The organism is Mycobacterium sp. E3339, from assembly GCF_001666915.1.
Taxonomy (GTDB): Bacteria; Actinomycetota; Actinomycetes; order Mycobacteriales; family Mycobacteriaceae; genus Mycobacterium.
The window spans coordinates 1-55,244 of sequence record NZ_LZIZ01000148.1; the positions used below are offsets into that span (position 1 = coordinate 1).

Annotated in this window: 59 protein-coding genes, 1 tRNA gene and 1 other RNA gene (1 of these 61 running past the window's edge); 36 read left to right on the forward strand and 25 right to left on the reverse strand. The window is 67.1% G+C overall.

Annotated elements, in window-relative coordinates; all coding sequences use genetic code 11:
• The 7 genes from A5702_RS12885 to A5702_RS25705 all read left to right on the forward strand — a co-directional run.
• The coding region (locus A5702_RS12885; RefSeq protein WP_156669606.1) for an FtsX-like permease family protein at positions 1 to 280 on the forward strand (280 nt) is incomplete at its 5' end.
• 2 nt (positions 281 to 282) lie between these two features.
• Positions 283 to 792 carry an SsrA-binding protein SmpB gene (smpB, locus tag A5702_RS12890; RefSeq protein ID WP_068221191.1) on the forward strand — a complete coding sequence of 170 codons (510 nt, stop codon included), beginning with the start codon at positions 283 to 285 and terminating at the stop codon, positions 790 to 792.
• A complete protein-coding gene (locus A5702_RS12895) occupies positions 789 to 1,634 on the forward strand; it encodes an EamA family transporter (RefSeq protein WP_156669607.1) in 846 nt (281 codons plus the stop codon). Before smpB ends, A5702_RS12895 begins: the two co-directional genes overlap by 4 nt.
• Before the next feature lie 45 nt (positions 1,635 to 1,679).
• Positions 1,680 to 2,525, forward strand: coding sequence for a maleylpyruvate isomerase family mycothiol-dependent enzyme (locus A5702_RS12900; protein ID WP_068221197.1), 846 nt, complete (start codon positions 1,680 to 1,682; stop codon positions 2,523 to 2,525).
• 90 nt (positions 2,526 to 2,615) lie between these two features.
• Positions 2,616 to 2,983: a transfer-messenger RNA gene (ssrA, locus tag A5702_RS12905) on the forward strand.
• A 68-nt stretch (positions 2,984 to 3,051) separates the two neighbouring features.
• On the forward strand, positions 3,052 to 4,215 hold the full coding sequence (locus A5702_RS12910) for an aldose epimerase family protein (protein ID WP_068221199.1): 1,164 nt from the start codon (positions 3,052 to 3,054) through the stop codon (positions 4,213 to 4,215).
• A 119-nt stretch (positions 4,216 to 4,334) separates the two neighbouring features.
• Complete coding sequence (locus tag A5702_RS25705) at positions 4,335 to 4,775, forward strand: hypothetical protein (RefSeq protein WP_156669608.1); 441 nt, start codon at positions 4,335 to 4,337, stop codon at positions 4,773 to 4,775.
• A gap of 7 nt (positions 4,776 to 4,782) precedes the next feature.
• Here the strand turns inward: A5702_RS25705 and A5702_RS12920 are convergent, their stop codons facing one another.
• Positions 4,783 to 5,544 (reverse strand): C39 family peptidase, encoded by a 762-nt coding sequence (locus tag A5702_RS12920; RefSeq protein ID WP_055405583.1) that lies wholly within the window; start codon positions 5,542 to 5,544, stop codon positions 4,783 to 4,785.
• Between the two features lie 93 nt (positions 5,545 to 5,637).
• On the reverse strand, positions 5,638 to 6,384 hold the full coding sequence (locus tag A5702_RS12925) for an N-acetylmuramoyl-L-alanine amidase (RefSeq protein WP_231965051.1): 747 nt from the start codon (positions 6,382 to 6,384) through the stop codon (positions 5,638 to 5,640).
• A gap of 124 nt (positions 6,385 to 6,508) precedes the next feature.
• Here A5702_RS12925 and A5702_RS12930 point away from each other — a divergent pair, with 124 nt between their 5' ends.
• Positions 6,509 to 8,083: a serine hydrolase gene (locus A5702_RS12930; protein ID WP_068221205.1), complete on the forward strand. Its 1,575-nt coding sequence runs from the start codon at positions 6,509 to 6,511 to the stop codon at positions 8,081 to 8,083.
• Here A5702_RS12930 and A5702_RS12935 read toward each other — a convergent pair.
• Positions 8,080 to 8,763 (reverse strand): M15 family metallopeptidase, encoded by a 684-nt coding sequence (locus tag A5702_RS12935; protein ID WP_067823698.1) that lies wholly within the window; start codon positions 8,761 to 8,763, stop codon positions 8,080 to 8,082. The two genes, A5702_RS12930 and A5702_RS12935, sit on opposite strands and share 4 nt — an antisense overlap.
• 173 nt (positions 8,764 to 8,936) lie before the next feature.
• On the opposite strand from A5702_RS12935, the gene A5702_RS12940 reads away from it, so the two are divergent.
• Positions 8,937 to 11,996, forward strand: coding sequence for a hypothetical protein (locus A5702_RS12940; RefSeq protein WP_156669609.1), 3,060 nt, complete (start codon positions 8,937 to 8,939; stop codon positions 11,994 to 11,996).
• Positions 11,997 to 12,293: 297 nt separating this feature from the next.
• Here A5702_RS12940 and A5702_RS12945 read toward each other — a convergent pair whose 3' ends face one another.
• Positions 12,294 to 13,187: a universal stress protein gene (locus A5702_RS12945; protein WP_068221207.1), complete on the reverse strand. Its 894-nt coding sequence runs from the start codon at positions 13,185 to 13,187 to the stop codon at positions 12,294 to 12,296.
• Positions 13,188 to 13,461: 274 nt separating this feature from the next.
• Here A5702_RS12945 and A5702_RS12950 point away from each other — a divergent pair, with 274 nt between their 5' ends.
• A complete protein-coding gene (locus tag A5702_RS12950; protein WP_067823695.1) occupies positions 13,462 to 13,743 on the forward strand; it encodes a hypothetical protein in 282 nt (93 codons plus the stop codon).
• On the opposite strand, the gene A5702_RS12955 is transcribed toward A5702_RS12950, so the two are convergent.
• The 3 genes from A5702_RS12955 to A5702_RS12965 form a co-directional block, all read right to left on the reverse strand.
• Entirely contained in the window at positions 13,740 to 14,075 is a 336-nt protein-coding gene (locus A5702_RS12955) for a DUF732 domain-containing protein (protein ID WP_055405364.1), read from the reverse strand. The two genes, A5702_RS12950 and A5702_RS12955, sit on opposite strands and share 4 nt — an antisense overlap.
• A gap of 92 nt (positions 14,076 to 14,167) precedes the next feature.
• A complete protein-coding gene (locus tag A5702_RS12960) occupies positions 14,168 to 14,383 on the reverse strand; it encodes a hypothetical protein (RefSeq protein WP_068221208.1) in 216 nt (71 codons plus the stop codon).
• 100 nt (positions 14,384 to 14,483) lie between these two features.
• Entirely contained in the window at positions 14,484 to 16,262 is a 1,779-nt protein-coding gene (locus tag A5702_RS12965) for an NAD-binding protein (protein ID WP_082956054.1), read from the reverse strand.
• 292 nt (positions 16,263 to 16,554) lie between these two features.
• Between A5702_RS12965 and glnA the strand changes: the two genes are divergently transcribed.
• Positions 16,555 to 17,991 (forward strand): type I glutamate--ammonia ligase, encoded by a 1,437-nt coding sequence (glnA, locus tag A5702_RS12970; RefSeq protein ID WP_068221209.1) that lies wholly within the window; start codon positions 16,555 to 16,557, stop codon positions 17,989 to 17,991.
• Between the two features lie 57 nt (positions 17,992 to 18,048).
• Complete coding sequence (locus A5702_RS12975) at positions 18,049 to 18,984, forward strand: DMT family transporter (protein ID WP_067823619.1); 936 nt, start codon at positions 18,049 to 18,051, stop codon at positions 18,982 to 18,984.
• 3 nt (positions 18,985 to 18,987) lie between these two features.
• Here the strand turns inward: A5702_RS12975 and A5702_RS12980 are convergent, their stop codons facing one another.
• Positions 18,988 to 19,851, reverse strand: a complete 864-nt coding sequence (locus A5702_RS12980) for a phytanoyl-CoA dioxygenase family protein (protein WP_068221210.1) — start codon at positions 19,849 to 19,851, stop codon at positions 18,988 to 18,990.
• A 50-nt stretch (positions 19,852 to 19,901) separates the two neighbouring features.
• A complete protein-coding gene (locus tag A5702_RS12985; protein ID WP_068221212.1) occupies positions 19,902 to 21,359 on the reverse strand; it encodes a phospholipase D-like domain-containing protein in 1,458 nt (485 codons plus the stop codon).
• A 127-nt stretch (positions 21,360 to 21,486) separates the two neighbouring features.
• On the opposite strand from A5702_RS12985, the gene A5702_RS12990 reads away from it, so the two are divergent.
• From A5702_RS12990 to A5702_RS13015, 6 genes are read left to right on the forward strand one after another with little or no spacing between them, the layout of a single operon-like run.
• Positions 21,487 to 21,876, forward strand: a complete 390-nt coding sequence (locus A5702_RS12990) for a DUF732 domain-containing protein (RefSeq protein ID WP_055403787.1) — start codon at positions 21,487 to 21,489, stop codon at positions 21,874 to 21,876.
• Positions 21,877 to 21,931: 55 nt separating this feature from the next.
• A complete protein-coding gene (locus A5702_RS12995; protein ID WP_055403758.1) occupies positions 21,932 to 22,360 on the forward strand; it encodes a YkvA family protein in 429 nt (142 codons plus the stop codon).
• Between the two features lies 1 nt (position 22,361).
• On the forward strand, positions 22,362 to 22,613 hold the full coding sequence (locus tag A5702_RS13000) for a hypothetical protein (protein ID WP_068221214.1): 252 nt from the start codon (positions 22,362 to 22,364) through the stop codon (positions 22,611 to 22,613).
• Between the two features lie 33 nt (positions 22,614 to 22,646).
• Entirely contained in the window at positions 22,647 to 23,042 is a 396-nt protein-coding gene (locus A5702_RS13005) for a DUF4267 domain-containing protein (protein WP_068221216.1), read from the forward strand.
• A 49-nt stretch (positions 23,043 to 23,091) separates the two neighbouring features.
• Entirely contained in the window at positions 23,092 to 24,633 is a 1,542-nt protein-coding gene (locus A5702_RS13010) for an adenylate/guanylate cyclase domain-containing protein (protein ID WP_068221217.1), read from the forward strand.
• A 39-nt stretch (positions 24,634 to 24,672) separates the two neighbouring features.
• The gene (locus tag A5702_RS13015) at positions 24,673 to 25,500 is read left to right on the forward strand and encodes an LLM class F420-dependent oxidoreductase (protein ID WP_068221219.1); all 828 of its coding nucleotides are present in this window, start codon (positions 24,673 to 24,675) and stop codon (positions 25,498 to 25,500) included.
• 2 nt (positions 25,501 to 25,502) lie between these two features.
• Here the strand turns inward: A5702_RS13015 and A5702_RS13020 are convergent, their stop codons facing one another.
• The 3 genes from A5702_RS13020 to A5702_RS13030 form a co-directional block, all read right to left on the reverse strand.
• Positions 25,503 to 26,945, reverse strand: coding sequence for a YdiU family protein (locus A5702_RS13020; RefSeq protein ID WP_197506562.1), 1,443 nt, complete (start codon positions 26,943 to 26,945; stop codon positions 25,503 to 25,505).
• A 40-nt stretch (positions 26,946 to 26,985) separates the two neighbouring features.
• Complete coding sequence (locus A5702_RS13025) at positions 26,986 to 27,555, reverse strand: hemerythrin domain-containing protein (RefSeq protein WP_055403764.1); 570 nt, start codon at positions 27,553 to 27,555, stop codon at positions 26,986 to 26,988.
• A gap of 181 nt (positions 27,556 to 27,736) precedes the next feature.
• Positions 27,737 to 28,012: a WGxxGxxG family protein gene (locus A5702_RS13030; RefSeq protein WP_068221226.1), complete on the reverse strand. Its 276-nt coding sequence runs from the start codon at positions 28,010 to 28,012 to the stop codon at positions 27,737 to 27,739.
• 309 nt (positions 28,013 to 28,321) lie between these two features.
• On the opposite strand from A5702_RS13030, the gene A5702_RS13035 reads away from it, so the two are divergent.
• The 6 genes from A5702_RS13035 to A5702_RS13060 all read left to right on the forward strand — a co-directional run bounded on the left by A5702_RS13035 (position 28,322) and on the right by A5702_RS13060 (position 32,968).
• Positions 28,322 to 29,284, forward strand: coding sequence for a hypothetical protein (locus A5702_RS13035; RefSeq protein ID WP_055403766.1), 963 nt, complete (start codon positions 28,322 to 28,324; stop codon positions 29,282 to 29,284).
• Positions 29,285 to 29,435: 151 nt separating this feature from the next.
• Positions 29,436 to 30,359 carry a CoA ester lyase gene (locus tag A5702_RS13040; RefSeq protein ID WP_055403767.1) on the forward strand — a complete coding sequence of 308 codons (924 nt, stop codon included), beginning with the start codon at positions 29,436 to 29,438 and terminating at the stop codon, positions 30,357 to 30,359.
• 21 nt (positions 30,360 to 30,380) lie between these two features.
• On the forward strand, positions 30,381 to 31,076 hold the full coding sequence (locus tag A5702_RS13045) for a DsbA family protein (RefSeq protein WP_068221228.1): 696 nt from the start codon (positions 30,381 to 30,383) through the stop codon (positions 31,074 to 31,076).
• A gap of 25 nt (positions 31,077 to 31,101) precedes the next feature.
• The gene (locus tag A5702_RS13050; RefSeq protein ID WP_068221230.1) at positions 31,102 to 31,458 is read left to right on the forward strand and encodes a DUF488 domain-containing protein; all 357 of its coding nucleotides are present in this window, start codon (positions 31,102 to 31,104) and stop codon (positions 31,456 to 31,458) included.
• A gap of 20 nt (positions 31,459 to 31,478) precedes the next feature.
• Positions 31,479 to 32,354, forward strand: coding sequence for an LLM class F420-dependent oxidoreductase (locus A5702_RS13055; protein ID WP_068221232.1), 876 nt, complete (start codon positions 31,479 to 31,481; stop codon positions 32,352 to 32,354).
• On the forward strand, positions 32,351 to 32,968 hold the full coding sequence (locus tag A5702_RS13060; RefSeq protein WP_068221233.1) for a GNAT family N-acetyltransferase: 618 nt from the start codon (positions 32,351 to 32,353) through the stop codon (positions 32,966 to 32,968). Before A5702_RS13055 ends, A5702_RS13060 begins: the two co-directional genes overlap by 4 nt.
• Before the next feature lies 1 nt (position 32,969).
• On the opposite strand, the gene crcB (A5702_RS13065) is transcribed toward A5702_RS13060, so the two are convergent.
• Together crcB (A5702_RS13065) and crcB (A5702_RS13070) are read right to left on the reverse strand one after the other, a co-directional pair.
• Complete coding sequence (gene crcB, locus A5702_RS13065; RefSeq protein WP_068221235.1) at positions 32,970 to 33,350, reverse strand: fluoride efflux transporter CrcB; 381 nt, start codon at positions 33,348 to 33,350, stop codon at positions 32,970 to 32,972.
• Complete coding sequence (gene crcB / locus A5702_RS13070; protein WP_055403773.1) at positions 33,347 to 33,742, reverse strand: fluoride efflux transporter CrcB; 396 nt, start codon at positions 33,740 to 33,742, stop codon at positions 33,347 to 33,349. The genes crcB (A5702_RS13065) and crcB (A5702_RS13070) overlap by 4 nt, the downstream gene beginning before the upstream one ends.
• Positions 33,743 to 33,848: 106 nt before the next feature.
• Between crcB (A5702_RS13070) and pgm the strand changes: the two genes are divergently transcribed.
• From pgm to A5702_RS13085, 3 genes are all read left to right on the forward strand, one after another.
• Positions 33,849 to 35,489 (forward strand): phosphoglucomutase (alpha-D-glucose-1,6-bisphosphate-dependent), encoded by a 1,641-nt coding sequence (pgm, locus tag A5702_RS13075; RefSeq protein ID WP_068221237.1) that lies wholly within the window; start codon positions 33,849 to 33,851, stop codon positions 35,487 to 35,489.
• A gap of 92 nt (positions 35,490 to 35,581) precedes the next feature.
• Entirely contained in the window at positions 35,582 to 36,748 is a 1,167-nt protein-coding gene (locus A5702_RS13080) for an MFS transporter (protein ID WP_082956059.1), read from the forward strand.
• A 53-nt stretch (positions 36,749 to 36,801) separates the two neighbouring features.
• Positions 36,802 to 36,877 (forward strand) — tRNA-Ala (locus A5702_RS13085).
• Between the two features lie 95 nt (positions 36,878 to 36,972).
• Here the strand turns inward: A5702_RS13085 and A5702_RS13090 are convergent.
• The gene (locus A5702_RS13090; RefSeq protein ID WP_068221239.1) at positions 36,973 to 38,181 is read right to left on the reverse strand and encodes a cytochrome P450; all 1,209 of its coding nucleotides are present in this window, start codon (positions 38,179 to 38,181) and stop codon (positions 36,973 to 36,975) included.
• A 299-nt stretch (positions 38,182 to 38,480) separates the two neighbouring features.
• Here A5702_RS13090 and A5702_RS13095 point away from each other — a divergent pair, with 299 nt between their 5' ends.
• Positions 38,481 to 39,164: a TetR/AcrR family transcriptional regulator gene (locus A5702_RS13095; RefSeq protein WP_068221241.1), complete on the forward strand. Its 684-nt coding sequence runs from the start codon at positions 38,481 to 38,483 to the stop codon at positions 39,162 to 39,164.
• A gap of 16 nt (positions 39,165 to 39,180) precedes the next feature.
• Here the strand turns inward: A5702_RS13095 and A5702_RS13100 are convergent, their stop codons facing one another.
• Positions 39,181 to 39,990 (reverse strand): DUF1906 domain-containing protein, encoded by an 810-nt coding sequence (locus A5702_RS13100; RefSeq protein ID WP_055403777.1) that lies wholly within the window; start codon positions 39,988 to 39,990, stop codon positions 39,181 to 39,183.
• Positions 39,991 to 40,267: 277 nt separating this feature from the next.
• On the opposite strand from A5702_RS13100, the gene A5702_RS13105 reads away from it, so the two are divergent.
• The 4 genes from A5702_RS13105 (at position 40,268) to A5702_RS13120 (ending at position 43,842) form a co-directional block, all read left to right on the forward strand.
• The gene (locus A5702_RS13105) at positions 40,268 to 41,227 is read left to right on the forward strand and encodes a metal-dependent hydrolase (protein ID WP_055403778.1); all 960 of its coding nucleotides are present in this window, start codon (positions 40,268 to 40,270) and stop codon (positions 41,225 to 41,227) included.
• Entirely contained in the window at positions 41,224 to 41,412 is a 189-nt protein-coding gene (locus A5702_RS13110; protein WP_055403779.1) for a ferredoxin, read from the forward strand. Before A5702_RS13105 ends, A5702_RS13110 begins: the two co-directional genes overlap by 4 nt.
• Before the next feature lie 3 nt (positions 41,413 to 41,415).
• Positions 41,416 to 42,639 carry an NAD(P)/FAD-dependent oxidoreductase gene (locus A5702_RS13115; protein ID WP_068221242.1) on the forward strand — a complete coding sequence of 408 codons (1,224 nt, stop codon included), beginning with the start codon at positions 41,416 to 41,418 and terminating at the stop codon, positions 42,637 to 42,639.
• Positions 42,640 to 42,792: 153 nt separating this feature from the next.
• Positions 42,793 to 43,842: a sensor domain-containing diguanylate cyclase gene (locus A5702_RS13120; protein WP_197506560.1), complete on the forward strand. Its 1,050-nt coding sequence runs from the start codon at positions 42,793 to 42,795 to the stop codon at positions 43,840 to 43,842.
• A 66-nt stretch (positions 43,843 to 43,908) separates the two neighbouring features.
• Here the strand turns inward: A5702_RS13120 and A5702_RS13125 are convergent, their stop codons facing one another.
• Positions 43,909 to 44,844, reverse strand: a complete 936-nt coding sequence (locus A5702_RS13125; protein WP_068221244.1) for an NADP-dependent oxidoreductase — start codon at positions 44,842 to 44,844, stop codon at positions 43,909 to 43,911.
• 136 nt (positions 44,845 to 44,980) lie between these two features.
• Between A5702_RS13125 and A5702_RS13130 the strand changes: the two genes are divergently transcribed.
• Positions 44,981 to 45,472 (forward strand): MarR family winged helix-turn-helix transcriptional regulator, encoded by a 492-nt coding sequence (locus tag A5702_RS13130; protein WP_055403783.1) that lies wholly within the window; start codon positions 44,981 to 44,983, stop codon positions 45,470 to 45,472.
• Between the two features lie 4 nt (positions 45,473 to 45,476).
• On the opposite strand, the gene A5702_RS13135 is transcribed toward A5702_RS13130, so the two are convergent.
• The gene (locus A5702_RS13135; RefSeq protein ID WP_055403784.1) at positions 45,477 to 45,797 is read right to left on the reverse strand and encodes a hypothetical protein; all 321 of its coding nucleotides are present in this window, start codon (positions 45,795 to 45,797) and stop codon (positions 45,477 to 45,479) included.
• A gap of 246 nt (positions 45,798 to 46,043) precedes the next feature.
• Between A5702_RS13135 and A5702_RS13140 the strand changes: the two genes are divergently transcribed.
• From A5702_RS13140 to A5702_RS13150, 3 genes are all read left to right on the forward strand, one after another.
• Positions 46,044 to 46,238, forward strand: a complete 195-nt coding sequence (locus A5702_RS13140; protein ID WP_055403788.1) for a hypothetical protein — start codon at positions 46,044 to 46,046, stop codon at positions 46,236 to 46,238.
• 83 nt (positions 46,239 to 46,321) lie between these two features.
• The gene (locus A5702_RS13145) at positions 46,322 to 46,567 is read left to right on the forward strand and encodes a hypothetical protein (RefSeq protein WP_067823553.1); all 246 of its coding nucleotides are present in this window, start codon (positions 46,322 to 46,324) and stop codon (positions 46,565 to 46,567) included.
• A gap of 14 nt (positions 46,568 to 46,581) precedes the next feature.
• Positions 46,582 to 47,322 (forward strand): SDR family NAD(P)-dependent oxidoreductase, encoded by a 741-nt coding sequence (locus A5702_RS13150; protein WP_055403786.1) that lies wholly within the window; start codon positions 46,582 to 46,584, stop codon positions 47,320 to 47,322.
• On the opposite strand, the gene A5702_RS13155 is transcribed toward A5702_RS13150, so the two are convergent.
• From A5702_RS13155 to A5702_RS13180, 7 genes are all read right to left on the reverse strand, one after another.
• Positions 47,319 to 50,147 (reverse strand): RND family transporter, encoded by a 2,829-nt coding sequence (locus tag A5702_RS13155; protein WP_068221246.1) that lies wholly within the window; start codon positions 50,145 to 50,147, stop codon positions 47,319 to 47,321. The genes A5702_RS13150 and A5702_RS13155 overlap by 4 nt on opposite strands.
• The gene (locus A5702_RS13160; protein WP_068221248.1) at positions 50,144 to 50,542 is read right to left on the reverse strand and encodes an MmpS family transport accessory protein; all 399 of its coding nucleotides are present in this window, start codon (positions 50,540 to 50,542) and stop codon (positions 50,144 to 50,146) included. The genes A5702_RS13155 and A5702_RS13160 overlap by 4 nt, the downstream gene beginning before the upstream one ends.
• Before the next feature lie 271 nt (positions 50,543 to 50,813).
• The gene (locus tag A5702_RS13165) at positions 50,814 to 51,239 is read right to left on the reverse strand and encodes a hypothetical protein (RefSeq protein WP_068221250.1); all 426 of its coding nucleotides are present in this window, start codon (positions 51,237 to 51,239) and stop codon (positions 50,814 to 50,816) included.
• 15 nt (positions 51,240 to 51,254) lie between these two features.
• On the reverse strand, positions 51,255 to 51,431 hold the full coding sequence (locus A5702_RS26725) for a hypothetical protein (RefSeq protein WP_197281305.1): 177 nt from the start codon (positions 51,429 to 51,431) through the stop codon (positions 51,255 to 51,257).
• A 48-nt stretch (positions 51,432 to 51,479) separates the two neighbouring features.
• Positions 51,480 to 52,928, reverse strand: a complete 1,449-nt coding sequence (locus A5702_RS13170; RefSeq protein ID WP_068221252.1) for a hypothetical protein — start codon at positions 52,926 to 52,928, stop codon at positions 51,480 to 51,482.
• A gap of 150 nt (positions 52,929 to 53,078) precedes the next feature.
• Positions 53,079 to 53,696, reverse strand: a complete 618-nt coding sequence (locus A5702_RS13175; RefSeq protein ID WP_068221254.1) for a hypothetical protein — start codon at positions 53,694 to 53,696, stop codon at positions 53,079 to 53,081.
• A 43-nt stretch (positions 53,697 to 53,739) separates the two neighbouring features.
• Positions 53,740 to 55,244: the 3' portion of a glycogen/starch/alpha-glucan phosphorylase gene (locus A5702_RS13180; RefSeq protein ID WP_068221283.1), read on the reverse strand. It continues 931 nt past the right edge of the window; 1,505 of the gene's 2,436 nt are visible here — the last part of the coding sequence; its start codon lies beyond the right edge, outside the window — the gene reads right to left on this strand; its stop codon occupies positions 53,740 to 53,742.

Here is a 55,244-nt window from a genome sequence, read left to right on the forward strand (position 1 = left end):
CATGCGGCTGGTCGGCGCCAGCCGCTGGTACACCCAGCTGCCGTTCCTGTTAGAGGCCATGCTGGCCGCGGCCATCGGTGTGGCCATCGCGGTGGTCGGCTTGGTCCTGGTGCGGGCGTGGTTCCTGGACAACGCGCTAAGCCAGTTCTACCAAGCGCATTTGATCGCGAAGGTCGACTACGCCGACATCCTCTACATCTCGCCGTGGCTGTTCCTGCTCGGCGTGTCGATGGCCGGCCTGACCTCCTACGCCACGCTGCGCCTCTACATCCGGCGGTAGCTATGGCGAAAGATCCCGGCCGGGGCAAGGCGGCGGGCGACAAGCGCGGCAGCAAACGAGTCATTGCCACCAATCGCAAAGCGCGGCACAACTATTCAATTCTCGAAGAGTTCGAGGCTGGGGTGGCGTTACAGGGCACCGAGGTGAAGAGTCTGCGCGAGGGCCATGCGTCGCTGGCCGACGCGTTCGCAACCGTCGACGACGGCGAAGTGTGGTTGCGCAACTTGTACATTCCGGAGTATCAGCACGGTAGCTGGACCAACCATGAGCCACGTCGCAATCGAAAGTTGTTGTTACATAGGCAACAAATCGACCGTCTGGTGGGCAAGATACGAGATGGTAACCTCGCCCTCGTGCCAATGTCTCTGTATTTCTCCGAGGGGAAGGTCAAGGTCGAGCTCGCGTTAGCGCGCGGCAAGCGAGCGCACGACAAACGACAGGACATGGCCCGCCGCGATGCCCAGCGCGAAGTGGTCCGTGAATTGGGTCGCCGAGCCAAGGGCATGAACTGATCGGGGCGGCTTACGCCCAGCTGTCGGCCGTTACGTACGGTGTCAGCGACTTCGTGGGCGGTGTGGCAGCTCGACGGGTAGCGGCGCTGCGCGTGATGCTGGTGGTCTATCCGATCGAGACGTTCTTGTTGGCGGCGATGGCCCTCGCCGTGGGCGGGCCGATTTCGCGCGGCGCCATCTTCTGGGGCGCCCTCTACGGCGTCGGGATGGCGGTTGGCATGTGGGCTTTCTTCGCGGCGCTGGGCGCCGGGCCCATCTCGGTGGTGTCACCGTTGGCGGCCGTCCTCAACGCCGCCGTGCCGGTGGCGGTCGGGGTGGCGCTGGGGGAGCGGCCGGGTCCAGGGGCGTCGGTGGGCGTCGTGTTGGCGCTCGTTGCCGTCATGCTGGTGAGCCGCGAGGCGACCGCCCAAGGGGTCACGCCGTATCGATTCACCCCCAAGGTGGCGTGGCTCACGCTGCTCGCCGGCTCGGCGATGGGGCTGAACCTGGTGTTTCTGCACCAGGCGCCGCACGCGTGCAAGCTGTGGCCGCTGGTCTTCGCGCGGCTCTCGGCGACCGTGGTGATCTTCGTGATGGCGGCGGCCAGCGACAACCTGCGCGCCCCGCGCGGCAAGCCGATGAAGCTGGCCTGGGCCGTCGCACTGCTGGACATCTGCGCCAACGTGACCATGCTGCTGGCGCTGCACACGTGGTTGCTCTCGCTGGCCAGCATCCTGATCTCGCTGTACCCGGCGGCCACGGTGGTGCTGGCCATGATCGTGCTGCGCGAGCGGCTGACCCGCTGGCAAGGGTTCGGCATGGTGATGGCCATGGGCTCGGTGGCCATGATCGCCGCCAGCTGAGGCTGCGCCTGTCGATTCGGCGTCCGATCGGCCTACTATCCGACCATGGCCGATCGCCCCGTCACCAAGCTCGACAAGTCCGAGGTACTCGCCGGTCTGTTCGCGGTGTGGGACGACATCGCCGCGCTTCTGGGCGGGTTGCCGGAAGCCGAATGGCAGGCGGCCAGCCCGCTGCCGGGCTGGGACGTCAAGGCGCTGGTAGCGCACATGATCGGCACCGAATCCTTCCTCGCCGGCGTCCCCGCGCCCCAGCCGGACATCGACGTCTCGACCCTCGACCATGTCCGCAACGACATCGGCGTGATGAACGAGTGCTGGGTCCGCTACCTCAGCGCCGAAGCCGGCGCGGACGTCATCAAGCGGTTCAAGGACATCACCGACGAGCGGCGCAAGGCGCTGAGGGAGATGTCCGCGCAGGACTGGGACGCGGCGACGTTGACGCCGGTCGGCCCGGAGAGTTATGGGCGGTTCATGCGCGTCCGGGTGTTCGACTGCTGGATGCACGAGCAGGACATCCGCGAGGCGTTGCGCTGGCCGCCGTCCGACGATCAGCTGGTCGGGCCCGCGGCGGAGCTCTCCCTCGACGAGATCGAAGCCACGATGGGCTATGTGGTCGGCAAGCGCGCCAAAGCGCCCGAGGGTTCCCGCGTCTTGTTCGATCTGACCGGGCCGCTGTCGCGCAGCATCCGCGTCGCCGTCGACGGGCGGGCCCAAGTGGTCGACGACTTCGGTGGTCAGGAGCCGACGGTGACGATCCGGCTGGACGGGCTGCAGTTCACCAGGCTCGCCGGCGGGCGGCCGATGTGCCCCACCCGCGCGCAGGGCGTTGAGCTGGGCGGAAACGAGGACGTGGCCGCCCAGGTCGTCGAGCACCTCAATTTCGTGATCTGATCGCAGCGCCGGGGCGGAAGACAACGTCGTTGCCGCGCGTTGATAGCGGCGTACCATGGATTGTCCTGCCGAAAGTCGGCGGGGATGCGAGGGGCTGAACGGTTTCGACTTCGCGCATCGAATCAAGGGAAGCGTGCCGGTGCAGGCAAGAGACCACCGTAAGCGTCGTTGCAACCAATTAAGCGCCGATTCACATCAGCGCGACTACGCTCTCGCTGCCTAAGCGACAGCTAGTCCGTCAGACCGGGAAAGCCCTCGACCCGGAGCCTGGCGTCAGCTAGAGGGATCCACCGATGAGTTCGGTCGCGGGACTCATCGGGACACCAACAGCGACTGGGATCGTCATCCTGGCTGGTTCGCGTGACCAGGAGATCCGAGTAGAGGCATAGCGAACTGCGCACGGAGAAGTCTTGAGGGAATGCCGTAGGACCCGGGTTCGATTCCCGGCAGCTCCACCAAAGGGCCGCAGAGATGCGGCCCTTTTTGCTGGTGCACAGGCTGGTTGGGTACGAGGGCAAGGAGCGCCGTGGACGGCAAACGACTGCTTCTGCTGATCGCCGTGGCCGGCATCGCGGGCTTGGCGGCATGTGGCAACACGACCACGGCGCCCGCGGATCCGCCGTCGATCGCCGGCGAGCCGTTCGGCGAGGTGGATGGAACCCCGGTGACCCGCTACACGCTCACCAACGGGCACGGCATGCGCGTGCGAATCCTGACCTACGGCGGCATCATTCAGTCGACCGAGGTCCCCGACCGCACCGGACATGTCGGGAATGTGGTGCTGGGCTTTGGAACCTTAGACGGCTACCTGAACAACACGGGATCCGCCAAGACCTATTTCGGCGCGATCATCGGCCGCTACGGCAACCGGATCGCCAAGGGGGCATTTTCGTTGAACGGCAACGAGTATCACCTGCCGGTCAACAACGACGGCAACAGCCTGCATGGCGGCACCGCGGGCTTCGACACCAAGGTGTGGCAGGCCGGCCAGCAGCAGGATGGCGACAGCGTGCGCCTGAAGCTCCAATATGTAAGTCCCGCAGGCGAAATGGGCTATCCCGGGACGCTGACGACAACCGTCACCTACACCCTGAACCAGAAAAACGAACTGCGCATCGACTACCGCGCGACCACCGATGCGCCGACCGTGATCAACCTGACCAATCACAGCTACTTCAACCTGGCGGGTGAGGACGCCCTCGACGTCTACGACCACAAGGTCACCATCGATGCCGACTACTACACGCCGACCGACCCCACCCAGATTCCGACCGGGCAGCTCGCCCCGGTGCAGGGCACACCGTTCGATTTCACCGCACCGACCGCGATCGGCGCGCGTATCACCGCCAATGACCCGCAGCTGTTGCTGGCCCACGGTTACGACCACAACTGGGTGATCAACCGCGGCGACAACGCCGGGCTGGTGCAAGCGGCCAAGGCCGAGGACCCGCGAACGGGGCGCACCCTGACTGTCTCCACCACCGAGCCCGCTGTGCAGTTCTACACGTCCAACTTCATCGAGGGGGCGTTCACGGGCACCAGCGGGCACATCTACCGGCAGGGCGCCGGATTCACGATGGAGACTCAGCACTACCCGGACTCGCCGAATCACCCGAACTTCCCGACCACCGCGCTCAACCCGGGCCAGACCTACGATTCGACGACGGTTTTCGCCTTCGGCACGCAATGAGAGGCGGTGCCGGCGCCCTCGGTCGGAGAATGTCCCGGTCACAGCGGTAATTTGCGTTGCGCCGGGGGTGGGCGGCTTTAATCGTGATGAACTCTCGCAGCAACTACGAGGAGCTTTTGATGACCTATCGCCGTCTTGCCTGGGCGCTCGGCGCGGTGGTGGCGGCGGCCGTCGTCATTCCCGTCGCCGCACACGGCGAGCCGCCGACGAAGTGCCTGACCAACACTCAGACGGGCAAGCAGGTCTACGTGCCCTGCGACCTGCTCAACGCCGGCGCCAATTTCCCGCCGGGGCAGCGTTGCCCACCACCGCTCGAGCAGTACCCGAAGGACGTGGCGGACTGGTGTGGCGAGGGGCCGGGCCTGGCGAGCACCACGCCCACGACTCCGACCAGCCCGACGACTCCCACGAGCCCGACGACTCCCACGAGCCCGACGAGCACGACGAAGCCGACGAGCACGACAAGCCCCACGAGCTCCGCGACCCCGACGACGACCCCCACGGCCCCCACCACCTCGACGAGCGCATTGAAAACGGCGGGTCCGGGCAACGCCCAGTGACGAAGCCCTAACCGGGCGGCGCGGTGACGACGATCGATTCCTGCCCGATCTTCCAGGCCGTCATGAACGTGGCGATGCTGACCTTCGTGTTGGCGTGATCGGCGTAGGGGTCGTTGAGGTGAACCACGTCGGAGTTGGTGTCGATGCCGGTGACCACCAGCAGATGGTCGGCCGAGGTGCGCTGGTCGTTGGAATTCAAGATGGTTCCGGAGTTGACCCACGCGATGACCTTGCGGTTGGCGCCCAGGTACTGCTCCAGCGACGACAGCCCCACCTCTTCGGGGTGCTTGTCATAGGTCATGTGCGACTTGATGCCGTAGTGGTCGAGTAACACCACCGTGTCGGCCATGTCGATGCCGCCATTCGGGCCATCGTGAGCCGGGTCGCCGGTGGGGGCGTAAATCGGGCCGTTGCGGATCGACGAGGGCGTCTGCTGCGCCAGCTTGATGATCTGCTGCTCGGTCGGGGAGTGGCCGGTGACCTCGCCAACCACGTCGGCCACGGACGCCAGCCCGCAATTGTCCTCGTACGACTGCTGCTGCCAGAACTGGGCGGCCGCGTCGGGGTCGCCGTACACGCCGCTGGCAATCGTCGTGGCCCTCGGCGGGCCGGCATCGGCCCGGCCGGTGCCGGCGGTAGCCGACGTCGCCGCCGCGCGCATCGACGACGGCGCGGCGCTGCACGAAGACAGCGTCGATACGCTCGCGATACCGATGCAGGCGGCCGCCAGGGCGGTGGGTACCGCGGCCGCGATCCGAGAGTCGAACATGTTGCCTCGCAAAGGCCGGTCGAACTACCGATTGGTCAGCAACGTAGCACCGCCAGCAAACCCGCGCAGCGCAAATAGCCGCGGCGGCGACCCTCAGTTGCCCGCCTCGATCGCCGCGACGCGCGCAGCCGCGTCGGGTCCGCAGAACCGCTGCAGGTCCACTCCGCCCGCGGCCAGCAGGTCGTCGATGCGGCGTTTGAGGTCGCCCGACGACAGGTGCGCGTACAGGTTGGCCCCGGGGCACGAGGTCGACGCCAGGTCCCGATGGCCCGCCAAGGTGGTGGTCGCGACGCGAAAGGTCTGCGCCGCCCAGGCGAAGGCGCGGGCCGCCCCGACAAGCTGCGCCTCGGGCACGGACTCTTGATCGAAGTCGCCCTCGCAGAGAACCAGGAAGTGCCCCGTCGTGTCGTAATCCGTCGCCGTGTCGCCCGCGAGCTCGGTGCTGCGCAGCTCGTAGATGTTGCCGTTGCGGTCGACCCCGACGTGATAGGCGATGTCGATCCACCCGTGTTCGTCCTGGTGGTAGCGCTGGTCCTGTCGGAGGTGGCTTGGTGCGTTGCGGTTGTCGCCGAGGACCACGGCCTCGTGGTGCAGGGTCATGCGGGTGATGGTGTGACGCCGGCCGCCGGAGCGGGCCGGCCGGGCGCCCCAGGCGTCCCGACACAACAACAGGGCCGAACTGGCGGCCGTCAGGTGAGCTTCGGCCGTGAGGGTCGGGACGTCCGTTGGCGTCATCCAAGAGCGGGTGCCGACCACCGCCGCCGCACCGACGCCGCCGGCCAGTCCTAGCATCTGGCGGCGGCTGACGACGGCCGGCCGACCCCGCGCGGGCTCACACACGCTTCATCACGATACGGTGATCGGCAACGCAGAACGCCGTGATTGCGTTACCGGGCGAAGCTGTTGGCTCGCAGGTGCATTCGCGACGGGATCGGCACTACGCTTTGGGCGTAGGGAGGCGGCGATGGGATGGGCCAGCGGGTTTGGCGACAGCTCGCTTGGCGGCTTGCCCTTCGGTAGGCGGAAAGCCATCGCCGTCGGATCCGTCGTGGTCGCGCTCATGGCGGGTTGCTCGCGCGGCGATGCGGCGCACACCGCGCCGAGCGACCGCCCGACGACAACACCCCCGGCCGCGGCTTTTACGCCTGTACCCTCGGCGCCCGCCAAGCCGCCCGATGCCGCAACCGCCGCCGCTTTCGCCAAGGTCTCCAAGCTGATCAACGACGCGATTGCGGCGAACCGGCTGCCGGGCGCGGTGCTTGCCGTCGGGCACGGGGGACAGGTCGCCTTCCAGCAGGCCTACGGCTCGCGCAAGCTCGCGGGCGAACCCGGACTGGACGGGTCGCCGGCACCCGCGGAGCCGATGACCGAGGACACCGTCTTCGACATGGCGTCGTTGACGAAGATCCTCGCCACGACGACCGCGGTCATGCAGCTTTACGAACAGGGCAGGGTCGGGCTCGACGATCCCGTCGGGCAATACCTGCCCGACTTCGACGCCGGCAACGATCCGCGCCGCGCGACCGTGACCGTTCGCATGCTGCTCACGCACACCTCGGGCGAAACGGGGGACGTCAACCTTGGCGATCCGTGGGGATTGGACGGGGCCGACAAACCCGAAGGCGTTCACCGCGCACTCACCACGCCGCTGGAGTCCGATCCCGGTCGGGGTTTCCGGTACTCCGATATCAACTTCATCCTGCTCGGTGCGTTGGTCGAGAAGGTCACCGGCGACACCTTGGACGACTACGCCCAACGACATGTGTTCGAACCGTTGGGAATGACCGACACCCGCTACCTTCCCGCGGCCAAAGCATGCGGTCCGCACACGACGATCGGATCCGCGGTCGCCTGGACCGCCGCGCCGCCCGACCGGACGCAGGACGTCTGTTCGGCCGGCACGTGGAACGTCGATCTCTTGCCGCGCGTGGCGCCGACCGCGCGTGACGAGGAGGGGCGATCCGATCCGAGCAGGAATCCCGATCTTGACCGCCTGCTGCGGGGCACGGTGCAGGACACGACGGCGCGGCGGATGGGCGGCGTGGCGGGGCATGCCGGCGTGTTCTCGACCGCCCACGATGTGAGCATCTTCGCGCAGTCGTTGCTCGACCGGCTGGCGGGTCGTCCAAGCGAATTCCCGCTAGCGCAAGCAACTTTGGAGTTGATGACCACTCCGCAGCAGCCCGGCCACAACGCTCAACAGCTCCAAGCGGCGAACGACGCCGCCCGAGCGGCCATCGCGAAGAGACCAAAGACCGCGGACCCGCTGCTCGCTGCGCGCTATCCGGCGATCGCGGGGCAGGAGCTGCGCGGCCTGGGGTGGGATATCGATTCGCGCCTGTCCATGCCGCGCGGCGTGGTCTTTCCCATCGGCAGTTTCGGCCACACCGGTTTCACCGGAACCTCGGTGTGGCTGGACCCGGACTCGGATACCTACGTCGTTCTGCTGACGAACTCGATTCATGTGCGGGGCAGTTCGCCGATTTCGGACCTGCGGGGTCAGGTCGCGACCGCCGCGGCACGGGCGTTGGGGCTCTAGGGCCGCTCGAAGTGTTGGTAGTCGAGGGGACCCGCCCACTCGCCGCCCCACCGCCAGCCGCGATCTGTGAAGGCGCGCACCGCCGGGTCGCCGACGTGTAAGAGCCCCGGGTCGGTGCGGGTGCGGTCCAGGTAGGCGGCGGCGTTCTGCGGTTCGAAATACCCGCTGGCGTAGAGGCAGGGGTTGACAAGCGTGTTGATATCGATGGCCCGCCCGTAAGCGTGGGGAGACCATTCGTCGGTTCCGGGGATGAGCCGGCAGTTGAACGCCGACGTGTTGTTGTCCTCCATCGACAACTCGTCATTGGCGTCCGGGTAATTCTCGACCGTGCGCATCTTCTCGATGGGATAGCCCAGTCGGTAAAGCTGCTCGAAGATGGCGATGACGTCCGGCACGAGGTCTTGGTGGACGATCAACGGGCCCCGGTGGGTCTGGGCGTCGAAACCGATGTAGTCGACGTCGACCCGCCGCAGCTGCGCCGGCTCGACCGGACAACCCGGCCGCCAGGTCGTGCCGAGGTCGGCGGCGGTGACCGGTGCGACGGTCGCACCGGGCGGCGGTGGCGGCCTAGACGACGACGCGACGGCCCGCGATGACGGTGCGGCGGACGTTGACGGTGTGCCCGCGCGCGGTGGCGCCGGGGTCGTGCATTGCGCCAGCGCGAGGCAGGCCGCGAGCATGCCGGCCGCCGCGGCGCCCCGCCGCCGCGGCCGGTCTCGCGCGATCCGCCCGTCCAAGAAGCCGCCCGTTGCGATCAGAAACTTTCGAGTAGCCCACTACGCTACTTGCCCCGGTTCCCACGGCGAACCCTCGAGGGCACGACAAACAACTCGAGCCTTCCGGTGAGGTCATCATGACCACAATGCACAGTCCCGGCAGCGTCGTGCCGACCCGCTTCCGTTGGTGGTCTGCGATCGCGAGCGCCTGCGGGAAGGTGGCATCGATCGGCATCCCGGTCGGCGTGGGCGCTTATCTGTTCACCGATCATTGGGGACGGGCCGATCCGGAGTACCTCTTCACGACGACCTTCAGCAAGAATCCGCAGTTCCTGCGCGAGGGCATACCCCCGTTCCTGAAGAAGGCTTTGACCGAGGCGCTGGACTTCGACCAATGGGTGATTTTGGGCTACTTCCTGATGCTGGTCACCTGCGCCCTTGTCTTCACGGCCCTGGCGTTCTCCAAGTCCGGCAAGAAGCTCAGCCACTACATCCTCGCCGCGGCGTTGGTCGCCGCGTTCGCACCCCTACTCGAGGACGGGTTGATCTTCTGCGCGCTGACCAAGCCCGCCGACGGGCTGCTCGGCCGGGTGCCGGCCGCCTTCTGGATCTACGCACCGGCGGCCATGGCAACCGTCAAATGGTGCGCGCTCGTCTTGGCCGTGACGGCGATACCGGCGGCCGTCTTCGCGATAGTCCGGGTGATCCTGTCGCATCTGCGCATGCGCAGGTACCGCCGGCGACACCACGGCAAGAACTGGTGGGATGACACGTTGTCGCCGCCGGCGCTGGACCCGGAGCCGGGTGACGTCGAGGCGGCCTGGCGCCAGGCCTATTACGTCCCCGACGCCGAAGACCTGGCCCGCAAACACGACGGCAGCCCGGTGCCGACGCCGACGGCACTGTGCCTGTCCGGCGGCGGAATGCGCTCCGCGTGCGTGGCCATGGGCGCGATGCAGAAGCTGGCCGGCCCCCGCGATGACGTCGTGGACGCGTGGCGCTGCGCGCCGGCGCTGGACGACTTCGACTATGTGATCTCGGTGTCCGGTGGTGGCTTCAGCGCCGGCGCGCGGGTGCTCGGCGTTCAAAGCGACGCTTCCGAGGGCAGGGCGGGTGGCGCGATCGCGCCGCTGTCCAAGCGATTCAGCCCTGGCTCAGTCGAATTCGACTCCCTGCGCCGCCGTTGCGACTACATCGCCGACTCGCCGCTGGCGCTCCTGCGGGCACTCGCCGAGGTACTCAAGAACCTGTTGGCATCGCTGCTCATCGTGGCTTCGTCCGCGGTCGTGCTCGGATGGCTGCTGGGCATCTTCGTCAAGTACTTCCCGTTCCGGGCCGTCGTGCCCCGCAGGGGTGGGGTCGCGCCGCATGGCGCCGGTTTGCACCAGCAGCTCGATCTCGAAGCGCTTCAGGCCCGCCCGGTGGCGGCGTTGGCGGCGATCGCGATTCCCGTTGCGGCGGTGATCATCTGCATCATCGGCGATCTGGTCTGCGAATGGGCGTCGGCGTCGAAATGGAGCACCGTGGGGCAAGCCGCGTTCGGCTGGCTGGGCCGACGGGCCGCGTTGTTGGCATTGCTGGTATTCGGCCTCAGCGTCGCCGGCCCGGCACTGATGTGGCTGTGCCTGCAGCGTCCGGACAAGGGGCCGGTGGGGGCGGTCGGCGGCATCGCGGCCGTGGTGGTCTTGCAATATTGGACGACGCTGGTCTCGATGACCTCGAAGAAGGACAGCCTGGTAAGTCCCTCCCGGTGGCTCAGATTCGTGCCGTCGGGAGTGCTGCGCATCGCCCTGGTGGTGTTCACGTTGGGCGTGCTGCTGGTCGCGTGGCTGCTGCTGCTCGGCGTTGTCGCCGGCTACGTCTTCAACATGGAGATCGATCAGGAGATCCTGCACCCGGAGCGCAACCGCCAGCCGTTGACTTCCGACGTCCAATGGTTGTACCTGGGTGGCATCGGGCTGTTGGCGTTGCTGCTGAGCAGCTTTGACGTGACCTCGCTGAGCCTGCATCCGTTCTACCGGCAACGGCTGGCGCACACGTTCGCCGTCCGCCGCCTCGGCGGCAGGGCCGTGGAATACAAGCGCAGCGAGGCCACGTGGCTCGACGAATACGGCAAGACGCAAACCGGCGGACCGAAATTCGTCTTCGCCGCGGCCGCCGCCATCTCCGACGGTGACATCCGCCCGGCGCCCGGGCTGAACGCCGTGTCGTACGTCATGACCGCGGATTACGTTGGGGGACCGGCACTTGGCTGGCTGAAGACCGCCGAACTGCGCCAGGCGTCGCCGCCGCGCATCGAACGCGACCTCACCGTGGAGGCGGCGATGGCGGTGAGCGGAGCGGCGTTCGCCTCGGCGATGGGCAGGCAGAGCAAGGGCGTCCAGTCGCTGCTGGCGCTTTCCGGTGCCCGCCTGGGAACGTGGCTTCCCAACCCGCTGTTCGTGCGGAACGCTCAGCGCAAGGCCGCCGATCCGTCGTTTCCCAAGGCGCTGCCCTCCATGCGGGGGGCCGGGTACTTCTATCGAGAACTCCTGGGAATCAACAAGTTCGACGCCAGGCTTGTTCAGGTCACCGACGGTGGACACTACGAAAACCTCGGTCTGGTCGAAGCCTTGCGCCGGCGGTGCCGACTGATCTACTGCATCGACAGCAGTGGTGACGCCCCTCCGCTGCTGTCCGGCCTTGCCGATGCGATCAGGCTCGCCAGGTTCGAACTCGGCGTCGAGATCACCATGGACAGTGGCGGACCGTTCGGCGTCGAGAATCTCGCGCCGGGATCCGGTGAACAGTTCGGCGACAGTCACGCGTTCTGCAGCCTCAACGGCCGCATCAGCAAATGCGCCGTGGCCAGGGGCAGGATCAAGTATCCCGATGCGGCCGGAATCAAGACGGCGGAGGCCAGAACCGGATGGCTGATCATCGCCAAAGCCGTGTTGTGGCAAGGACTCCCCGATTGGGTGTTGACCTACGCCGCGGAGAAGGGCGGCGCGGAGTTCCCCCACGACAACACGTCGGACCAATGGTTTTCTGAAGGGCAGTTCGCCGCCTACACGGAAGTCGGTCGCAGCATTGCGATGTGCGCCATGACGGTCCCTTGCGACGACTGCGCCACGACGGCCGACGGCGACGCGCTCGTGCTCCCGGTGCAAGACCTTGCCCCCATCGAGGTGCGCGTGCCGGCGGGGGCCTCGTCTTGACGGCCGAGGCGCGAGCGTTTGAAAGACATGACTAGATGGAAGGAATCACTCCGATGAGCACTCGCCCGAAAAAGCTGGTGTGTGCCGCCCTTTTCGGCGCGGCACTGACGCTGATGGCCGGCCCGTTGCAACATCCGGCCGTCGCCCGCGCCGACGTCAACCAAGAGTTCTATAGCTTCTGCATCAAGGACCTCGGCCAGGGCAACGACTACTGTTGCGCGCACGCCGGCGGCGCCGTAAAGGCCGGGGGGTGTGTCGACCCGGCAACGGGGAAGGCCGTATTGGCCGCAGCCTGGGTCAGGGTTGACGCGCCACGATCACGGGGACCTTGGCCTTGTTGACCACCGTCGCCCCGACGGAGCCCAGCAGCATTCCCGGGAACCCGCCGCGGCCATGGCTGCCCACCACCATCAGTTGCGCCCGTTCCGCCGCCTCGAGGAGCCAGCGTGCCGGCTCACCTATTTCGATCCTGCGGTGGACCGCCACGTGGGGATAGCGTTCGTGCCAACCCGCCAGGCGTTCGGCGAGCGTTTCCTCCTCCTCGGACAGTCGGGCGTCCCACTTGGCGTCTTGGTACACCCCTTTGAGGGCATAGACCCGAGGGTCGGCCCAGGCGTGGAACGCCATCAGGCCGACACCTCGCCGGGAGGCCTCCGCGAACGCGATCGCGGTGGCCGCCTCCGATGCCGTTGAGCCGTCGATGCCCACCAGCACCGGTGCCCGCGTGATGCTGCCGACGAGCCCGTCCTCGTCGTGGATCACGGCGACGGGGCAATGCGCGTGGTACACCAATCCCGAACTCACCGCGCCGAGGACGCTGCGGACCAGGAAGCCGCCGTGCCCCCGATAGCCCACCACGACCATCGCCACCGCCTTGGAGAGGGCGACGAGCGTGGGGATGGTGGCCGAATACAGGACCTGGCTATCGATTTGCGGAGGTCCAGCCTCCGATTCTCGGGCGGCCCTGACCGCCGCCGCGATGCATTCGCGTGCCCGCGTCTCCTGCCAATCGCTGAAGCCGGCGAGAGCGGTGACCTGAAACCACTCGGGTGAGGGGGCGTCGACGACGTGGACCAGGGCCAGCGGCGCATCCCGCAGCACGGCCGCGCGGGCCGCCCACCGGACGGCGCGCAGCGCTGCTGCCGAGCCGTCGACGCCAACCAAGATCGCGTCAGGTGGTGGCTGCCACATCTCGGCTCGTTTCTGATCGGCTATGTACCCAACGGCAGGATCATCCAGGGCCGCCGCGATTGTCAGGGCCGAAGTGATGCAAGCGGAAGGACCAAAGGCACCGAAGCGACGCCGGCGAATGCCGTTGCGACGCAAGCGGCCCGAAGTGTGTGCAGGTGAGAGGCACTGAGCCCGTCGAAACATCGGTCCCACTTCGACGTTCGGGGTATAAATGCATTAACCCGTGACTGCGCGACTGAATCGAGGAGAAGTGTTCAAAAAGCTGCTTCTTGCCATGACATTTGTCATCGCGTTGTTCGCTCCCGCCGCGGTGCCGGCCGCCCACGCCGACCCGATCGGCTTCCCGCCGGATTGGCCGTACTACGAAATGCAAACCGAGCAGACCATGTGCAACGCGATGGCGCAGGGATGGTCGCGCGCCCAGATCGTCGGCGCGATGCAACAAGCCAACAACCAGGCGGTCACGGGGTTGACTCCCGTTCAGGCCGCCAAGCGCGCCAACATGTGGGTCGACCTGGGCCGGATCAAGTACTGCCCCGGTGCGGTCGCCAGTTAGCTGTTGGCCCAGCGGTTGAATGCGGGCTCCATGTCGGGGCAGAACGCCCCGGCGGCGGCGCCCATGATGTGGCCCGCCTGTACGGACTCATAGCCGTTGCTTGCCACATATCCGTAGATGCTGTCGAAGTCGGTGCCGCCGCGCGCCTGTTGGCAGACGTTGTTGCCGATGTCGATCATTCGCCCCGGATTGTCGTAGGGCACCTGCAGCACGTTGAGCGTGTGCAGGTAGGCGCCGATCGAGATGGGGTTGGGGTCGGCGTGGACCGTGGGCGCCAGCGATACCGGCGCGGTCAGCACCAGCGCCGAACTCAACAAAGCCCTCAAGCTCATGGGTGGCTCCCCTCCGTAGGATTTGGTGTTGCTGCGCGAAAACCTTGCCGCCGTGAACGATTCACGACGAAAGCCAGATCACCCGGGAGCCGTCAGCAGAGCGCGGCGGAAAACCACCCGCCGGCCACCAGTGCGATGACGAGCGCCGCGGTGGTGTCCCCCGTCGTCGCGGCGACGACGATGCCGGTGACCGCGGCGATGAACGCCATGACCACGGCCAGGGCGAGCAGAATCCGATGTGACCGCACCGCGCCCGTCGCGCGCGGTGCAACCACTACATACTTGCCCGACCCGTGGGGTGCGGCCATGGAAACTCCCATCGCGTTGTGACCTCGGATACAAAGAAAGCACAAATGTGCTGTGCATCACAACCAGACGGTACGAAGTGGTTCGCCTTCTAGCCGTTAGTCAACCGTCCGTGTCGGGCGCCCACCGCGGTCGGCGCACCTCCGGCCGGCGGGTCGACCGCGCTGCGGCCAACGCCTCGGTGCGCTCGCCGTTGATGGTGGTCGGCGGGGGAGGCTGGCCCTTGCGCAGCGTCGCGATCAGTTCCCGGTAAGGGCCGATGAGGTAGACGGTGTCGCCGGCTTTCAGGCGCGCATCCCGGCGCGGGCGCAATCGGACCGGCCCTTCCGGCCGCGTGATAGCGATGACGCGGGTCTGGGTGGACAGATCGACCATCCGCAGCCCGTCGAGTTCGCTGCCCGCCGCCACCAGCATTCCGCCGACCATGAAGGAGCGCTGGCCGACCCAGAATGTGCCGAGCACCTGCAAGCCCATCGCCGCACCGATAAACCACGGCGCCGCCAAGTCGACGATCGACCGCACGTTCTCGAAACCGAACCGCCGATGCACCGCGGTGCCCAGCGCACGGCCCTGAATGCGCATGACGATCGGCACCCTTGTGTCGGATCCCAGCATTTCGAGCAGCACGATCCCCGTCTCGATGTTTTCCATGTCGTCCTGGGTCACCAGCGCGACGCCGCGGGCGCGATCGACGCGCGCCGACTCCAGCGTCTGGCGCATGGTCGGATCCCCGAAAATCACCGGCACATCGAGATCGGCCACGGTCGGCAGGAAGCGGTTGCTTTCATCCGGCTCGATGACCACGACGTCGTATCCGGCCGCCGCCAGATCACTGACGACCCGGACGCCGATGGAACCCAGGCCGACGACGACGACGTGGCCGTGCATGTGGCGTGCGCGGCGCAGTCCGGCGGTTTGGACGAAGCGGCGCGACAGCAGCAGGTCGGCAAGGAATGCGACGAGGATCGCGGTGACACTCGCGCCGCCGAACATCAACAAGACGCCGAACAGCCGCAGGGATGTGGATTGCTGGGCGAAGCTGAAGTCGCCATAGCCGACGGTCGTGATCGTTTCGGAGGCGAAGTACAAGGCGTCGACCCACGACATCCGGGGGTTGTGATAGGCGAAACGCACCACGGCCGTCGACCCGAGAGTGAGAAACAGCGCGAACGCCAACGAGGGGAACAGCATCGGGTTCACCTCGTCGCGGATGGCGCGCGCCGCGTCGATGACCCGCCGCACGCGGGAATTTCGAGCGCGCGTCGCGGTCGGGGGAGGCAAGGTGATGCCACGGGCTTCCAATTCGTCCTTCACGCCGATCATCGACGTCCAGTCGCCGGCGTATACCCGCAGATCACGCCCGGGGCATGGCACCACCTCGCCGGGAGCGGGCGAATTCTTGCCGTGGACAACCGCCACCGGTGCCAGGTCGGAGTGGATCTCCCGGAGCGTCGCGTTGTGTGGCGCCTCGGATCCCCAGACGACGAATTCAATACCGGCCGTGTTGAATTGGTGGGCGTTGCGCGACAGGACGGCCTCGACGATCGAGGGTGCCGCGAGGTCGGCGACGTCCAAGATCGCGCCGGGGCCGTTGACGGTAACGACGGCTTCGCGCAGTACATCGTTGGCCAACCTGGCCACAACGCGGACGCTGGGGCTGAATTCCCGTGCCAGCAAGGCAATTTCGAGATTGACCGCATCATTTGGGCCCGCGCACACGACGGCACGTGCGCGCTGCACCCCGGCGCCCAGGAGATCGGCGGCGGTGTTGATCCTGATGATTCGCGCGCCCGCGCCCCTCAGCTCTTCGGCGATCGTCTTCGACAACGCGTCGTCACCGCTGACGATGATCTCGCGGTGAAACTGAAAGAGCTCGCCCATCGCGCGGGCTGCGTTCGACTCTTACGGGCGTCGATCGCCACGGCTGGTCGCCGGATGACCGCCGGTTTCGTTGCCTGCCATGACTACTCCTACTTCTGCTGCAGCTGCGTGGTCCATATGACTATCGGCCAACAGGCAGGGAAGTGCCACCGGAACCCGGCCGCGGTGCAACCGAAGCCCCTGTCATTCTGTGACGCAACAGGTTCGACTCGCGGTGGTGACGCGGGCGAAATAGTGCGGGAGTAGAAAGCGCTCGCACGCCACTGCCGACAATCAAGCTGAGGAGCGTTGCGTGTCCGAGAAGACGCCCGACGATATTTTCAAGCTAGCCAGGGACGAGAACATTGAGTACGTCGACGTCCGCTTCTGCGACTTGCCGGGCACCATGCAGCACTTCACGATTCCGATCTACGCCTTCGACGAAGGCGTGTTCGAGGAAGGCCTGGCGTTCGACGGCTCCTCGATCCGAGGTTTTCAATCGATCCACGAGTCCGACATGGTGCTGCTGCCCGATCCGGAGACCGCGACGGTCGACCCGTTCCGGGCCCGCAAGACGCTGAACGTGAACTTCTTCGTGCACGACCCGTTCACCCTCGAGGTGTACTCGCGCGACCCGCGCAACATCGCCCGCAAGGCCGAGAACTATCTGATCAGTTCCGGCATCGCGGACACCGCATACTTCGGTCCGGAGGCCGAGTTCTACATCTTCGACTCGGTCAGCTTCGACTCGAGCACCAACGAATCGTTCTACAAGGTGGACGCGGCGTCCGGGTGGTGGAACACGGGAGAGGACGCCGAGGCCGATGGAAGCCCCAATCTCGGCTACAAGGTCCGCCCCAAAGGGGGGTATTTCCCGGTGGCCCCCACCGACCACTACGTCGATTTGCGCGACGAAATCCTCACCAACCTGACCAACGCCGGTTACTCGCTGGAGAAGGGCCACCATGAAGTCGGCAGCGGCGGCCAGGCCGAGATCAACTACAAGTTCAACACGTTGCTGCACGCGGCCGACGACCACCAGATGTACAAGTACATCGTCAAGCAGACCGCGTGGCAGGCCGGCAAGACCGTCACCTTCATGCCCAAGCCGTTGTTCGGCGACAACGGTTCCGGAATGCACTGCCACCAGTCGCTGTGGAAGGACGGCGTGCCGTTGATGTACGACGCGACGGGATACGCCGGTCTGTCCGACACCGCGCGCCACTACATCGGCGGCTTGCTCTACCACGCGCCGTCGTTGCTGGCCTTCACGAACCCGACCGTGAACTCCTACAAGCGTCTGGTTCCCGGTTTCGAGGCGCCGATCAATCTTGTCTACAGCCAACGCAATCGGTCGGCGTGCGTGCGCATCCCGATCACCGGTAACAACCCGAAGACCAAGCGGCTGGAATTCCGCTGCCCCGACTCGTCGGGCAACCCATATCTGTCCTTCGCCGCCCAGTTGATGGCGGGGTTGGACGGGATCAAGCACAAGATCGAGCCGCCCCCGCCGGTCGACAAGGACCTCTACGAACTGCCGCCGGAGGAGGCCGCGGAGATCCCCCAGGCGCCCACGCAGCTGTCCGCGGTGATCGACCGTCTGGAGGAAGACAGCGAATACCTGACTGAGGGCGGGGTCTTCACGCCCGACGTCATCGCGACGTGGATCAACTACAAGCGCACCTACGAGATCGCGCCGTTCAACCTCCGGCCGACCCCGTACGAATTCGCCCTCTACTACGACGTATGACGTAATTCGCTTTTCGGCGCAGTTAGCCGAGCCGACGTCCCGGGTACCCGTCCCGCCATGGGGTGGGTGGAATCACACGCGGTCGCGATCTTCTCGGCGCTGCTGTCTGCCTTCTGGGCGGCCGTGGGGATCGTCGTCCGGCAGCGCGCCACGCAGGAGGTTCCGGCCGACGAGGGCATGTCCGGGGCGATGGTGACCACCCTGGCTCGACGGCCGTTGTGGTGGGCGGGCACGGTCGCCGCCGTCGCCGGCTACGCGTTTCAGGCCGTGGCCCTCGCCCATGGATCCCTCCTGCTGATCCAGCCGCTCCTGGTTTCCTCGCTGCTGTTCGCCTTGCCATTGAGCGCCGGACTTTGTCACCAGCGCGTCAGCGCGGCCCAGTGGGGCTGGGCGACGCTGTTGACGGGCGCGCTGGCGGTTTTCGTGCTCGTCGGTGAGCCCCGTGAGGGCCATAACCGTCCCCCGGTCCCGGCGTGGACCGTGGCGCTGTTGGTGACGGTGCCGTTGCTGATCGTCTGCGTCACGGCGGCCCGCCGCGCCGCGGGCCGCGTCCGCGCCATGCTGCTGGGGGTCGGGGTGGCGATCCTGCTCGGCATGATCGCCGTCTTGACGAAGATCTGTACGCACCGCTTCGGCGTCGGCGGTTGGCACGCGCTGCTGACGGTCCCGGCCCCATACCTGCTCGTCGGTCTCGCCGTCGCCGTGACGCTGGTGCAGAACTCGGCGTTTCACGCCGGAGCCCTGCAGGCCTCGGTGCCGATCATGCTGGTGGGGGAACCCGTGGTGGCGGTCCTGCTGGGCGTCGCGGTGCTTGGTGAGCACCTGGCGGTGGGCGGCGCTGCGGCACTCGCCCTCGTGGTCGCGGTCTCGGCGATGGTCGCCGCCGCCATCGCGCTGAGCCGCAGCCAGGCGATCGAACTCGTTGGCGCGCAACGGTCCTCGCCGACGCCCGATGCGGCCGCGCTGGTCGGCGTCAGCGGCGAGCGGACCTAGGGCCTACGAATCCTCGGCGGTATCCAGCAGCCGCAGCGGGTGCAGGCCGTCGACCGCGCCGACGAACGGCGGGTGGATGCTGTAGCCGAGCATGCGGCGAATGTCATCGGAAACCGATCGCGCGATGTCACGCGAGATGGACAACGTGAAGGCCTCCATCGGGCGCAGCCACGGTTGGCAGTACTGCGCGGTGACGGCAAGGCGCTCGCGGTCGGTTTTGTTCGCGCCCCCGCCGTGCCAAAGCGTGCCCACGAAGAACACGCACGAACCGGCCGGCATCACCACGGGCAGCGCCGCATCGTCAGGGCCGGGCCGGCGCTTGCCCCATCGGTGGCTGCCGGGGTACAGAACGGTGGCGCCGTTGTCGGCGGTGAAGTCGTCGATGGCCCAGATCGTCGCTGCCGCCAAGGGATCTCGTGGGCGCGGCACAGGGTAGAACCCGTCGTCGTGGTGCGCCAGCTGCGCGGCCTCGCCCGGTTGAATGTTGATGGCCTGCAACGCCGAAAGCAGGTAGTTCGGCATCAGCAGGCGATCGAGGACGGCCAGCACCCGCGGGTTGTCGACGAGCCCGTCGCACACCCGTGTGCGGCTCAGCAGGCTGTAGATGCGCTGGGTGTGCCGGCCCTCGAACGAGTTGCGTCCGGTATGCCCGAGCCACGGGCGCACGACCTCACGGATTTCCTGGCACTGCTCGGCGGTCAGCAGGCCTTCCCAGATGACGTAACCGTCGCGGTCCAGGGCCGCCATGTCGGCGTCGACGGTCGCGCCGTCGACCGAGCTCCCACCGGTCGGCGTCCGCTTGTACCGCTGCGCCAGATCACCCCTGAGGTCCTCCAGCGTCGTCACGGACTCGTCGTCGGCATTCATTGGCACTCGTCCTTCATCCCGGTCCCACATTAAGCCGAGTTCGCCGCAACTCAACCCCTCAAACCGGTGATGAACCGTTGCACGCTTCGGGTCAGCGACCGGGGAACGTGGTCGGGGTCCATCAGGTCGTTTTCCGCCAGCGGTCCCGCCTCGTCGGCCACGGTGCGCTCGGTGAAGGGTCGCAACGTCTTGCCGTCCCCGCGGAGCGCTTCGATCGCCTTGCGGACCGACCGGCGTTCACGCATCGCCTGTTCGAACTCTTTGTCGGATACGCCGAGGTGCTCGGCCACCAATTGATCTCGCACCGAGGTGATTTCGCGCCGCACGCCGTCGTCTTCGGAACTCGCCGGTTGCGCCTCGATGGCCAGATCGCATTCGCTGTCGAACCCCATCGATCGGTTGTTGAGGTTCGACGATCCGATGCGCAGGAACCGGTCGTCCACCGCCATCACCTTCGAGTGGACGTAGATGGGTGCCCCGCCGTCGGCAACCGGCCAGTAGATGCCCAGCCGCCGATGGACGTCGGCGGCCCACAGCACCTGAATGAGCCGATGGCGAGCGGAGTCCATCGTTCCCCGCTCGAGCGGGTTGTTGCCCCGGCGGGCGACGACGATGACGATCTCGGGGCCATCATCTTCCCGTAGCCGGGCGGCCAGCGCCTCGACCATGCGTCGGGCCGCCAGATACTGGTTCTCCAGATAGATGGTGTCGCGCGCCGCCGCGATCGCCGCGAGGTTGAGCGCCTCGACGTCCCGGGTCTCGGGGCGACCGTCGAGTTCCGGCAGGGTTAGCGCGATTCCGACGTCGACGCCACGCAGGGTGGGGCCGAGCTTGCCGGGCCATGCGGTGTGCCTGGCGGTGATCGGCGTCAACGATTGCCCGGTCGCCGTCCGCCACCGCGCCACGGCTTGCTCGCTGAGCGCACGCGCGGCCTCGCCGTCGACCGCTGCGGCGACGTCGTGGCGCGGCCCGTAGCTGCGGCCCAACGTCCGGCGGGCGTAATTGCGATGTTCGTGCGCGCGGGTGTCCCAACGGTCGACGGTGAGGTCGATGCCGCCGCAGAACGCCACCGAATCGTCGATCACCACGATCTTTTGGTGATGGACCGAGCCGGTGGGATGGGCACCGTCGATAGCGAAGTGGATTCGCCTGCTGCTGATCTGGTTGACCAGCGCCACCGGAGTCAGCCCAAACCAGATGCCGTCGAAGGCCGGCAGTAGACGCAGGTTGGACTTCAGTAGGTAGATGTCGAGCGTTGGCCGCTTCCACAGCATCCAATACAGAAAGGCGCCAAGCTGATTGGGGCCGGGCAGCGTCTTGGCGCGGCGCTCGAACGTCATCCTGGCGTCGAAATCCCAACCGACCAGCGTGATCCGGTGCCTGGCCCGCAACATCGCTGCCTTGACCTGCTTGAAGTAATCGGCCGCATCGACGATGTGAGCCCACTGATCGGCGCGCGCCACCCGCCAGCACGTCTGTCCGGGGATCAGCAGTCGGTCGTCGCCCACGCCGGCGCCCTCAACGAGGTTGACGGTTCAGCGTCGGCATAGCCCTGTGTACCACAGCCGGCGGCGTCCGACGCCCGCGTGGACAGGTCGGCAGGACAACGCCGCCCATCTGTACGAGGATGGAACGGTGCGGACGCTTCTCGTGCTGGCGAGCCTCGCCGCCATGATCGCCGCGGCCTCGCCCGCACACGCCGATCCGACCGGTAACCCCGACGCGAACTTTTTGGCGGCGCTCGATCGGGCAGGCGTCCCGTACAAGAACGGCGCCGTCGCCGTACAGGTCGCCAAGAAGGCCTGCGAACTTATGGACCAGGGTCACTCCAAAGCCGCCGTCATCCAGAGTGTGACGTCAGAGAACGGGGGATTCACGGTCTCGGACGCGACCAGCTTCACCACCAGCGCGGTGAACGCCTACTGTCCCCAGCACATCGGGGAGCCGGACACGGTCGCACCGCCGCCTCCGACCAACACCGGGATGTTCCCCTGGATTCCGTTGCCGCCGCTAGGCGCTGGTTAGACAGAAACGCGGGCGTTCGCAGAGGGGTTGGCACGCGGCAGCCAGGCCCGCCAAGATGGACATGGTGTGGCCCGACTGGTGGATGATTCTGATCGGCATCGCGAGTGCGTTCGCGGTGATCTGGGTGCTCCTGGCCCTCACCTTCTGGCTGCTGAGACCCAAGGCCAAGTTGCAGGACCTGGTGCGGCTGCTGCCCGACGTGCTCCGCCTGTTGAAACGCCTTGCCGCCGATTCCGAGTTGCCACGCCGGATCCGGATCGCATTGGTGGCGTTGATCGCCTTCGTCGTGTCGCCCATCGACCTGATCCCGGACGCGATCCCGGTCATCGGATTCGCCGACGACGTGGTGATCGTCGGCTTGGTGCTGCGCTGGGTCAGCCGGGTGGCCGGACCCGACGCGCTGGCCAGGCACTGGCCCGGCAGCCCCGACGGCCTGGCGACGCTGTGCTGGCTGTGCGGGCTGCCCGATCCCGCGCTGGAGTGACATGGACCTGCTTCGACGCACCCTGGGTTACCGGGTCAGGATCGGCGCACTGATCGAAATCGCGCTGTGGCTGGCCATCCCCTACCTGTGTATCGGCTTCGTGTGGACGCTTTTTCACGCCGAAGAGGCTCGACAGATTCAGGCCCGGGTGGAGGCGGTGTCGCCCACGGGAGCCGACGTCGTAGCCTTCGGCCTGACCACGGCGCTATGGCCAGCCTCGATACAAATCGCCCGGGCGTGCCCCGCCCCATAGGCAAGAGCGCGGTTTGCTCCTAGGCTGCCGGGCATGGCCATCGACCGAGCCGCGCTTCTGGCGGGCAGCATCCGATTCACCTCCGGCGTCTGGTTCCTCGTCGAGCCGTTGAGCGCCAACCGGTTCTGGGGAGATTCGCAGGAGCCGACGCCGACGGCGCGACTGTTGTTGCGGTCCATGGGTTATCGCGACGCGCTGATTGGCGGGCTGCTCGCGACCGCGGCGTTGCGCGGCAAGAACACTCGCGGCTGGTTCCTGGCCTCCGGCGGTGCCGACGCCGCCGACCTGCTGGGCGGTCTCAGCGTCCACGACGAATTGAAGCCCGCACAGCAACTCATCGGCCTGGGCGGCGTGGTCGTCGGCATCGGCGTCGGACTCTGGGGCGCCGCGCGCCGGAGCACCCGTAAGGGCGAAGCGCCGACGACCTGAACCAAGCAAAGCCGTACGCATTTGCTGGGCCGGGTCGTACGCTCATGGCGTGCCCGAAACAGCGTATGCAAACTGCGGTGATCTCAGCCTCGCGTACCAGGTGTTCGGCGCCGGACCGGTCAACCTGGTGTTCGCCGGGTCATTCGTCAGCCACGTCGAAATGTTCTGGACCGTGCCGGAGTTCGAGGCGTTCATGGGCCGGCTTTCGACGTTTTGCCGCGTGCTGCTGTTCGACAAGGCCGGAGTTGGACTCTCCGACCCGGTTCCGAAGGTGCGGACGCTCGAGGATCGGGCGGGCGAGCTGGAGGCGGTCATGGACGCCGCCGGGTTCAAAGATGCGGCGCTGTTCGGGGTTAGCGAGGGCGGCCCCGCGGCCATGCTGTTTGCCGCGACACGGCCCAAACGCACGCGGGCGCTGATCATCACCGGCTCCTCCTCCTTCACCGGCTGGGGGTCGTGGGAGGACATGGAGGGAGACCCGGCGGCGCTGCGGGAGAGGATGGCGCCCGCGCTCGGCGACGCCTACACGCCGTCGGTGGATCAGGTCGCCAGGTTCCAGGGGTTCGGCCGGGCGATCCGCCGTTCGTGGGGGAGCGGTGAGGCGCTTCGGAGTCTGCTGCCGTCGATCCGATCGACGCGCCAGCTCGCGATGCTGGAACGCATGAGCGCCAGCCCCGGAATGGCCCGGGCGACAATGGAATCCGCGTTCACAATTGACATCCGTCCCATCTTGTCGACGATCAGCGCACCCGCCCTGGTGATCCACGCCACGGCCGATTTGGTGCCCGTGCAATTCGGCCGCTACATCGCCGAGCACATCCCGAACGCGCGAATGCTGGAAGTGGCCGGCGACGACCACGCGCCCTGGTTCACCGACCCCGACCGCATTACCACCGAGATCGAAGAGTTCCTGACCGGCAGCCACAGTGCGCCGCTGCCGTCCGAGCGGGCCCTGCGCACGGTGCTCTTCACCGACATCGTCGCGTCCACCGAACGCGCGGCGGCGGACGGCGACGAACGGTGGCGCGCGGTCCTGCAACGCTTCGGTGAGATCACCGCCGGCGCGACGGAGCGGTTCGGCGGAAAGGTGGTCAAGAGCACCGGTGACGGCCACCTCGCCACCTTCGACGGGCCGACGCAGGCGATCCGTTGCGCCGAGGCCCTGCACGACCAGGCCGAAACGCTGGGCATCGAGCTGCGGGTGGGCATCCATACGGGAGAGTGCGAACTGATCGGCGCCGACATCGGGGGGATCGCGGTGCACATCGCCGCCCGCATCCTCGCCCTGGCCGGGCCCCGCGAGATCCTGGTCTCCAGCACCGTGCGGGACCTGGTCGTCGGCTCGGGAACCCACTTCGAGGACCGGGGTGGGGCCGAGCTGCGCGGCGTGCCCGGCACCTGGCAGATCCTCGCCGTCGACCGGCGCCGCGCCGGCGCGCCCTCACGCGACGCCCAGTTGGCCGCCGCGCCCACGCCCGGCCCCCGAACGGCGATGCGGCGGTCCGACCGCGCCGTTGCGCTGATGGCCAAGCGCGCTCCCTGGATGCTGCGCGGCGTGGCGCGTCTGGTCCCCGTGGCCGAACGCGGGTAAGGGGTCGCCCCGACGAGTTGAATGCGGTTGACTGGCGCCATGGCTGTGGGCGTGCTGACATTCATCACCGACGAGGGCATCGGACCGGCAGAGCTGGGTCGGGCGCTCGAAGAGCGTGGGTTCGAGTCGCTGTTCCTGGCCGAGCACACCCACATCCCGGCGGGCGAGGTAACGCCCTACCCGGCGGGTGGGCCGATTCCGCGGAAGTATTACCGCACGCTGGATCCGTTCGTCGCATTGACGGCGGCCGCCGTCGTCACCGAGCGGCTGGTCCTGGGCACCGGCATCGCGCTGGTGCCCCAGCGCGATCCCATTCACACGGCCAAGGAAGTGGCGTCACTGGATCTGGTGTCGCAGGGTCGATTTCGGTTCGGCGTGGGCGTGGGCTGGCTGCGCGAGGAAATCGCCAACCACGGGGCCGACCCGTCGGTCCGGGGACGGGTGGTCGACGAGCGATTGGACGCGATCATCGAGATCTGGACGCACGAAAAGGCCGAATACCACGGCGAATTCGTGGACTTTGGCCCCATCTACAGCTGGCCCAAGCCGGTGCAAGAGCCCTATCCGCCGCTGTACTTCGGCGGCGGACCCGCGGGCTTCAAACGCATCGCCCGGCTGCACGCCGGCTGGCTGTCGATGACACCGTCGGCGGAGGTGTTAGCGCCTCAACTGGAGCGGCTGCGCGATGCGGCCGGCAGCGACGTGCCGGTGATCAGCCTCCATGCCGGCGCGTCGACGGCCAAAGAGCTCGAGGGCTACCTCGCTCTGGGAGTGGAGCACCTGCTGGTGGAACTGCCCACCGAACCTCGCGACGAAACGCTTCGCCGGCTCGACGAGCTGCGGGCCGAGTTTGCGAAGCTAACGTAAGGCTAAGTGCCGCAAAATGTTTGGTACTTCCCGAAGTCCTCGGGGGCCGGGGTGGCGTAGCGTTCCAGCCCCGGTCTTTCGTCGTAGGGTGCCCTCACCGCGGCCAGCAGCCGCTCGACGGGGGTGAGGTCGCCGGCCGTCGCGGCGGTCAGCGCCTCCTCGACCAGGTGGTTGCGCGGAATGTAGACCGGGTTGGCCCGGTCCATGACGTCCGCGTCCGGGCGCAGGGCCTGCCAGCGCGGCAGCCACGCGTCGAACCCGGCGAGGTCGATGAACTCCCCGCGCGCCGGTTCGGTGTCGCCGCGCGCGGCTCGGCCGAGCCGACGGAAAAAGGAGGTGTAGTCGACGTGGCTGCCCTTCAGCAAGGCCAGCAAGTCGTCGACCAGCTCCGCGAAGTCTCGGGCGTCGACGTCGGACACGCCGAGTTTGGCGCGCATCCCAGATGACCACACGGCGTCGTACTCGCGCTGGAACACCCCGAACGATTGCTCCGCCAGCGCGACTCCCTCGTCGACATCGTCGGAGAACAGCGGAAGCAGCGTCTCGGCGAAGCGGGCGAGGTTCCAGCCGGCGACCAGGGGCTGGTTGCCATACGCGTAGCGGCCCCAGAAGTCGATGGAACTGAAGACCGTCTCGGGGTCGTAGGCCTCCATGAACGCGCACGGCCCGTAGTCGATCGTTTCGCCCGAGATCGTCATGTTGTCGGTGTTCATCACCCCGTGGACGAATCCGATCAGCATCCAGCGCGCAATCAGCGACGCCTGGACGGCGACCACCCCCTCGAAGAGCGCCAGGTAGGGGCGTTCGGCGTCCGCGGCGCCGGGGTGGTGCCGGGCGATCGCGTGGTCGGCGAGGCGCCGCAGCAGGTCCACGTCGCCGGTCGACGCGGCGAACTGGAAGCTGCCCACCCGCAGGTGGCTGCTGGCCACGCGCGCCAGCACGGCCCCCGGAAGTTCCGCCTCGCGCAGCACCGGGCGGCCGGTGCCCACGACGGCCAACGATCGCGTGGTGGGCACCCCGAGCGAATGCATGGCCTCGCTGACGATGTACTCGCGCAGCATCGGCCCCACCGCGGCCAGGCCGTCGCCGCCGCGGGCGAACGGTGTCGGTCCGGAGCCCTTCAGGTGGATGTCACGCAAGCGTCCGTCGCGGTCGACGAGTTCGCCGAGCAGCAGCGCGCGGCCGTCGCCCAGCCGTGGCACGAAGCCGCCGAACTGATGCCCGGCGTAGGCCTGGGCCACCGGCGCGGCCGAGCTGGGGACCAACGCGCCGACCAGGAAGCGCAGCCCGTCGGGGCCGCGCAACCAGTCGGCGTCCAGGCCAAGCTCGGTGGCGAGCCGCTCGTTGAACGCGAGCAGCCGGAGGTCGGCCGGGGCCTCGGCTTGCCAGCGGACCGCCATCTCCGGCAATTCACGGAAGAACCGGTCCTGCAGGGCAACGGTCATATCCGGGGCGACGCTCACCTCTACGAGCCTACGGAAACGGCTAGGAGCCGAGGGCCTGGCCGATCAGGTCCCGGGCCCGGTCCAGCATCGAGGCGAACGGCCCAAGGGCGAAGTTGAGCTTCGCCGACTCCACGCCGGGGTGCGGGTGGGTTGGCGCGATGGCCTGCGCCGCTCGCACCGCGGTGCCCATCCGCTTGAGGTCAGCCTCGTCGACTTCCCGCTGCAGCACGGGGAACTCGTCGCTTTCCTCCTGATTGGCGTGGTCGAGCACGGCGTCGCGCAGCTTGGTCACCTCGTTGACGAACTCCTGCGAGGTGATGTCGAGTTTCTCGATCTGCGACAGCAACTCCTTGGCCTCGTGCTCCTCTTTGAGGCGGGCGTCGACGATCGCGTCGCCGGCGTCGGCCTCGCGGCGCACGCGCGGATGCACCACCATTTCCTCGGCCGTCTCGTGCACGGCCAGCAGCTGACGCAGCGTGGTGAACGGTTTTTCTCGCGCCTGGGGGTCAGTCGCGTGCAGCACCTCGTCGAACAGGTCCTCGATCAGGTTGTGCTGCGCCTTCAGGAATGCGACGACTTCCTCGGGCGATTGGACAATCATGTCGGCCATCGCCGATACCTCCAGTGTTCTCGGGGATTAGGGACGCGCACGATGGGCTGTGTGCGGCTTGGCGAGGCATACCCGCTGCACAAACGCCTAAACGACGCCGCGCTGCTGCGCGCCGCCGCCTTCGCGGCCAGATCCCCGCCAGGCGTGGGTGCCTGACGGGGATCTGAACTGTGCGAACGCGTCAGACGGTTCGGTCGTGGGTGGCCGGCCCGACGCCGGTCCCGACGGCGGTGTCCTTCCGGCGCCTCAGCCCGGCGAGCCCGCCCAAGCCGAGGAGGCCGGCGAGGCCCCACAGCCCGGTGTTGTCGCTGTGCTGATCAGTGTTGTTGCTGTTGTCCGCCAACGTCGTTGTGGTCGCCGTCGGTGCGGGAGCGCTCGGGGTGGTGGCGTTAGCTACACCTGCCCCACCCAACAGCAGTGCCCCGGTGGCGGAAGCAATCGCAATGGCCTTACGCATGTCTACTCCTAAAGGGTTTTTCCTAGCCCAGGCGGGTGACCAGGTTGCTCTAGCCCCCCACGGGAAGCGACGCGCGGCAATGGGCCGCAGCGTGGCGACTGCTGGCTACCCCGGGCAGCCCGCGGGAAACCCGTTCCCAGAACGCGTTTCGTTTGCTGTCCTAGCCGGCTGGCGGAGGACGCCACACCGCCGAAAGCGATCTGCGTCACAGGGCGGACGGTGATGTTATCGGCCGGCGGCCGAATGGGTAGCCGCTAAAAAGGCGCTTTCATGCCGAGCCAATCAATCAATGCAGGAGGCCACATTTCGATGACTTCATCGGACAAGACCACGGTGCTCGCGCAGTTGCGCGCGCTCCACCAGCTGACCAACACCGAGATCCAGGTCGCCGAGACCCGCATCGCGCAGGCCCGCACCGAGGCCGTCCAGCGTGAGCTGACGCAGAACGCGTCGAACGCCCGCGGCCGGTCGGAGGCCATCGAGAAGGCGATCCGCGACCTGGGCGGCGTCCCCGACATCGTGGGCCCGTTCCTGGGCCGTGCGGCCGCGGCGGTCAAGGCCCTGACCGAGCAGGCCCAGCCGTTCGACGAGGCGCTACTGGGTGACCTCGCGCTCGAGGACCAGCTCCTGGACCGCTCCCGCTACCTCAAAGCCCTGGCCGTCGCCGCCGAGCTTCCCGACGTGGAGAGCCTGGCGACGCGGCTGATCACCGCCCACTCGGCGACCGTCGACTGGCTGACGACCGTGCTGGCCGAGGACGCGTTGGGCGGCCCGGCCGCGCTGCGTCGCACGCCGTTGCAGGCGGCGGCCGGCACCGCGGTGAAATTGGTGAACCTGCCGGTCGAGTGGTCGTTCCGAGGCGTGGACCGGGCCGCTGACGCGCTGCGTTCGGCCCGCCCGACCTTCAACGAATTCGTCAGCCGCGGCGCCCACGCCGGTGACGTGGCGACGAAGGCGCTCGCCGCGTCCCGGAACGCCGCCCTCGAGGCGGCCGAGAAGGTCACCCGCGGCGAGGGCGCGCGGCAGGCCGCCGACGCCCTGCACGCGGCCCGCACGGCGGTGGGGGTCCTGGACCCCGACGAGCTGCCCATCGCCAACTACGACGAGCTCAACGTCAGCGAGGCCGTCGCCGAGGTGAAGGAGCTCGCCAATCCGCGCGACGTGCGCGCGATCATCGCCTACGAGGAGGCGAACAAGAATCGCCAGCGGGTGGTTTCGGCCGCCCAGACGCGCGTCGCCGCGATCGCGCAGGAGGTTGTCGGCATCAACTAGCTCACAGCGGGCTTACGCGAGGCCGCCCGGGCGACCGTTCTGGTCCGTCCGGGCGGCCGAGCCGTTTCTCGGGGACATGCCCAACCGGTCGTTGGGGCTTATCGCTACGGTTAGAGCACCAGCCCGACATCGCCAACAACGAAAAGACGAGATGTACGACCAGGTCAACAGCAGCGCGACGGAGCCCGACGACGTCATCGGCTACCGCATCGATCCCGTTCTGGCCCGCAGCTGGCTGCTGGTCAACGGCGCGCACGCCGACCGCTTCCAGTCCGCGGCGCACTCGCGCGCCGACATCGTCGTGCTCGACATCGAGGACGCCGTCGCGCCCAAGGACAAGCACGCCGCGCGTGACAACGTGGTGAGTTGGCTGAGCGCCGGCAACACCGACTGGGTCCGGGTCAATGGCTTCGGCACGCCGTGGTGGGCGGACGACCTGGCCGCGCTGGCCGCGACGCCGGTCGGCGGGGTGATGCTGGCGATGGTCGAATCGGTGGACCACGTCACCGAGACCGCGCAGCGGCTGCCCAACGTCCCGATCGTGGCGCTGGTGGAAACGGCCCGCGGGCTGGAGCGCATCACCGAAATCGCCGCCGCCAAGGGCACGTTCCGGCTGGCGTTCGGCATCGGCGATTTCCGCCGCGATACCGGTTTCGGTGAGGACCCGAGCACGCTGGCCTACGCCCGGTCGCGGTTCACGATCGCCGCGAAGGCGGCCAGCCTGCCCAGCGCCATCGACGGGCCCACGATCGGCTCCAACGCGCTGAAGCTGATCGAGGCCACGGCGGTGTCCGTGGAGTTCGGGATGACGGGCAAGATCTGCCTGACCCCGGATCAATGCGCCGTGGTGAACGAGGGGCTGTCGCCGTCGCAAGACGAAATATCTTGGGCGAAAGAGTTTTTCGCGGAGTTCGAACGCGACGGCGGGGAGATTCGCAACGGCTCCGACCTGCCGCGCATCGCCAGGGCCACCAAGATCCTCGAACTGGCGCGCGCCTACGGCATAGAATCGTCGGACTTCGACGACGAAGAACGGGATCATTCGCCCGCGCCGTCGGACACCTATCACTACTGAGTTCGCGAGACGGGTCGACAGATGAGCGTTGCCGTGGATTTCCATTTCGACCCGATGTGCCCGTTCGCTTACCAGACCTCGCTGTGGATCCGCGACGTTCGCGAGCAGCTGGGAATCACCGTCGACTGGCGCTTTTTCAGCCTCGAGGAGGTCAACCGGTCGGAGGGCCAGAAACACCCGTGGGAGCGGGAGTGGTCCTACGGCTGGTCGCTGATGCGGATCGGGGCGCTGCTGCGCCGCACCGACATGTCGCTGCTGGACCGCTGGTACGCCGCCGTCGGGCACGAACTGCACACGCTGGGCGGCAAACCGCACGATCCGGCCGTCGCGCGGCGCTTGCTGAGCGACATCGGGGTCGAGGCGTCGGTTCTCGATGCGGCGCTTGACGACCCGACGACTCACGACGAGATACTGCGCGAGCATCAGCGGGTCATCGACGCCGGCGGCTACGGAGTGCCCACGCTTTTCCTGTTGGGGCAGTGCCTGTTTGGGCCGGTGCTGGTGGACCCGCCGACCGGGCCGCAGGCCCTGACGCTGTGGAACGTCGTCGCCGGCATGGCCGAGTTGCCGCACGTGTACGAGCTGCAGCGGCCCAAATCGCCGGCAGACGCGGAACTGATCGGCCGCGCGCTGCGCCCGTACCTCGATGGGCGTGACTGGGTCAGCATCAATCGCGGCGAGGTCGTCGACGTCGAGCGCCTCACCGGCCAGGCTTGACCGCGCCCTCGCTACGCTGGCGAGCGTGACCGGCAAGGGCCCCATCCGGGTGGCGCGGGTCTACGACGACCTCACACCCGAGGACGGCCAGCGCGTGCTGGTCGACCGGATCTGGCCGCGGGGAGTGCGCAAGGACGACCCCCGCGTGGGCATCTGGTGCAAGGAGGTCGCGCCGTCCAAGGACCTCCGCGAGTGGTATCACCACCGGCCCGAACTCTTCGACGAATTCGCGTCGCGTTACCACGCGGAACTGCGCGGCAACCCGGCGCTCGGGGAATTGCGGGAACTGGCCAAGCGCGGCGGCGTCACCCTGGTCACCGCCACCCGCACCCCCGACATCAGCCACGCGGCCGTTCTGGTGGAGCTGCTGAAAAGCCGCTGACCGCGTGAGACGATCGGCCGATGCGGCTGGGATTGCATGCCCTGGGGATCGGTGCCGGCGCCGACCGCGCGGTGATCGACGCCGTGGCGTCAACCGCGGACGACTGCGGCTTCGCCACGTTGTGGGTGGGCGAACACGTGGTCATGGTCGACCGGCCCGCCTCTCGCTATCCCTACTCCGATGACGGCGTGATCGCCGTTCCCGCACAAGCGGATTGGCTCGATCCGATGATCGCGCTGAGCTTCGCCGCGGCCGCTTCGTCGCGGATCCGGCTGGCGACGGGCGTGCTGCTGCTCCCCGAACACAACCCCGTGGTGGTGGCCAAGCAGGCGGCCAGCCTGGATCGGCTCAGCGGTGGGCGCCTGGCGCTGGGGGTCGGCATCGGGTGGTCCCGGGAGGAATTCGCCGCACTGTCGGTGCCCTTCGCCCGGCGGGGGGCGCGCACCGCCGAATACGTCGCCGCGATGCGCGCGCTGTGGCGAGACGACATCGCTTCGTTCCACGGTGACTTCGTTGGGTTCGACTCGATCCGGGTCAACCCGAAGCCGGTGCGCGATCGGCGTATCCCGATAGTGGTTGGCGGCAACAGCGATTCGGCGATGAGGCGGGTGGCTAACTGGGCGGACGGCTGGTACGGGTTCAACCTCGACGGCGTTGGCGCCGCGCGCGATCGGGTCGACACACTGGACCGGTTGTGCGCCGAGGCGGGGCGTGACCGTGGGCAACTATGGCTCTCGGTGGCGCTGCGCGACGCGGGGTTGGGCGATGTCGGCGCGCTCACCGAATTGGGCGTGGACGAATTGGTTCTCGTCGAGTCGCCGCCCGAGGCCCCCGAGGCGGCGGCCGATTGGGTCTCGGCGCTGGCCGAGCGGTGGATGGCGGTGATACCGGCGTGAGCCAGACCGATCCGGTGCTGCCGCGGGAGTTGACCGATATCACCGACGAGGTTCGTGCGGTCCCGCCGCCGCCCATACCGACGTTGCCCGAGCCCTACGGGCTGCGACTCGTCGACCCGGACAACGACGCCGAGATGATCGCCGAGTGGATGAACCGGCCGCACCTGGCGCAAGCGTGGGAGTCCGCGTGGCCGGTGGCGCGCTGGCACCGCTACCTACGTGCGCAACTCGATGGCGGCTTTTCCCGGCCGTTCATCGCCACACTCGACGCGATTCCGCGCGCTTACATCGAATTATACAGGGCGGCAAAGGATTCCATCGCCAAGCGGTATGAGTATGATCCCCACGACCTGGGTCTGCACGTCGCGGTCGCCGATCTGGAGTACATCAAGCGCGGACACGTCAGCTTCCTGCTGCCGCATTTGGTGGGCAGCATTTTGGGCCTGGATCCGGCATGCCGGCGCATCATGTTCGATCCCGACCACCGCAACGTCCTGGCCCGCACGTTCTGCGAGCGGGGCGGCTGCCTGTTCCTCGGCGAGCACCAGATGGCGAACCGGCGGATGGCGCTGTACATGCTGCCGCGCACGCCCGAGGACGGGCCGCGCGCCTGAGTCAGACGAGCTCGGCGAGCCGCTGCGCGAGGAAGGCGGCCGCTTCACCGAGCGCGACACTGACGACGATGTTGGCCGTCGCCGCGCGCACCTGGCGTTCCTCGCCGAGCCGCTGCGTCTCCAGCATCCAGGTGGAGAACGTGGTGTAGGCGCCCACGAACGCGGTGCCGGCCAGCAGGGCCGCCTCCTTGCTGAGCACGAGGCCCCCGAGGAAGCCCAGCAGCGCGGCGCCGCTGATGTTCACGACCAGCGTGCCGAACGGAAAGGACCGCGCCGCCCGGCGGGCCACCGCGCGGTCGACCACGAAGCGCAGCACCGACCCGATGCCGCCGATCACCACGACGCCGGCCCACACCGCGACGGTCGTGACCGTGGCCGTCATCCGCGGATCCGTACCCGGCGCACCAGCTTGGTGGCCACGTGCACCGCCAGCAGTCCCAGCACGATGCTGGCGAGGGTGTAACCCGCTGCCAGGGCCCAATGGCCGTGTTCGAGCATGCGCACCGTCTCGACCTGCATCGTGGAGAACGTCGTGAGCCCGCCGCACAATCCGGTCCCGAGCAGCGGGCGCCGGTAGCTCGACAGCGGCAACCGCTCCAGCAGCCGGGTGGTGAAGTAACCCAACAGGAAGGCGCCGACGATGTTCACCGTGAACGTCGGCCAGGGCCAGCTCGCCGGGTCGCCCGCGGCGAGTGTGCCCAAGCCGGCGCGGGCCAGGGAGCCCAGCGCCCCGCCGGCGAACACCGCGGCCAGCTCGCGATAGTCGTGTGCCACGCGCGATCCCTTCCGGCTTTGCCAGGACTTACGGGTGGGTGAACCGGGGACGTCAGAAAAGTACCTGACAAGTCGGTCACGTGCGGCGCGGGCAGAATTGACAACCATGGCCCACCCCCGTGCCGGTCAGCCGGCCCAGCCCGAAGACCTTGTCGATCTGCCTCACCTGGTGACGGCCTACTACACGGTGGCGCCCGATCCCGACGACGTCGCTCAGCAGGTGGTGTTCGGCACGTCGGGCCATCGCGGGTCGGCGCTGAGCGGGGCCTTCAACGAGGCCCACATCCTGGCCATCACCCAGGCGATCGTCGAATACCGCGCGGCGCACGGCACAACCGGGCCGTTGTTCATCGGCCGTGACACGCACGGGCTCTCCGAGCCGGCGTGGGTGTCGGCGCTGGAGGTGCTGGCCGCCAACGATGTGGTGGCGATGATCGACTCGCGCGACCGCTACACGCCCACACCGGCGGTCAGCCACGCCATCCTGCGCTACAACCGCGGACGCACCGAAGGTCTGGCCGACGGGATCGTCGTCACGCCCTCGCACAACCCGCCGCCCGACGGCGGCTTCAAGTACAACCCGCCCAACGGCGGTCCCGCGGACACCGACGCGACCAACGCAATCGCCAAGCGCGCCAACGAGATTCTGCGCGCCAGGGGAGCGGAGGTGAAGCGGGTGCCGCTGGCCCGCGCGCTCGGCAGCGTCGAGCGCTACGACTACCTGGGCACCTACGTCGACGACCTGCCGGACGTGGTCGACATCGACGCGATCCGCGCGGCCGGGGTGCGCATAGGCGCCGACCCGCTGGGCGGCGCGAGCGTCGACTACTGGGGTGAGATCGCCCAGCGGCACGGCCTCGACCTGACGGTGGTGAACCCACTGGTCGACGCGACCTGGCGGTTCATGACGCTCGACCATGACGGCAAGATCCGGATGGACTGCAGCTCGCCCGACGCGATGGCTGGGCTCATCCGCGTGATCGCCACCTCGGACCTCTATCAGATCGCCACCGGCAACGACGCCGACTCCGACCGGCACGGCATCGTCACTCCCGACGAGGGGCTGCTCAACCCCAACCACTACCTGGCGGTGGCCATCGACTACCTCTACACGCACCGGCCGTCGTGGCCGGAGGGCATCGCCGTCGGCAAGACGGCCGTCAGTTCGTCGATCATCGACCGGGTGGTCGCCGGGATCGGCCGCAAGCTCGTCGAGGTGCCGGTCGGGTTCAAGTGGTTCGTCGACGGCCTGATCGGCGGGACCATCGGCTTCGGCGGCGAGGAGTCCGCGGGGGCGTCGTTCCTGCGGCGCGACGGCTCGGTGTGGACCACCGACAAGGACGGCATCATCCTGGCGCTGCTGGCGTCCGAGATTTTGGCCGTCACCGGATCGACCCCGTCGGAGCGCTATCGGGAGCTGACCGACGAGTACGGCACGCCGTCGTATGCGCGGGTCGACGCGCCCGCCGACCGCGAGCAAAAGGCCCGCCTGGCCAAGCTCTCCCCGGATCAGGTGACCGCCACCGAGGTGGCCGGCGAGCCGATCACCGCGAAACTCACCGCGGCGCCCGGCAATGGCGCCGCGCTGGGTGGGCTGAAGGTGACAACCGCCAACGCATGGTTTGCCGCGCGGCCGTCGGGCACCGAGGACGTGTACAAGATTTACGCCGAATCGTTCAACGGCCCGGAGCATTTGGCCCAGGTGCAGGAAGCCGCGCGCGAGGTGGTTAATAAAGTCATTGGGTGACCATTTCCCTTCGCCTCGCCCGCACGGGGGAATGCGGGTCCCGTCCGGCGCGCTTGCCGCGCGAAGCGTGGATCCTCAGCTGGGCGAACATCATGGTCGCGCTGGGCTACGGGGTGGTCTCGCCGGCGCTACCCGCATTCGCGCATACCTTCGGGGTCAGCATCAAGGCGGTGACTTTCTTGGTCACCGTCTTTTCGTTGAGCCGCCTGTGTTTCGCCCCGGTCAGCGGGGCGCTTGTGCAACGGCTGGGCGAACGGCGGATCTACATCGGCGGTTTGCTGATCGTGGCGTTGTCCACGATCGCGTGCGCATATTCGCACACCTATTGGCAGTTATTGACTTTCCGCGCGATCAGCGGCATCGGCTCGACGATGTTTTTTGTCTCGGCCCTGGGCCTGATGATCCATATCAGCCCGCCCGACGCGCGCGGGCGGATCGCGGGCCTGTTCACCACCTCGTTCATGGTGGGCGCGGTCGGCGGCCCGGTGATCGGCGGCCTGACGGCCGGCTGGGGGTTGACCGCTCCGTTCATCGTGTACGGCGTCGTCATGCTCGGAGTGGTCGTGGCGCTGTTCTTCGGCCTGCGGCATTCGGCGCTGGCCGCGCCGCCGCCCCCGACACGCTCCACGGTGACGATGCGTCAGGCGCTGCGTTACCGCGCGTATTGGTCGGCGCTGCTGGCAAATTTCGCGACGGGCTGGTCCGCGTTCGGTCTGCGCGTCGCGCTGGTCCCGCTGTTCTTGTCCGACGTGATGGGCGAAAGCGTCGGCGTCATCGGGGCGGCGCTGTCGGCGTTCGCGGCGGGTAACGCCGTGGCCGTCGTCCCCAGCGGCTATCTGTCCGACCGGATGGGACGGCGCACGTTGTTGATCGTCGGGCTGGCGGCATCCGGTGTGGCGACCGCCGCGCTCGGTGTCGTGTCGTCGTTGCCGGCGTTCATGGTCGCGGCGGCCGTGTCCGGCGCGACGACCGGCATCTTCATGTCGCCGATGCAGGCCGCGGTGGCCGACCTGCTGGGCAGCGAGGCGCGCGCGGGCATGCCGGTGGCGGCGGTGCAGATGGTGTCCGATCTGGGTGCCATCGTCGGCTCCGTGACGGTCGGCTGGGCCGCCGAGAAGCTCGGATTCGGGTGGGGCTTCGGCATCAGCGGGATCGTCTTGCTGATCGCCGCGCTCGGTTGGGTACTGGCGCCGGAAACCCGGACGCTCATCCAGCCCGAAGCCGTGCCGGCCGAGGCGGACGACGACGAGGCGGCCTGATCAGCAGCTTTGAACCACGGTTGCGGTTGGTGTAGCTTCGATTGGCACGACTTGGGGCTATGGCGCAGCTGGTAGCGCACCACACTGGCAGTGTGGGGGTCAGGGGTTCGAGTCCCCTTAGCTCCACCAGGCAAAAGTCTCTCTTGCGAACGTATCTGCACACCGTTTGACGGCAATTGTGACGACCACCGGATTCTGCTCCTGATCCAGCCACGGCGTCTGAGCTAGACGAACGCGGGCATCGATTCCCAGCCTCGGACAGCCGAGGCGGACGATAGGTGTGCGTTGTCGGTGTCGATGTCCCATTCGGGGAAGCGCTTGAGGATTTCCTCGAGCGCCACCCGTGCCTCCAGCCTCGCAAGCGCTGCTCCAAGGCAAAAGTGAGCTCCCACGCTGAACGCCAGATGCTGACGCGGCCGGCGATGGATGTCGAATCGATCTCCGTCGGGCGGGAATTGGCGGTGGTCACGGCAGGCCGAGGCGATAAGCGGCATCATGACGCTGCCCTCGGGCACCGTGTGGCCGTACCACTCGGTATCGCGAGTGACGTAGCGGGCGAGGTGCGGTACCGGGGGTTCGTAGCGCAGCAGCTCCTCGATCGTCTGTGGAATCAACTGGTGATTCGCTGCGATTTCGCGCCGCTGGTCGCGATGGTCGGCGAGAACCTTTCCTGCCCAGCCGAGGAGTCGGGTGGTGGTCTCGTTGCCCGCGGCAGCGATGAGCCCGATATAGAGCAGGATTTCGTCGCGGGTCAGCTTTCGGCGAAGACCTGCCTCGTCCTCGAATTCGACGTTGAGGAGCTCGGTCATGATGTCGTCGGAGGGGTGTTCGACGCGCCAGTCGAGATAAGCGGCGAACACCTCGTCGTAGGCCTCGTCGGGGTTGATGCCCTTGGCCAGGGTCATGGGTTGGCCGGCCTCGGTGAGCAACGACGCGTTCGAGCGATCCCGGACGCGTTCTTGGTCCTGCTCGGGGATGCCGACCAGCATCCCGATGACCCTCATCGGCATTTGGGCGCCGAGATCGGCAATAAAGTCGAATCGTCCAGTGCCGACAAGGGGATCGAGACATTGTGCGCAAAACGCTCGAATTTTGCCCTCGAGTGCTGCGACTTTGCGAGGGGTGAATACCCGCGCGAGCAGCTTTCGGTGAATGTCGTGAACCGGTGGGTCTTCGAAAACGATGATGCCAGAAGGTATCTCGATGTTGGCCTTGATCACTTCGAGGATCATTCCGCGCGATGAACTGAAGGTACCGGTGTCGACGAGCGCGCGGCTCACGTCGTCGAAACGACTGAGCGCGTAGAAATCGTACGGCTCGTTGTAGTACAGCGGCGACTCCTCGCGCAGCCGCCGGAACGCCGGGTAGGGATCGGCCAGAAGTTCCACATCGTAGGGGTCGTACCGAATGTCGCTGACCTCACTTACGGCCATGGCCCGTCCTCCTGGAGCAGTGGAACCTGCCGCGATTCCTTGAGGTATCACAGCAGACCCAGCGCCGACTGACAAGACAAATCAGACCAATATGTTGCGTCATCGTTGACTATTGCGGATTCACGCGGTGTGGTGAAGGGCGGGGTACTGCGGGCAGTCGCGTGCTGTTCCTACCGGTTTCGTACGGTCTGGCATGTGTGAAGCGGAGGATGTCCGTTGACCTTGGCTTCAACTCGCAATACTTTTAGCTTCACGTTGTCACGTCGAACGGAACTGGAGCACGATGATGGGCCTTGTCCATGCGTAGCCATGGATGGTCGGGCCGCACGCCGGCCTCCGACGAGGAAGCCGTCAACAGGATTTTGGACGCGGTTGACTCCTTGGTTGCCGAAGGCGGATCGGCCATCCGCGTCAGCGACCTGGCCCGCGTTCTGGGAGTGAGCCGCCAGACCATCTACCGTTACTTTCCTGGGGCTGACGCGCTTGTGGTCGGCAGCCAGATGCGTTCGGCTAATGGCTTTCTCGATCGTTTAGCCGATCACCTGCGGGGGTGGACAAATCCGGCGGCTGCCGTCGTCGAGGGCGTAGCATTCGCGGCCGAGGAGTTCGCCGACGACCCGCTGATGGCACGCGTCCTAGACGCACGGCTACCGGGTGGCACGTCGGCCTCGTTGACCGCCGGCGCGGCGTTTGGCCTGGGACGAGAGATGTTCCGACGATATGACGTCGACTGGGCCGCTCATGGCTTCGACGACGCCGCGATCGACGATCTCATCGAACTCGCTGTACGCACACTGCAGTCGGTTCTGCTCGATCCTCCCGCGCGGCCGCTCAACCCCGTGGCACTCCGCAGTCTCGTGGGCAGATGGCTCGGACCGGCAGTCCTCTATCACCAGCTGACCCGTGACATCGACGCACTAACCGCTCTCACGCAGGCCGGCCAACTGGCTCCCAGCGCTCGCGGATCGGTCAAACTGGCGTGACGCGAGCGCGTCAAGTTCACCGATGCAGGTTCCACTGGCCGCAGTCCGCGGCAAGGACGTCGTTGACGTCGACTTGGAGCCCCCCGACCACCGGGCCCGGATTCGATGGTGTGCTCACCACGCGTTGGTAGAGAACGGCGGTGCGGTCGACCTGGCCGCGCGACCAGGCCTTGGTCTGCCAGGCCCACCGGTGGCCGGGGGTGCCCGAATTTCCGATGACGCCGTCGGCGGCGGCCCATTGGCACACGTCGATTCCGCCGTAGACGCCGGTGCGCTGCACTCCCAGCACCGAATTGATTCCGCGAAACCACTTGAGCGCCAAGTTGTTCCAGGTGTCGTGGTTGATGTCCTCGTCGACGCTGAAGAAGATCGGGGCGCTCTGACCGCCACCGGCCGCGGTGTGCAGCTGCCAGGCGGTGCGAGCGTCCGCAACGCCGCCCTCGAACCCGCGCCTGAAGTCCGATGGTGCCGTCCCGCCCGGCTTGCCGTATTGGTAATTGCTGACGATCATCAGCCCGGCGGCGGTCAGCTGCTCGGCGTAGGGCCGCGTGATCGGCTTGGCGCCCATGGACGAGCCGGGGCGCGACAGCGAGACGTAGTTGATCACCCCGGCGTAACCGGCGGCTCGAATCTGGTCCGCAGGAATTTGGCGCATCGCGAAGTCGATCAGTCGAGGAGTGGCAGGGGCCGGAGCAGGGACGGCGCCGGCGACACTCGTCGAGGCCGCGTACAACCCCGGCAGTGCAGAAATGGCAACGGCGTAACGCAACAGGTCGCGCCGGGAAATGGCGCGCGACGGCCGCACATTCGCCGACGAATCCTGCATCGCGTGATGTTAATTTTGTGACTTTTGTCGACATAAGTGGCGCGTAGTAGTCGATATCAAATCGGTGTCTGCGGTTGATCGTGTCGAGTCGTGACTGGAAGCGCCGGTGACGTGCGATCCCGACCTATCAGCGCCGACAACGGGCCGGTCGCGGACCTCCGCGACTAGGCAGCGAACTCTCAGAATCCTCGTACCGGCGGTACGCATAACCGGCCACCGGTGTGGGTACGCGGCCGAGTGAACGATTGTTCGCAGCCAATTCGGGAGGAAGCTTTCGATGCCCGAGGTCCAACTTCACCACGAGGGACATCCCCTCTACCGCCGGATGGTCCGGTTCGACTGGTCGGAGACGCCGTTGCACTGGGTGCCCGACGACCCGTTTTCGACGCACATGATCAACGTCCTGCATCTGCTGCTGCCCGAGGGCGAGCGGCACTTCATCAAGGCCGTCCTCGAGGCGTCGTCGCTGGTCGACGATCCGGAGTTGGAGGCCGCGATCAAGCCGTTCATCCAGCAGGAGTCCTGGCATGCGTGGGCGCACCAGGTGGTACTGGACCACTTAGCCGAACAGGGCATCGAAACCAAGCCGTACACGGACCGGCTCGGGAGATTGTTGTCAATGACCCTGGGGGACCCGCCCAAGTGGTTTCCGCCGGCCATGAAGCGGTGGTGGCTGTATCGGCGCCTGGCCGACGTGGCCGCGCTGGAACACTACACAGCGATGCTGGGCCAATGGGTGCTGACCAACCGAGGTCTGGACTACGCGAAGGCCGACCCCATGATGCTCGACCTGCTGCGCTGGCACGGGGCCGAGGAGGTCGAGCACCGCTCGCTGGTGTACGACGTCTACCAACACGTCTCGGGGAACTACTTCATCAGGGCGTTCTCGATGTTGTTCGTCTCGCCGCTGTTCATCGGTTGGTGGGTCGCGGGGGCTCGTTACCTGATGGCCCAGGACCCGACCATCGATCAGAAGTGGCGTTTTAGGGACTGGCTGTCGGCCGCCCGCGAGTACCGGATACCGGGCCCGTGGAAGCTGCTCGTGACGACGCCCGTCCGGTACATGCGGCCCAGCCATCATCCGAACGACGAGGGGTCAACACAGATGGCTGTCGACTACCTGAACTATTCCCCGGTGGCGAAGGCCGCGCGGGAGCGGGCACGCTCCCAAGGGAAGTCGCCGGATCAGACGCAAGGGATCGAGGGCAACGGAGCGCGAAAGGCGGTGGCGCGATGAAGGTTTCGGTCGATCTCGACACCTGTGATGGCAACGGCGTGTGCATGAGCATCTGCCACGAGGTGTTCGACGTGCGGGAGGACGGCCTCCACGTGCTGCAAGAGGACGCGCCCGAAGAGCTGCGCCAGCAGTTGATCGGCGCCGAGGTGTCCTGTCCGACACAGGCGATCACGGTGGAGGACTGATCGATGCCGACTAGGCAGCTGGGGAACCTGAAAGAGATCGTCGTTGTCGGTGCCGGTGTGGCGGGCATGCGCGCGGCGGAGGCGCTGCGGCACGAGGGCTATGACGGCGCCCTGACCATCGTGGGCGCCGAGCGGCAGGCGCCCTACCATCGGCCGCCGCTGTCGAAGAAGTTTCTCACCGGCCACGTGCACCGGGCCGGTGTCGACCTGGCGCCGCAATTCGATATTGGTGCGCGTGTGCTCCGCGGCGCGGCGGCGCTCGAGTTGGACCTGTCGTCGCGCGTCGTCCACGTGCATGACGACGGCCAGGACCTGCCCCTGCCGTTCGACGGACTTGTGGTGGCCACCGGGGCGGTCCCGCGCGAGTGGCCGGGCGGCCCGGTTCCGGACGGGGTGCTATTGCTGCGCACGGTCGAAGACTGCCTGGCCATCCGGGAACGGTTGGCTTCGCGCCCTCGGGTCGTGGTGGTCGGGGGCGGGTTCATCGGCGCCGAGGTCGCCGCGAGTTGTCGGTTGATGGGCCTGGACGTCACGCTGGTCGAAAAAGCCGACAGCCCATTGCTTTCCGCGTTGGGTAAGGAGCTGGCGTCACGCTGGGCCGATTTGCATCGTCAGCATGGCGTGGACCTGCGGGTGGGCGTGGGCGTCGACGGATTCGTGGGCAACGGCCGGGTGGAAGGTGTTCGGCTCACCGACGGCTCGCAGGTTCCGGCCGACCTGGTCATCGTCGGACTCGGGGTCACCCCGGCGACCGACTGGCTGGACGGCTCCGGAGTGCGTGTCGACGACGGGGTGATCTGCGACGCCGGCGGTGTCGCGGAGGGCAGCACCTCGGACGCCCCTGTGGTTGCGGCAGGTGACGTCGCGCGCTGGTGGCACCCCCTGTACGAAAGGCACCTGCGCACCGAGCACTGGGAGGACGCGGGCCGTCAGGGTGCGACCGCGGCGCGGACATTGCTGGCGGGCCCCGAACCCGCCGAGGTCCACGCCGAACTGCCGTACTTCTGGTCCGATCAATACGACGTCAAGCTGCAAATGCTGGGCGTGCCAACGGATTACGATGCCGTCGAGATCGTCGAAGGCCATCCGGACACCTGGGAGTTCGTCGCCGCGTACGGGCGTAGCGGTCGCACCATCGCGGTGCTAGCGACGATCGCGGGCCGGGTGCATGCGTATCGCGAGGCTATCGAGAAGCGGGCCGAATTCCCGCCGAGCCGAGCGGATTAGCGAGGCCCGGCATTCGCCGCCCGGGTAGATTTCCCGACCCGAGCGTTGCGTCGGCATGCTGCCAGCGTCCTGCAATGCTCTGACCCTCCGTCAGCGACGTTAACTGGACGACAAATGCCCGAAGCGCCATATGCACCGGCCGAGGATCAGCGCATGGCCGCGGTGCGGCGCGTCGGCTTGCTGGGGACACCCGCGGAAGAGCGCTTCGACAAGCTCACGCGATTGGCCCGGCGCCTGTTCGACGTTCCGATGGCGGTCATCGACATCGTCGGCGAAAAATTGGCCTGGCTGAAGAGCGCGCAGGGGTTCGACGGAGTCGAGGGATTGCGGTGTGACTCCTACTGCCACCACGCCGTGCTCAGCGACGAAACCTTCATCGTCCGCGACGCGCGCACCGACCCGAGGGTGCACGACAGCGGCTTCGCGAACACCTGGGTCTTCTACGCCGGTGTGCCGTTGACGTTCGAGGGGGAGCGCGTCGGCATGTTCTGCATCGGGGACACCAAGCCGCGCGATTTCGACGACGACGAGGACCGCTCGCTGCGCGACCTTGCCGCGATGGCCCAGCAGGAGCTGCAGGTCGCTCGGATGTCGGAGACGCAACTGGCGCTCGCCCGCGCCAACGACGAGCTCAAGATGAAGGCGAATGTCGATGTGCTGACCCGGCTTTGGAACCGGCGGGCCATCTTCGAGATCGCCGAGACCGAGCGGCTGAAGGCCGGCGGCCCCGCGCAACTGGCGGCCCTGCTCGTCGACATCGACCACTTCAAGAAGATCAACGACACCTATGGGCACCCAGCGGGCGACGAGGTGTTGCGCGAATGCGCGCAGCGGTTGCGGGCATCGATCAGGTCGGTGGACGCCGTCGGGCGGATCGGCGGCGAGGAGTTCCTCGTGCTCATGGCCGACGCCGAAACCGGGGACGTGGCGGGCATCGCGGAGCGGATTCGAGCTGCACAGGCCGAGTCGCCGGTTGAGTTCGACCAACACTCGATCGCGTTGACGTGCAGCGTCGGCTACGCGATCGGCGCCGCGAGCGACCCGATCGACGGGCTGGTCAGCCGTGCCGACCAGGCGCTGTATCGCGCCAAGTCCAACGGACGAAACCGGGTGGAGCCGCAGGGCATTGACCTCGGCGCCGGCAGGCCCGCGCGCCAGCGGGTGGTGCGGCGGCCGAAGGAAGTCGAGTCCTGCGGCGGATAGCCCCGCAGTCCCGATAGACGTGGCCCGCCGGCAAATCACCGGGGGGCCACGTCTATCGGCCGAGACTCATGGAACCAGAATCGTCTTTCCCCGCAGACGATTGGCGTCGGAGTCATCGTGCACCGCGGCCGCGTCGGTCAGCGGTCGGCGATCGGCGACGTCGATCACAAGCTTTCCGGCGTCGACCTGGTTGACCAGTTCGGCCAGCTGCGCGGCGTCGCTGCGGACGAACACCCGCTGCGCGCGCACCCGCCGTGCCGGGTCCTCCTCGCCGGATGTCATCGTGCCGACGTAAAACCCGCCGCCGGCGACCAGGCCGACCAGGGCCGCGGTCTGCTCCGGTGACGTGCTGACCAGGTTCAGCACCACATCGAACGGTTGCCCGGCGACCGCGAGCGGGGCGGCCGTGTAGTCAATGTAGTCGATGATCCGGTCGGCCTCGTAGCGGCGCAGCCGGGCAGCGCTGCGCGTCGACGCGGTCGCGGTGACGACGGCCCCGGCCCGCTTGGCGAGCTGGACCGCGTAGCCGCCGACCGCTCCGCCGGCACCGTTGACCAGAACGGACTGACCCGCCTTCAGGCCGGCGACCTCGAACAGGGCCTGCCACGCCGTCAATCCGACGGTCGGCAGCGCGGCGGAATCGGCCAGCGGCACCGAGTCGGGCGCGGCCGTCAGCACCTCGGCCGGGGCGAGCGCGTACTCGGCGGCGGCGCCCGGGCGGTCCAGCGGAAGCATGCCCACCACGGCGTCGCCGATCTTCCAGCCGGTTACCCCCTCGCCGAGCTCGGCGATGGTGCCCGCGACGTCGACGCCCGGGGTGTGGGGGAAGGAAATCGCGTACACCTCGGACAGGTAGCCGCCCCGGATGCCGGCATCGACCGGGTTGAACGAGGTCGCGGCCACCCGCACCAGGACCTGGCCGGGGCCGGGCACCGGCCGCTCAACCTCTTCGTATTGCAGAACCTCGCTGCCGCCGTAACGGTGGTATTGCACAGCCTTCATGGTCTTCTCCGTTTCCTAGGTGCTTCAACTTCGAAGCAGTTACGCCCCGTACAACTTGCTTCGAACTCGAAGCGATTCCGGAACGCCGGGTGACGATCGCCACATTGCTTCAAGTTCGAAGCATTACGATGGCGGCATGGCCCCGCCCCTGAAGCCTCAGCAGATGCGCGCGTACTTCGCCCTGATGGAGGCGGTGAGCCTGCTGCAGTACGCCGTGCAGCGCCAGCTACGGGCCGAGGGGGACCTCAGCTACGTGCAGTTCGAGATCCTGGCCAAGCTCGCCGATGCCGACCGCCCGCTCACCATGACCGAGCTCGCCGACGGAGTGGTCTACAGCCGCAGCGGCCTCACCCACCAGGCTGGTCTGCTGGAGCGGGCGGGGCTGATCATCCGCGAAGCCAGCGCCGACGACCAGCGCGCCACGGTCGTGCGTAGCACCGAGAAGGGCCACGCGCGGCTTGCGAAAGTGCTGCCGGGCCACATCGACGTCGTCCGCGACATGCTGTTCGATGCGCTCTCTGGCGAGGACGTCGACGAGCTCGGCGACATCATGAGCCGCGCCCGCGATCACATGCGGGCCCGGCCGGCGCGCTCGGCCGCCTCGCGCAAGCGCCGCACCGCGTCATGAGGGTTCACCGCAGCTTCGTCCACGGCGTGCAGCCGTGCGTGATGAACTTCGCCACCGCGGGCGCCGTGAGATTCGCCGTGACCGGGGTCGTCTCAATCCCGCTGTCGGAGTTGATCATTCGGCCATCGCTGGTCCATGTGGTGAAGACACAGGCCGCTCGGTAGTCGCCCGGCTCGGCGTGGGCGACGTAGACGCCGTAGGGGAGTTGCGCGGGCACCGCGTAGGACCCGGGCCCATACCCGCCGTCCGCGTGCGCCGGCGACCCGGCAAAACAGCCGACGATCAACGCGGGCAGGGCAATCGCGGCCGCCTGGACCAGTCGCATCGTTCGTTCCTTCGGTCGGACTCGAACTCGAGATTAAGTCCCGGCAACGACTCGGTGGAGACTGTGCCTCAACCTCACGCCGGCTGCCCAGCCGATTAGGTTTTCCTCTGAATGCGCATTACTCTTGCCCGCGGTTCTGATTGCGACTCTCCGAAAGCAGCCATGCCCATTCAGCCCACCCTGCTGCGCCGACAATCGCTGCGCAGCACCCGCTCGTCGCGGGTCGTGCCTCGCGTGAAATGCCCCATGGTCGGCCAGTGCTTCGATGTCGAGGTCACTCGCGACGCCGATGGGTGGACCATTCGGATTCCCGAGATCGGCAGGGTCACCCGCACCTTCCGCCGGAGCGCGGTGGAATTGGCCGCACGCGAATGCATCGCCACCTGGACCGGGATTCCGATCGGTTACGTGGCCGTGTACGTCGCAAGCGAGGTCGGCTAGCGCCTCACCTGCCGGCCCCGTAGTGGCCAAGGTGTGTCTCGCGCGTGACCTCGCCGCGACGATGACGCGAAACCCTCATCATCATGACGGTGCTTGCGGCCATCGCGGCCCTCGCGATGGCGATGGGTGTCGGTTACTACTTCGGCCGACGCGCGGAATCGACGCCGCCAAGCTGGAAGAGCCGAACGAGCCGAATCGCCCTCGGCAGGCTGGCGTTCAGCCTGCTCGTCCTGCTCACCGCGCGCCGCGCGATGACCATGTGGGGGCCGAGGTTTGGCGTTCCGCTCGGGTTGCTCCGCGGTAGCGTTGCGCGGATCCGTTCCTACTGAGCGCAAGGACAACCATGTCAGCACTGCGGGGCAAGGTCGCGTTGGTGACCGGAGCGTCGTCGGGCCTTGGCGCCGAGACGGCCCGGCTGTTTTCCCGCCAGGGCGCAACGGTTTTCGGCATCGCCCGGGATACGGCGCGCTTGGCCGAGGTTTTCGCCGACGTCCCCGGCGGTTCGTATGCCTCGGTGAATGTCGCCTCGGCGCAGGCCTGCCGGGACGCCGTCGAGCAGTGCGTGCGCGAGTCGGGTGGGCTGGATGTGCTTGTCAACATCGCCGGGCGGCACCAGATGCGCAGGACGGAGTCGATGACCGACGACGACTGGGACCAAGACCTCGCGGTCAACCTGAACGGCCCGTTTTACCTCTGCCGGGCCGCGCTGCCGCGGCTGCTCGAACGCGGCGGCAACATCGTCAACGTCAGTTCCATTGCCGGCGTCGAGGGCCAGGCGTACTCGGCCGGTTACTGCGCCGCCAAGCATGGTCTGATCGGGCTCACCCGCGCCCTGGCCGTCGAGTACACCGCGGATCGCTTGCGCGTCAACGCGATATGCCCGGGTGGCATGCTCACGCCGCAAATCGAACATTTCAGCGCGCCCGACGATCCGAATTACGACCTGATCATGCGCACCGCCTCGCCGCGCGGCATGATGCAGCCCATCGACGTCGCGAACGTGATCGCCTTCCTGGCCAGCGACGCCGCGGCGGCCGTCCACGGCGCCGTCTATCGCGTCGACAACGGCAAGGGCGCCGGCTAGCCCGCCGCCACCGGGCGGGTGCGCACCAACGTCGGCCACCAGAACCACGGCCCGAGGATCCGCAGGATGCATGGCACGACGAACGAACGCACGATCAGCGTGTCGAGCAACAGGCCGATACACACGGTCGAACCCACCTGACCGATGGTGCGCAGATCGCTGGTGAGCATCGCCAGCATCGTGAAGGCGAAAACCAGGCCGGCCGAGGTCACCACGCCGCCCGTGCTGCCGAGGGCCCGGATCAGACCGGTGTGGATTCCGCCGTGCAGTTCCTCCTTGACCCGGTTGATCAGGAGCAGGTTGTAGTCCGATCCGACCGCCACCAGGATGATGAAGGTCAGGGGTAGCACCAGCCAATGCAGGTGCAGTCCGATGAGGTGTTGCCACACGAGTATGGACAGCCCGAAGGCCCCGGCGTAGGAGAAGGCCACGGTGCCCGGAATCACCAAGGCCGCCACCAGACTTCGGGTGATGAACATCATGATCAAGAAGATGAGCACGAAGGCGGCGATCGCCGCGATCATGAGGTCGGACATCGCGTATTGCTTGATGTCCTTGTCGTTGGACCCCGAACCGCCGATGTAGATTCTGGCGCCCGCCAACGAGGTCTCTTTCAGGATCGTTTTGATCGCCTCGGGGAACTGCTCGACGTGCTCCACGCCTTCGGGGCCCATGGCGTCGCCCTCGTGGGTGACAATGAACCGCGCCGCCTTGCCGTCCGGCGACATCATCAGCTTCATCCCCGTCTTGACGTCCTCGTTGTCGAAGCCCTCGTGCGGGATGTAGAAGAAGTCGTCGCTGCGAGACCTGTCGAAGTCGTTTCCGACGTTGATCAGGTCGTCGAAAGTCTGCTCGGTTTGCACGGTTTGCAGATCCGCCGACCCGTAGCTGTTGACCAGCTTGGACTGCAGCGCCTCGGTGTCGTCGGCGGTCGCCTTCAGCTGCGCGATGATCTGCGGGAAGGTCTTGTCCACCTCTTGGAGGGACACCTTCGCGTCCGCGATGTCGTCAGCCAGTTTGTCGATCTGGTCGATGGTCTCGAACAGCGAACGGAACGTCCAGCAAATGGGGATGTCGAAACAGTGCCTCTCCCAATAGAAGTAGCTTTTGATCGGACGGAAGAAGTCGTCGACGTTGGAGACCTCGTCGCGGATGTCGTCGCTGACCCGTTGCAGGTCTTCGACGGTCAGGACCGTTTGGTGCAGTTCGTCGGACACCTTCTGGAAGAAGCCGACCTCCTTGCGCAACACCTCAACCGAGTGCGCCTGGATCTCGGCCTGCGCGTCGGTGTTGGAGTTCTGCTCCCTGCTGAACGGGAGTTGTTGTCCGTTGCCGCTGCCCTGCGTGGTGAAAAGGTATGGGAGGCTGGCGTGTTCGAGCGCGCGGCCCAGGGGTCGTGTCATGCCCTGCACCATCGCCACGCCGTGCAGGCGGATCAGCGCCTTGGCGACCCGGTCCAGCGAAATGAAATCGGCCGAGTTGCGCATGTCGTGATCGGTTTCGACCATGAGCATCTCGGAGAAGAGCTTGCTCTTGGGGAAGTGTCGATCCGCCGCTTGGAAACCCAGATTGGCCGGCGCACTGGCCGGTTGATATTGCCTGTCGTCATAGTTCTGCCGGTAGGTGGGAACGAAGATCGCCCCGATCATGACGATGGCGGAACTGGCCACCAGGATCGGCACCGGCCAGCGCACCACGCTCGCTCCGATGCGCCGATAGAGACGTCCGTGGGTGACGGTCCTCGGGTCGAACATCCCGAACAGGCTGCCGACGGTCAGCACCGCCGGTCCCAGCGTCATCGCCGCCGCGATGGTGAACAGCATGGTGATCGCGACGGCGGGCCCCATGGTGTGGAAATAATTCAACCGCGCGAACGTCAAGCAGTAACACGCGCCGGCGATCGTGAGGCCGGAGCCGATGATGATGGGCGCGACGCCCTTGTAGGCGATGTAGAAACTGTCCTCGCGGCTTTCACCCGCCTGGCGCGCCTCGTGATATCGGCCCATCAGGAAGATGCCGTAATCCGTTCCGGCTCCCAATGTCAGCGCGATCACGATGTTCACGGCGAATGACGACAGTTCGATGTACCCGTAATGCCCGAGCGTCGAGACGATGCCCTTCGCGACGAGCATCTCGATGAGCACGCCGAGCAAGGGGACCAGCAGGGTGGACGGGGTGCGGTAGACCAGCAACAGCATCACCACGATGAGGATGATCGTGACGATCGTGACGTTGTTCAGGCTGGCATTGGCGATGGCGAGCGTGTCGGAGGCCAGGGGAGCCGCGCCGCTCACGTAGACCTTGAGGCCCGGTGGTGGCGTGTCCTTCTTGATGATGTCGCGGACGGCGTCCACGGATTGATTGGCCTGTATCTGGCCGATGTCGCCGGCGAGACGAAGGAGCACGTAGGTGCACTTGCCGTCCACGCTTTGCGCCCCCGCGGCGGTGAACGGCTTGCCCCACAGGTCCATCACGTATTGCACGTGCCTGGTGTCGTTCTGAAGGCGGCGCATCAGGTCGTCGTAGTAACGGTGGTCCGCGTCGCCCAGCGGACGGTTCGCCTCGAACACCACCATGGTCAAGTTGGTGGAGTTGGACTCGCGGAACTTCTCGCCGATGTGCAGCAGCGCCCGCTGTGAGGGCGCGTAGTGCGGGACCATCGGTCCGGCGAGCTCTTCGGCGACCCGCTCCACTTGGGGCATAAAGGTGTTCGTGGTGACCGCGAGCAGGCCCCAGAACAAGATGATCGGTATCGCGAAGGCCCGGACCATCCTGGGGACGAAAGGGCGTTTGACCCTGGGCGCGTCGAGGCGATGCTCGGTCATGCCGACTTCACCCTGCACTCGACGTCGGCGTCCTGATGGTCATCGGACTGTTGGTCGCGGACCACGCCGTCCACCAGCATCCGGCAACTGACCTGACCGCTGCGAACGTGAACCGAGATGCTGCCGGACGCGACCGAGAGCGTCGTGGTCTCGGTGTGCGACCACGGCAGCGTCGTGAAATCGACCTGATGTGGATGACCGTCGATGTCGATGTAGACGAGCTTCCCGCCGTTGCCGGCGTTGCCGAACACCTCGTAGGTGATCCGTTTGACGTTGAACTGCTCGGGCGCCTGCGGGCCATTGACGGTGATGACCGGCTCGGGTTCCGAGAACTGGTGCACCTTGTACATGGACAGCAGGCCGACCCCGACCGCGACAACGGCGACCAGCGGCATCCAGGCCCGTCCCAAGACAGCCCTGCTGACTGAGCGAGGGCTCACTCGTTCAACTCCCCGAATCCCTCCTGACTCGCGTTCTCGCCTCGTCCCCGACCGCCCCGGGTGCTTATATCAGGCTGCTTGATATAAGCACCCCCAGACATTATCAGCACCGGGCGGCGGCGCGAACAACCGGTGTGCGGAAACTATCATCTGCCGGCCCTGTCGGCAGCGCGAAGGAACGCGGCCGTGCACTCGCGCGATGTCGCGCGGACGCACGACGAACGAATCAGGAGACCGCTTTCAGGCGCCGCTTCAACCTCGCGCTGCTGAGGATCCGCAGAGCGAGGTTCGTCGAGGTCAGCATCGGGATGACGCCGAGGAACGTGCGCTCCGACGGCGTGGCCCCATGCAGGTGGTAGAGGCTGCCGAAGACGTAAAAGCAGCCGAGCATGAACAACGCGCCGGGCAGGCAGAGCGCCATGAACGAGCCACGGTCGGCGACCACCTGCCGCGCGTAAGCCAACTCCTCCGCCGACATCGGTTCGCGTTTGCGCAACTTGCGCACAACCGTTCTGGCGCTTCCGATCTCTTCGCTCATCGGAGTCGGTGGTCGCCTCTCCAGCCTGCGCACGAACACGGCGGCGATGGCGGCCAGCGCCAACGCCAGCGCCAGGGCGACGACGGTCAGCAGACCGAATAGTCCCTCAGTCACAATCCACCCCCACAGTCACCGTTTCCGCCCGTTGACCACGTCGCGGAGGACCAGCCCGACGAGGAATGCGAGGCCGACCGGCACCAAAACCTTGAAGACGGCCGAGGCGTGGCTGTAGAGCAATCCGTAGGCGATCGCCCCGATCACCACCATGGCGAGCAGGATGCCGCGGTTGATCCGGTCCGTTCTCATTGGCAGAACCTTACTTCTCGGTCGACGGGCCGGCGCGGCGCCGGGATGTCAGAACCCGAAGTCGCCGCCGCCGCCGGAATCCGAGCCGCCACCGAAGTCGGATCCGCCGCCGAAGTCCGAGCCGCCGCCGGAATCCCAGCCGCCGCCGAAGCCCACGTCGCCGCCGCCGGAATCCCAGCCGCCGCCGAAGCCCACGTCGCCACCGCCGGAGTACGAGGCGTCGTTGAACCCGACGTCGGCTTGCTGGCTGTCGTAACCGGCGCTTTGGCCGCCGTCGAAGGTGGCGTCGGCGTAAGCCGAGTCCCGGCCGGCCTCGAAGCCGCTCTCGTAGCTCCCACCCCAGTGGTTGTCCAGCAGCGCATCCATCAGCAGGACGTCGGTGAGCGCCCAGCCCCAACCCGGGCCCCAGAACGCGTAGGGGTAATACCCGGGGTAGAAGAACATCCCGTTGTAGTAGCCACCGCCGTAATAGTGCGGGTAACCCGGCTGCGGGGTGGTGCTGTAGTTGTTGTTGTTGATCGTCACGTACTCACCGGTGCTCGGGTCCTTCGTCCGCACCGAGGCCTGCTTGCGGTCGTCCGCCGGCACCGAGCGCACGGCGGAAGTGTTGGGTCGCCCGAGCTTTTGGTTGGCTTTGGCCACCGTCGACTCCACCACCCACAGGTGTGCCCGCGCCGCGCCGTAGTCGCCCTTTTCATAGGCCTGTCGGGCGTCATACAGGCTGGCGTTGGCCTTGGTCGACTCGGCGCTGACGTCCGTTTCGTCGTCGGTCAGCACCGCGTTGTCCAGGTCGCCGACATCCGCCGTGGCCCGGATCAACTCCTGCTTGACCTGCTCGCGCGCCTGTGCGTCCTTGCGCCGCTTACTGTTTCGGCTGACCGCGAACCAGATCAAGCCGGCCACGCTCAAGGCCACGGCGATGAACGCCAGCATGGTCCACAGCCACGCCCAGCGGTTCGGCTCGGCCTGCGTCGCCGGTGAGGTCGTCGTATGCGCACCGGCGGGCACGTCCACGCTGGCCAACCTGCTGACGAATTGACTGGTCGCGCCGTACGGGTCGTTTCGGTGGTCGGTGGCCGACTGGCTGAGCATCGGGTCGACGTTGTCCGCGATCACCCGTGGCACGTTGTAGGCGCGCACGTGGTAGCCCTTGGAGTCGATGACCAGGATGATCCCGCTGAACGAGGCATCGCGACCGAGGATGACTTTGTGGATGGCGTCCGGCGTGGTCACACCGGTCTGGTTCGGCGCCACCGCGGCCACCCAGATCGGCGGCCGGGAACTCCACGTCCACCGGCTGGCGAAAATCTGGTCGTTCAGCCGGTCGGGGTTCTGCAGCGGCGGATTAGCCGCCGGGTCGGCCACCACGTGCGTCTGGGCGTTGAACTTGTTCACCAGCTGATCGGTGTAGGTGTCGGCCGACGCGGGCGGCGCGAGCAGCATCGTCAGCGCCAGGATCAGCGGGGCGATAACGAGACCGCGAATTCGTAGGGTCACTTTCCTCCTGCCAGGGGTCGTTACGTCGATCCTTGCGGTGGACTCCGAAAACGTCCACTGCCGGCGCACGTATGTCACCGGGGCGACGCCCGTCGTCGACGTCGGCGGATGGTTGACCGCCGGCGGCGTGCCGGATTTGACCGGCTGCAGCTAGGCCTTGACGGGCGCGAGGTATCCGCGGGGGAGCACCGAGAAATCCACACAGGCGGCGGCCAAGACGTCGCCCAGGATCGGATGGACCGGCGCGGCCAGTGTGAGCATCGCGCCGGCCGATGGTGCCTTCAGGGTGGCGACGTTGTAGTTGGTCAGCAACTGGATCGCATCGGATGCCACGTCGCTCCAACCGGTGTGAACGGTCATCAGGGTGAGGACGCCGAGCGCCTCGCCGGCCGGCGACAACAGGCGATGATGCCAGGCGTTGTCGGCCTTGTGTCCGGTGTGCGGCTCCACCACAGCGAGCACGGTGCCGCCACCGTCTTCCAGGCGTGCGGCGCCGTCGGCGGGGACGATCTTGCCCACCGGCGTGTTCCCGTTGGTGATGGTTGTGGTTGCGGCCACCGCGATCTTGAGTTCGTCACCGGTGGCCGCGGACAGCGTGTACTCGCTCTTTCCCCCGTTCTTGAAGCCCAATAGCACCGCGGCGCCGCCCTTCTGCTGGGCGCGCCCGAGTTCGGTGCCTTCCGGGGTGGCGAGCTCCACACGCAGGGCGTTGGATACCGCCCGGGTCACGCGCGCGAGGACGACCGTGGCATTGCCGAGGATTGGCATGGCGAGAGCCTAGGCCCGGGCGGGGCGATTATCAGCCGATTTCTCAGATCTTGACGGTCAGCGGCCACACGTTCCAGATGTCGTCGCAGTACTCGGTGATGGCCCGGTCCGACGAGAACTTGCCGCTGCGAGCGGTGTTCAGGATGGACATCCTCGTCCACGACTCCCTGTCCTGCCACGCGGCGCTCACCCGCTCCTGGCAGGTCACGTAGGACGCGTAGTCGGCGCACACCAGGAACGGGTCGTCGTGGCGCAGGTTGTCCACCAGCGGCCGGAACACCTCGGTGTCCCCGCGCGAAAATGTGCCGCAGGCAATCAGATCCAGCACCGCGGCCAGTTCCTCGTTGCCGTCGATGTAGTCCGCCGGGCGGTACCCGGCCGCCTTGACCGCCTGCACCTCCTGCTCGGTCAGGCCGAACAAGAAGAAGTTCTCCGGCCCCACCTCGTCGCGCATCTCGACGTTGGCGCCGTCGAGGGTGCCGACGGTCAGGGCGCCGTTGATCATGAACTTCATGTTCCCGGTGCCGGAGGCCTCCTTGCCCGCGGTCGAGATCTGTTCGGACAGATCGGCTGCCGGGTAGATCATGTGGGCGTTCTGCACATTGAAGTTCGGTACGAATGCCACCTTGAGGACCCGGTTGACGTCCGGGTCGGCGTTGACCGTCTCACCAACGGCGTTGATCAGCTTGATGATTCGCTTCGCCAGGAAGTAGCCCGGAGCGGCCTTGCCGCCGAAGATGAAGGCGCGCTGCGGAATCGACAGGCCGGGGTTTTGTTTGAGCCGGTGATAAAGCGCCACGATGTGCAACACGTTCAGGTGCTGCCGCTTGTACTCGTGGATGCGCTTGACCTGGACGTCGAACATCCAGTCCGGGCTGAGCTCGACGCCGGCCACCGAGCCGATGTAACGAGCCAGGCGCGCTTTGTTGTTGCGCTTGATGTCGCGCCACTCCCGGCGGAAGGAGGCGTCCTCGACGAACGGCTCCAGGCCGCGCAGGCGCCCGAGGTCGGTCAGCCAGCCGTCACCGACGGTGCGGTCCAGCAGTTCGCGGAGCCCCGGATTGGCAAGCGCCAGGAAGCGGCGCGGGGTCACGCCGTTGGTCTTGTTGCTGAACCGCTCCGGCCACATCTCGTAGAAGTCCTTGAGCACACTGCTTTTCAGGAGTTCCGAGTGCAGTGCGGCCACACCGTTGATGGCGTGGCTGCCCACGGTGGCCAGGTGCGCCATTCGGACGAACTTGCCGCCGTTCTCGCCGATGAGCGACATCCGGCTGACCCGCTCCTCGTCACCGGGGAACCGGGCGCGCACCTCGTCGAGGAACCGGCGGTTGATCTCGTAGATGATCTCGAGGTGGCGCGGTAGCGACTCCGCGAACAGCTCGAGGGGCCAGGTCTCCAGCGCCTCGGGCAGCAGGGTGTGGTTGGTGTAGCCGAACATCGCGACCGTGATCTCCCACGCCTCGTCCCAGTCCAGCTGGCGCTCGTCGACCAGCAGCCGCATGAGCTCGGCGACGCCGATCGAGGGATGGGTGTCGTTGAGCTGCACGG

Coding starts and splice junctions, on each gene's coding strand:
- A5702_RS13175 (WP_068221254.1), bottom strand. CDS start 53,696: ATGCCAATCCTCGGCAATGCCACGGTCGTCCTCGCGCGCGTGACCCGG.
- A5702_RS13150 (WP_055403786.1), top strand. CDS start 46,582: ATGTCAGCACTGCGGGGCAAGGTCGCGTTGGTGACCGGAGCGTCGTCG.
- smpB (WP_068221191.1), top strand. CDS start 283: ATGGCGAAAGATCCCGGCCGGGGCAAGGCGGCGGGCGACAAGCGCGGC.
- A5702_RS13005 (WP_068221216.1), top strand. CDS start 22,647: ATGGCCATCGACCGAGCCGCGCTTCTGGCGGGCAGCATCCGATTCACC.
- A5702_RS12930 (WP_068221205.1), top strand. CDS start 6,509: ATGGGATGGGCCAGCGGGTTTGGCGACAGCTCGCTTGGCGGCTTGCCC.
- A5702_RS13095 (WP_068221241.1), top strand. CDS start 38,481: ATGCGTAGCCATGGATGGTCGGGCCGCACGCCGGCCTCCGACGAGGAA.
- A5702_RS12960 (WP_068221208.1), bottom strand. CDS start 14,383: ATGGCCGCACCCCACGGGTCGGGCAAGTATGTAGTGGTTGCACCGCGC.
- A5702_RS13045 (WP_068221228.1), top strand. CDS start 30,381: ATGAGCGTTGCCGTGGATTTCCATTTCGACCCGATGTGCCCGTTCGCT.
- A5702_RS12975 (WP_067823619.1), top strand. CDS start 18,049: ATGGGGTGGGTGGAATCACACGCGGTCGCGATCTTCTCGGCGCTGCTG.
- A5702_RS12955 (WP_055405364.1), bottom strand. CDS start 14,075: ATGAGCTTGAGGGCTTTGTTGAGTTCGGCGCTGGTGCTGACCGCGCCG.
- A5702_RS13115 (WP_068221242.1), top strand. CDS start 41,416: ATGCCGACTAGGCAGCTGGGGAACCTGAAAGAGATCGTCGTTGTCGGT.
- A5702_RS13110 (WP_055403779.1), top strand. CDS start 41,224: ATGAAGGTTTCGGTCGATCTCGACACCTGTGATGGCAACGGCGTGTGC.
- A5702_RS13125 (WP_068221244.1), bottom strand. CDS start 44,844: ATGAAGGCTGTGCAATACCACCGTTACGGCGGCAGCGAGGTTCTGCAA.
- A5702_RS25705 (WP_156669608.1), top strand. CDS start 4,335: ATGACCTATCGCCGTCTTGCCTGGGCGCTCGGCGCGGTGGTGGCGGCG.
- A5702_RS13030 (WP_068221226.1), bottom strand. CDS start 28,012: ATGCGTAAGGCCATTGCGATTGCTTCCGCCACCGGGGCACTGCTGTTG.
- A5702_RS12965 (WP_082956054.1), bottom strand. CDS start 16,262: ATGGGCGAGCTCTTTCAGTTTCACCGCGAGATCATCGTCAGCGGTGAC.
- A5702_RS13100 (WP_055403777.1), bottom strand. CDS start 39,990: ATGCAGGATTCGTCGGCGAATGTGCGGCCGTCGCGCGCCATTTCCCGG.
- A5702_RS13000 (WP_068221214.1), top strand. CDS start 22,362: ATGGACCTGCTTCGACGCACCCTGGGTTACCGGGTCAGGATCGGCGCA.
- A5702_RS13160 (WP_068221248.1), bottom strand. CDS start 50,542: ATGCCGCTGGTCGCCGTTGTCGCGGTCGGGGTCGGCCTGCTGTCCATG.
- A5702_RS13025 (WP_055403764.1), bottom strand. CDS start 27,555: ATGGCCGACATGATTGTCCAATCGCCCGAGGAAGTCGTCGCATTCCTG.
- A5702_RS13140 (WP_055403788.1), top strand. CDS start 46,044: ATGGTCGGCCAGTGCTTCGATGTCGAGGTCACTCGCGACGCCGATGGG.
- A5702_RS13015 (WP_068221219.1), top strand. CDS start 24,673: ATGGCTGTGGGCGTGCTGACATTCATCACCGACGAGGGCATCGGACCG.
- A5702_RS13080 (WP_082956059.1), top strand. CDS start 35,582: ATGGTCGCGCTGGGCTACGGGGTGGTCTCGCCGGCGCTACCCGCATTC.
- A5702_RS13055 (WP_068221232.1), top strand. CDS start 31,479: ATGCGGCTGGGATTGCATGCCCTGGGGATCGGTGCCGGCGCCGACCGC.
- A5702_RS12935 (WP_067823698.1), bottom strand. CDS start 8,763: ATGCTCGCGGCCTGCCTCGCGCTGGCGCAATGCACGACCCCGGCGCCA.
- A5702_RS13090 (WP_068221239.1), bottom strand. CDS start 38,181: ATGGCCGTAAGTGAGGTCAGCGACATTCGGTACGACCCCTACGATGTG.
- A5702_RS12940 (WP_156669609.1), top strand. CDS start 8,937: ATGACCACAATGCACAGTCCCGGCAGCGTCGTGCCGACCCGCTTCCGT.
- A5702_RS12900 (WP_068221197.1), top strand. CDS start 1,680: ATGGCCGATCGCCCCGTCACCAAGCTCGACAAGTCCGAGGTACTCGCC.
- A5702_RS12980 (WP_068221210.1), bottom strand. CDS start 19,851: ATGAATGCCGACGACGAGTCCGTGACGACGCTGGAGGACCTCAGGGGT.
- A5702_RS12945 (WP_068221207.1), bottom strand. CDS start 13,187: ATGTGGCAGCCACCACCTGACGCGATCTTGGTTGGCGTCGACGGCTCG.
- A5702_RS12920 (WP_055405583.1), bottom strand. CDS start 5,544: ATGTTCGACTCTCGGATCGCGGCCGCGGTACCCACCGCCCTGGCGGCC.
- pgm (WP_068221237.1), top strand. CDS start 33,849: ATGGCCCACCCCCGTGCCGGTCAGCCGGCCCAGCCCGAAGACCTTGTC.
- A5702_RS13120 (WP_197506560.1), top strand. CDS start 42,793: ATGGCCGCGGTGCGGCGCGTCGGCTTGCTGGGGACACCCGCGGAAGAG.
- A5702_RS13020 (WP_197506562.1), bottom strand. CDS start 26,945: ATGACCGTTGCCCTGCAGGACCGGTTCTTCCGTGAATTGCCGGAGATG.
- A5702_RS13155 (WP_068221246.1), bottom strand. CDS start 50,147: ATGACCGAGCATCGCCTCGACGCGCCCAGGGTCAAACGCCCTTTCGTC.
- A5702_RS13040 (WP_055403767.1), top strand. CDS start 29,436: ATGTACGACCAGGTCAACAGCAGCGCGACGGAGCCCGACGACGTCATC.
- A5702_RS13105 (WP_055403778.1), top strand. CDS start 40,268: ATGCCCGAGGTCCAACTTCACCACGAGGGACATCCCCTCTACCGCCGG.
- A5702_RS13135 (WP_055403784.1), bottom strand. CDS start 45,797: ATGCGACTGGTCCAGGCGGCCGCGATTGCCCTGCCCGCGTTGATCGTC.
- A5702_RS13130 (WP_055403783.1), top strand. CDS start 44,981: ATGGCCCCGCCCCTGAAGCCTCAGCAGATGCGCGCGTACTTCGCCCTG.
- crcB (WP_068221235.1), bottom strand. CDS start 33,350: ATGACGGCCACGGTCACGACCGTCGCGGTGTGGGCCGGCGTCGTGGTG.
- A5702_RS12950 (WP_067823695.1), top strand. CDS start 13,462: ATGACATTTGTCATCGCGTTGTTCGCTCCCGCCGCGGTGCCGGCCGCC.
- A5702_RS13035 (WP_055403766.1), top strand. CDS start 28,322: ATGACTTCATCGGACAAGACCACGGTGCTCGCGCAGTTGCGCGCGCTC.
- A5702_RS26725 (WP_197281305.1), bottom strand. CDS start 51,431: ATGAGAACGGACCGGATCAACCGCGGCATCCTGCTCGCCATGGTGGTG.
- A5702_RS12995 (WP_055403758.1), top strand. CDS start 21,932: ATGGACATGGTGTGGCCCGACTGGTGGATGATTCTGATCGGCATCGCG.
- A5702_RS13145 (WP_067823553.1), top strand. CDS start 46,322: ATGACGGTGCTTGCGGCCATCGCGGCCCTCGCGATGGCGATGGGTGTC.